This window comes from Noviherbaspirillum soli (assembly GCF_015352955.1).
GTDB classification, from domain to species: Bacteria; Pseudomonadota; Gammaproteobacteria; order Burkholderiales; family Burkholderiaceae_D; genus Noviherbaspirillum_A; species Noviherbaspirillum_A soli.
The window spans coordinates 1-44,828 of sequence record NZ_JACYOX010000041.1 but is presented as its reverse complement, the minus strand read 5'-3'; the positions used below and the strand labels follow the sequence as shown (position 1 = coordinate 44,828).

Genomic DNA, 44,828 nt, shown 5'->3' with positions numbered 1-44,828 from the left:
GCAACATGATTTGCTGTATGGCCCATTCCCGGACTGGCTCCGGATGTCGTTTCTTCATTGCTCACTCGCTATCGCCCTCCAGGTTGTTGGATATCAGTGGATGCGACAACTAGCCTGACATAGAGGGCGAAGCAAAAAAAGTGACCCGGCCGCCGGGACGGATTCCCGGCTTGTCTCCACAGCAGTGCAGCCGCCTTGCGTTATCCGGCAAGGCACGGGCAGCACTGTCGGTGTTGTCGTTGACGTGTTCGTTGAACATGGCTTAACGTCAACAGCAACTGCTGCTTCGCAGTGACGTCTTTCCGCCTGGTGAAACAACCCGACTGCACTGTCGTCATGACCAGGCCGGGAGTTCGCCCCGGCGGGCGACCTACTTCTTTTGCTTCGCCAAAAGAAGTAGGCAAGAAAAGGCGACCCGGTGATCGCGCCCCGCTGCGCGGGGTCCCCGTGCCGTCGGTGCATGGAGCGGGGCGCGGCTAAACTCGCTACGCTGCGCTGCGCTCAAACAGACGCCGCACCTTTTCCCGCTCCACGCACCGACGTCACGGCGCGCTCAACGGGACTTCACTGCAACGACAACTTCGAAAACAACGGCAACGGCCACTTCAAAAGCAACTGCAACGGCAACGGCAACGGCAACTGCAACTGCAACTGCAACTTCGTTCCACCGCTTCCAACCCCATCCCTTATCCCGCATCAGCCTTGACCGGAATAACAATATCGACGAATTCCCGCACGCTCCATCAATGACAATCCAGCCAAGCTGCCCGATGCCGGCTAACCCGCAAAAGCCCAGATGAAGAAACGGCGCCCGCAGGCGCCGACATGCTGTCCACTACCCTTCCCTCAGGCGGCGCGCAGCCGATAGCGTTCGCGCAGGCCGCCAATCACCGACCAGGCCAGGCCCGCCACGGCCAGCGTCATGATGGTGCCCACCAGCCCGTTGTTCCAGAAGATGCCCAGGCCGCCCTTGGACGCCAGCATGCTCTGCCGGAACGCATCCTCGGCGCGGTCGCCCAGCACCAGGGCCAGCACCAGCGGCGCCAGCGGATAGTCGAGCTTCTTGAACACATAGCCGATGATGCCGAAGATCAGCATCAGCCAGATGTCGAACTGGGCGTTGTGCACCGTGAAGGCGCCGATGGCGCAGATCACCAGGATGGCCGGCGCGATGATGGAGAACGGAATGCGCAGGATGGCGGCGAACAGCGGCACCGACGCCAGCACGATGATGAGCCCGGCCAGGTTGCCCAGGTACATGCTGGCGATCAGGCCCCAGACGAAGTCCTTCTGCTCGACAAACAGCAGCGGCCCCGGCTGCAGGCCCCAGATCATCAGCCCGCCCAGCAGCACCGCCGCGGTGGCCGAGCCGGGTATGCCCAGCGCCAGCATCGGCAGCAGCGCGCTGGTGCCGGCCGCATGGGCCGCGGTCTCGGGCGCGAGCACGCCTTCCACATTGCCCTTGCCGAAGGTCTCCGGGCTGCGGGAAAACTTCTTGGCCACGCCATAGCCCATGAACGATGCGGCGGTGGCGCCGCCGGGCGTGATGCCCAGCCAGCAGCCGATGGCCGAGGAACGCAGCAGCGTCATGAAGAAGCGCGGCATGCCGGCCCAGGTTTTCAGCACCACCTTCAAATCGATCGCCGCATGCTTGCCCTTGAAGGCCAGGCCTTCTTCCATCGTCATCAGGATCTCGCTGATGCCGAACAGGCCGATCACGGCCACCAGGAAGTCGAAGCCGCGCAGCAGCACCGGCAGGCCGAAGGTCATGCGCAGCTGGCCGGAAATGGTGTCCATGCCGACCGCGGCCAGCACGAAGCCGATGCACATCGAGATCACGATCTTGGCCTTGGGCTCCTTGCCCATGCCGACGAAGCTGCAGAAGGTAAGGAAGTACACCGCGAAGAATTCGGGCGGGCCGAAGCGCAGCGCGAACTTGGCCACCAGCGGCGCGAGGAAGGTGATCATCAGCACGCCCACCAGCGCGCCGATGAAGGAGCCGGTGAAGGCGCTGGTCAGCGCCTCGCCGGCCTGGCCGCGCTGGGCCATTGGATAACCATCGAAGGTGGTCGCCACCGACCAGGCTTCGCCGGGGATGTTGAACAGCACCGAGGTGATCGCGCCGCCGAACAGCGCGCCCCAGTAGATGCAGGAAAGCAGGATGATGGCCGAGGTCGGGTTCATCGTGAAGGTCAGCGGCAGCAGGATCGCCACGCCGTTGGGGCCGCCCAGTCCGGGCAGCACACCGACCACGATGCCGAGCAGGATGCCGATGGCCATCAGGCCGATGTTCTGCCACGACAGCACGGTGGCAAAGCCGTTCATCAGCAGGGATAAGTCTTCCATCGCAACTCCTGTCAGTAGCCGAACAGCGCTTCCAGCGGGCCCTTGGGCAAGGGCACCTGGAACATGATTTCAAAGATCCAGAACAGCGCGCCGCTGATGCCCAGTCCCACCAGCGCGGACTTGACCCAGCCGAACTTGCCGACGAAGCGCATGAAGGCCGCGATGAAGATGGCCGAGGCCACATAGATGCCGGTCAGCTGCAGCACGGTCACATAGGCGATCAGCGGCAGCAGCACCGTTGCCACCAGGCGCAGCTGCGCTTTTTCGACGAAGGGCTCGCTGTCCTTTTTCTTCCATGCCTGGAAGATCACGAACAGGCTGCCAAGGAAAATGATGACGCCCATGCGCAGCGGGAAGTAGCCGGCCTCGGGGCCGTCGCTGGCCCAGCCGGCGCCGAGCTGGTAATTGCTGACGATGACGACCGCCGCCATCACGGCGATCAGGATGCCGACGGCGATCTCGGCCGTGCGGCGGGTAATGGCGGTATCGTTCCCGTCCGCCGGGGCGTGGGTGTCGTGTGGTGCGCTCATGATGTCGGGGATGAAATCTGTGGTGGAAAAAACCGCGGCGCCGCATGCGCAGCACGCATGCGGCAGGAGAACCAGCCTTACTTGGCCACGAAGCCGGCGTAGCCCATGATTTCCTTGTGCGCCTTCTCATCCTTTTCCAGGAAGTCCTTCAGCGCCGGGCCCACCGCCACGGTGGGCTTCAATGCGTTCTTCTCGACATAGGCCTTCCACTCCGGCGTGGCCACCACTTTCTGGAACAGGTCTTCGTAGAACTTCGCAGCCTCGGCCGGCACCTTGCCCGGCAGCAGGAAGACCCGCACCATCTCGTACTCCACGTCCAGGCCCTGCTCCTTGCAGGTCGGTATGTCGGACCAGCTCTGGGTCTCGGTGACCTTTTCCTTGTAGCTGCTGCGCGTCTCGGAGAACAGGCACAGCGCCCGGTGCTGCCCGGCGCGCCACTGGCCGACCGACTCCGACGGATTGTTGATGTTGGAATCGATGTGCTTGCCCGACAGCTGGGTCGCCGCCTCGCCGCCGCCCTTGTACGGGATGTAGGTGAACTTCACGCCGGCCTTCTTCTCGATCATCGCGGTGATCATGTGGTCTTCGCGCTTGGAGCTGGTGCCGCCCATCTTGAAGGTGTCCGGTGTCTTCTTCACCGCGGCCAGGTAGTCGCCCGCCGTCTTGTAGGGCGTATCGCTGTTGACCCAGAGGACGAACTGGTCCTGCGCCACCATCGCGATCGGCGTCAGGTCGCGCCAGTTGAACGGCAGGCCGGTCGCCAGCGGCACCGTGTACAGGCCGGACGAGGAAGCCACGATCTTGTGGGCGTCGCCGGTCGAGGCCTTCATGTCCAGCAGGCCTTCCGCGCCGCTGGCGCCGGCCTTGTTCTGGACCACGATGGCCTGCTTCATCAGCTTGTGCTTGGTGATGATGCCCTGGATCGAGCGCGCCATCTGGTCGGTGGCGCCGCCGGCGCTGAACGGGACGACGATCTCCACCGGCTTGGTGGGCTCCCAGGCATGCGCCGCGCTGGCGCCGCCCAGGCACAGGGCGGCCAGCGACAGCGCCAGGGCCGACTTTACTGGACGGGATGGGATGAAGCACTGCTCGGAACGGTCAGGCACTGTTGTCTCCTCATCGGCTTTGCGCCGTATGTTTATTGATATTGATATGGAATTTCTTTTACTGGGCACAACTGCAATAAGCCATGCCGAAATTACATTTTGAATACAATATACGAAATGCCAACTCAGTCAAGCAATTTCTTGTTTCCAGATTGCATCTGATTAAGCCCTATCAGACCGCCGGCACCCGCGGCCGCTGACTGCGCCGCCAGCCGAAATGCTGCGACAGCAGCAGCACGCCGGCCGAACCCATCAGGATGATGGCCGCGGTGCCGCTGCGCTCGACCAGTTCGCCCGCCACCGCCACCCCGACCGATTGCCCCAGGTAGAAGCAGGAGGCGAAGGACGCCACCGCCGCGCCGCGCCGCTCTGGCGCCATCTGGGTGGCGTTGATCTGCAGGGTGTTGTGCAGCATGTAGAAACCCAGGCCGGAAGCGAGGCAGCCCGGCAGCGCCCACCACAGGTTGGGCGCGATGCCGATCAGCAGCAGCGAGCCAGCCAGCAGCAGGCCGCCCCAGCGGGCAAGCCCCGACTCGCCCAGCGCCGCCACCACGCGGCTGGCGCTGCCGGCAAACACCAGGCCGCCCATGCCGAACAGCATCACCACGGTGCCGGCCGAGGACAGCGACATGCCCAGCACCCGGTGCAGGTGCGAAGCGATGAAGGCAAAGGCGCCGTACAGGAAGGCGCCTTCCAGAAATACGGTCAGCAGCACCACCCGCGCCCAGGGCTTGCGCAACACCTCGCTGAATTCGCTCATGGTCCGGCGCAGCATCGGCCCGTCTGCGCTGCGCGTCTGCCGCGCCGATGCCTGCAGGCGCCGGTTGGTCGACAGCAGCAGCGCGCCGATCACCACGAACAAGAGCGCAATGCCGATGAAGGGAACGCGCCAGCTCATGTGGTCCGCCGCGAAGCCGCCGACCAGCACGCCGGACGACAGGCCGAGGATCTGCCCGGTAAGAAAACGCGCCAGCACCGGCTGCCGCTGCTCGTACGGCACCACGTCGCCGATCCAGGCCATCGACAGCGGAATGATGGCGCCGGCGGTGGCGCCGGCCAGCAGGCGCGCGGCCAGCAGGGTCGGGTAACCCGGCGCCAGCGCGCAGGCCGCCGCGGTTGCCGCGCAGGCCATGCAGGCCCATGCCACCACCAGGTATTTGCCATGGCGGTCGCCCAGCGGCCCGAAGAACAGCTGCGACACGCCATAGGCGATCGAGAAGGTGGTCACGACATAGGATGCGCCGCCCAGCGACACGCCGAGTTCGGCCGCCAGGCGCGGCAGCTGCGCGTCCGTCACCCGCAGCGACAGCGCGCTGCCGAAGGAGGCCAGCGCCAGGTACATCACCGCCGCCAGCGGAAAGGCTGGCTCCCCTTCCGGCTGCGCCGTCATGCGCGCCGTCCGCCGTTCACGCGGCCGCCCCGGCCGGCACCTTGCCGACCAGGACCGCGTTGTCGCTGACCAGCTGCGCCACTTCGTCGCCGGAATAGCCCAGCTCTTCCAGCACGGCGCGGGTATGCTCGCCCAGCATCGGCGCCGGACGCTTGCCGTCGCTCTTGCCGCCCGAGAAGCGGATCGGCAGGCCGATGCCCTTGACCGGGCCGGCCGCGGGATGCTCGGTCTCGACGATCATGTCGCGCGCCAGCGCCTGCGGATGGGCCAGCGCGTCCGGGATCTCCAGCACCGGGCCGGCCGGCAGGCCGGCTTCATCGAACAGCACCATCCATTCATCGGTGGTGCGGGTCTGCAGCCGCTCGGTCAGCAAGTCGACCAGCGCCTCGCGGTTGGCCATGCGGTCCGGGTTGGTGCGAAAGCGCTGGTCCGACGCCAGGCCAGGCATGTCCAGCACTTCCACCAGGCGCTCGTAGTTGGCCTGGTTGGCCGCGCCGATATTGATCCAGCCATCCTTCGAGCGGAACGCCTGGTACGGCGTGCTGGTGGAATTGGCCGACCCCATCTTGGGCAGGATGGTGCCGTTGCCGAAGTAGTTGGCGGCCGGCCAGTACATCTGCTGCAGGCCGGCTTCGAACAGCGAGGTGTCGACCACCTGGCCCAGGCCGGTGCGCAGCTTTTCGGCATAGGCCGCGGCAATGCCCAGCGCGGCCAGGATGCCGGCGTTGATGTCGGCCACCGGCGAGCCGGCCTTGATCGGCGGACGGCCTTCCTCGCCGGTCATGCTCATCAGGCCGCTCATGCCCTGCGCGATCAGGTCGAAGCCGCCCTTGTCGGCGAACGGGCCGGTGCGGCCGAAGCCGGAGATGCAGCAATAGATCAGGCCGGGATTGATGCGCTTCAGTTCTTCATAGCCAAGGCCGAACTTCTCCATCGTGCCGCCGCGGTAGTTCTCGGTGACCACGTCGGCATCGGCCAGGAGGCGCGCCAGCACCTCGCGTCCGCCCTTGGTCTTCAGGTTCAGGCCGATGCCGCGCTTGTTGCGGTTGACGATCATGAAGGAGGCCGATTCGCCGCAGTCCAGCACCGGCGCGAAGCGGCGCGAGTCGTCGCCGTCCGGGGTCTTTTCGACCTTGATCACGTCGGCGCCCATGTCGGCCAGCATCATGCCGCATACCGGGCCGGACATGATATGGGCCAGTTCGATTACCCGCATGCCGCTAAGTGGTCCTGCCATCTTGAATCCCCTCTCTCCGTTGTCGATTGCGGCGTGACGCCGCTTGTGTCTGTTCGCGCCTGCTTGTGCCTGCTGCTTCAGGCGCCGGTCCAGACCGGCTTGCTCTTGTTCATGAAGGCTTCCACGCCGGCCCGGAAGTCGCTGCTGCCGTAGCACAGGCGAACCAGGTCGTCGCCATCGGGCAGGCCGGCGGCGACGATGCGCCGGATCGCTTCCTTGGAGGCGCGCATCGTGACCGGCGCATTCTTCAGCAGGCGGCCGCACAGCGCCGCCGCCTTCGCTTCCAGCTCGGCCGGCTCGGCGATCTCGGTCAGGAAGCCGCAGTCCAGCGCTTCCTGCGCGCCCACCGTATCTGCCAGCAGCAGCATGCGGCGCGCGCGTGGCGCGCCGAAGGACGCCACCACCCGCGCATAGTTGGCCATCGACAGGCAGTTGCCGAGGGTCCTCGCGATCGGCACGCCGAACGAGGCATTGGGCGTGGCCACGCGGAAGTCGCAGGCGGCCGAGATGGCCAGCCCGCCGCCGATGGCCCAGCCCTCGACGATGGCCACGGTGGGCATGGGCAGGCGCTCGATGGCTTCGATCATTGCATCGATCTTCTTCTCGTAATCGATGCCGTCCTCGCCGCCCTTGAAGGCCAGGAACTGCTCGATGTCGGTACCGGCGACGAAGGCCTCGCCGCCCGCGCCGCGCAGCGTGGCGACGCGGACCGACGGATCGGCGCTGATCTGCCGGCAATGCGCCGCCAGCTGTTCATACATGTTCCAGGTCATCGCATTGCGTGCCGCTGGCCGGTCGATCAGGATGGCGGCCACGCCGTCGTTGATGCTGAGGTGGACTTGTCCGGTGCTCATGGTTGGGTTTTCCTTTGGTCTTTTCGGGGCTTGTCGGTGGCGCTCAGGCCACGTCCCGCTGCGCCGGCGGTGTGCGGTTGATGTAGTCGGTGGTGATGCGCACCGTGGTGTCGAGCACGTGCGCCCGCAGCAGTTCGCCCAGCAGCTTGCCGTCGCGCTGTTCCAGGGCGGCGACGATCTGCTCATGCTCTTCGAGCGCCTTCTTCCACTGCTCTTCGGTCTTGCCGGCGATGAAGCGGATGCAGTGAATGCGGGTCAGCAGCTGGTGGTACATGCCGATCAGCGTGGCATTGCCGGTCATCTCCAGGATCGCCTCATGGATCAGCCGGTTGTTCTGCAGGTAGGCCGACTCCTGCCCCGCTTCGTAATGCGCCACCATCTGCGTATGCAGCTCGCGCAGCCGCGCCACCTGGGCCGGGGTGGCGTTCCTGCAGGCCTGCTCGCCGGCCACCGCTTCCAGCGCCGCCATGATCGGAAACAGTTCCTCGATTTCCCGCGGCGTGGTCTCGGCCACCACCGCGCCGCGGTTGATCACCAGCTTCAGCACGCCTTCCGCCGCCAGCACCTTGACCGCTTCCCGCATCGGGGTGCGCGACACGCCGAAGCGCTCGCACAGTTTCTGTTCGGGCAGCTTGTCGCCGGGCCGCAGGTCGCCGCGCATGATCAGGTCGCGCAGATGGCTGACCAGGGTGTCGTGCAGGCTGCTGCGCACGATGCGCTGCGATGCCAGTTCATTGTCCATTGCGTTCTCCTCGCTCTCTCTTCACGCAGACTGTTCGACCATGGGCGCCGGCGCCGCCCTGCGCCGCCGCAGCAGCCCCAGCAGCGGCAGGCTCAAGAGGACCAGGCCGACCAGCATCATCGTGGTCACCAGCGAATTGGACCAGAACACCGACATCGAGCCGTCGGACGCGATCATCGCCTGGCGGAAGGCATCCTCGGCCTTGTCGCCCAGCACCATGGCCAGCACCAGCGGCGCGAGCGGATAGTCGAGCTTCTTGAACACATAGCCGATCACGCCGAAGGCCAGCGCCATGTAGATGTCGAATTCCTTGTTGGCCACCGTCAGCGCGCCGGTGAGGCAGACCACCACGATGATGGGTCCGATGATGTTGAACGGGATGCGCAGCATCGCGGCAAAGAACGGCACCGTTGCCAGCACCAGCACCACGGCGATCACGTTGCCCATGTACATGCTGGCGATCAGGCCCCAGACGAAGTCGGGCCGCTCGACGAACAGCATCGGCCCCGGCGACAGGCCCCAGATCATCAGGCCGCCCATCATCACCGCCGCCGTGGCCGAGCCGGGTATGCCCAGCGCCAGCATCGGCAGCAGCGCGCACGAGCCGGCCGAATGGTCGGCGGTTTCCGGCGACACGATGCCCTGCGGCGCGCCCTTGCCGAAGCTGTCGCGGTTGCCGGCCATGCGGCGCGCAATGCCGTAGCTCATGAAGGACGCCGCGGTCGGGCCGCCGGGCGTGATGCCCATCCAGCAGCCGATCGCGCTGCTGCGCAGCAGGTCCTTCCAGTAGCGCGGCAGCTCCACCAGCGTGGCCATGATGTCGCGCAGCCGCAGTTTGGCGCGCACGCCCTGGAAGCGGGCGCCTTCCTCGATGGTCAGCAGCAGCTCGCCGAAGCCGAACAGGCCGATCACCGCGATCAGGAAGCTGATGCCGCCGATCAGGTTGTCGAACTCGAAGGTCAGGCGCGAAGCGCCGGAGACGGTGTCCATGCCGACCGCGGCCAGCGCAAAGCCCAGGCCCATCGACACCACGGTCTTGAACGGCGCGCCGCTGGACATGCCGATGAAGCCGGCAAACGCAATGAAATAGACCGCGAAGAATTCCGCCGGCCCGAACTTCATCGCAAAGCCGGCCATCCAGCCCGACAGCAGCGTGATCACCAGCACGCCGGCCAGCGCGCCGAAGCCGGCCGAGGCGAAGGCCAGCGTCAGCGCCCGTCCTGCCTGGCCGCTCTGCGCCATCGGATAACCGTCGAAGGTGGTGGCCACCGACGACGGCTCGCCGGGAATGTTGAACAGGATGGAGGTGGTGGAGCCGCCGAACAGCGCGCCCCAGTACATGCTGGTGAGCAGGATGATGGCCGACACCGGGTCCATCGTGAAAGTCAGCGGCAGCAGCAGCGACACGCCGTTGGGCGCGCCCAGGCCGGGCAGCACGCCCACCACCAGGCCCAGCAGCACGCCGGCCACCATGATGAACACATGCTGATAGGTCAGCGCGACACTGAAGCCATCCATCAGCGATTGAAAATTACCCATGATTTCCTTTCCCTTGCCTGGCCGGGCGCATCAATAGAGGCCGAACAGGTTCAGCAGCGGCCCCTTGGGCAGCGGCAGCTTGAATGCATATTCGAAGCAGGCATAGAAGAACAGCGCCGCGCCCAGCCCCAGCAGCGCCGCGCGCGCCGGGCGCAGCCTGGCTTTCCAGAGCGTGACGGCCGGCAGGTACAGCGCAATGCCCACGTACAGCCCGAGCAGGCTCACCAGCACCGCGAACACGATGATGGCGACGAAGAAGGCAGCCACGTCGCGCACCCGGCCGGAGTCGATGAAATGGCCGGTCAGCCGGCGCCGGGCCAGCACGGCCTGCGCCAGGTTGACCGCGCTGCCGATCAGCACCATGCAGCCGATATAGAACGGAAAGAAGCCGGCTTCCGGCCCCTGCTCGTTCCAGGAAATGCCGTGCCTGGCCGAGCCGACGCAGATGACCAGGCCCAGCAGGGCCGTAAACAGCGCGGTCGCCGCTTCCATGGCAAAGCGCGTATTGAACATATGAACCTCGTGCGGTTGGGCAGACTCGATGCTGCGTGTCAGTGTCGGGCGGTGCCGGTGCGCGCCGCCGCCAGCGGCCGGGGCGCGCACCGCATGGCGCTTAGTCGTGCTTAATGCAAATTAATGCGGCCTAATGCGACGACCAGCCGTTGCGGCTGAAGATCTCTTCGTAGCCGGTCTTGTCGTTGGCGATGAAGGAGCGCAGCTCGGCGTCGGCCATCACGGTCGGGATCACCACCGAACGCTCGACATAGGATTTCCATTCCGGCGTCTGGGTCACCTTGCGGAACAGCTCCTTGTAGAACTCGACCACGCCCGGTTCCATGTTGGCGGCCAGCCAGATGGTGCGCGGCTGCTCGAACGGACGCACGTTCAGGCCGGCTTCCTTGCAGGTCGGGATATCGGCCCAGGACTTGCCCTCGCCCACCACCGCCTTGCCCGGCATGCGCCTGGCGCTGAACACGCACAGCGGACGCTGCGCGCCGGCGCGCCATTGCTCCATGCTCTCGGCCGGGTTGTTGACATTGAAGTCCAAATGCTTGCCGGCCAGCTGGCCAGCCACTTCGCTGCCGCTCTTGTATGGCACATAGCGCACATTGATGCCGGTGGCGCCCTTGATCAGCGAGACCAGGGTTTCGTCGGCTTCCTTGGCCTTGGCGCCGCCGGCCTTGAAGCCGTTCGGGCTGGCACGGCCCTTTTCGATGAAGCTGGCCACGTCGGTGATGCCCGACTCCGGATTGACCCACAGAAGGAAGGGATCGAACAGCATCGAGATCACCGGCGTCAGGTCGGAAGGCGCATACGACAGCTTGGAGCCGATCGGCAGCAGGTACACGTCCTGGGTGCCGAAGTAGACCTTGTACGGATCCTTGGCATTGGTCTTGGCATGGACGAAGGCTTCGGCGCCGCTGCCTCCGCCCTTGTTGCTGACGATGACAGGCTGCGACAGCAGCTTGTTCTTGTTGATGGCCGACTGCACGGTGCGGGCAAACACATCGGTGCCGCCGCCGGCGCCGGCCGAGGCGATGAATTCGATCGGGCGGGTGGGCTGCCAGTCCGCCGCATTGGCGATGGCTGGAACGGACGAAGCGCAGACGACGGCCGCGGCCGTCAGCAAAAAGGTTTTCATGCAGTCTCCATGTTTTTATCAGGGCAGGCCGCTTCTTGGTCGAGCGGCGTCTGGACGTGATCTTGCCGAACATTCTGCATAATGTCTATTACATTTTGTATTCAAAATTATGAATTATGTGTTCCACGAAGAAAGCAACTCAAGGTCGCTGCAGGCACAGCGGCACCGCATGAAAGAAAGAAGCACGCCGCCAACGCCATTCATTGCTAATATCGAACGGTTCGTGCATTAACTTGCCTTATTTAAACAGGACGCTCCCGGGCGTCCGCGCCTTCTTCCTTACGCCATGACTCAACAACGCTGGTACTTCGGCTGGAACATCGTCGCCGCCGCCACCCTGCTCACCCTGCTGACCGTCGGCATGCGGCTGGGCATCGGGCCGTTCTTCCTGCCGATGTCGCAGGACCTGGGATTTTCCCGCAGCCTGCTGGCCGGCATCATCGCCATCGGCATGCTGTGCTACGGCCTGGCCATGCCTGTGGCCGGCTATCTGGTGGGCCGCATCGGCACCCGCGCGGTGCTGCTGATCGGCACCGTCATCGTGATCGGGTCTTCAGTCTGGACAGTCATGGCGCGCGGGCCGGTCGGCTTCCTGCTCTCCTTCGGCGTGCTGCTGTCGGTTGGCCTCGGCTTCACCAGCCCGGTGGCGCTCACGCCCGTGATCAGCCGCTGGTTCACCCGGCAGCGCGGCATGGCCCTGTTCTTCCTGTCCACCGGCTCCATGGCCGGCATGGCGCTGATGACGCCGTTGCTGACCTTCTTCATCGACCGGGCTGGCTGGCAGGCCACCCTGCTGGGCTTTGCCGCCGCTTTCACGCTGGTGACGGTGCCAGCCGCGCTGTTCGTAATCCGCGAGGAAGCGCCGCCCGGCACCGACCTGCTGCCCGAGCAGATCCGCCAGCGCCAGATGGCGGGCGCGGCCAGCCCGGAGACACTGCGCTTTCGCGAGGCGATCTGGACATCGCCGTTCTGGAAGATCGTGCTCGGCCTGTTTGCCTGTGGCTTCAGCATGAACCTCCTGGGCACCCACGGCGTGCCGATGCTGATGGACCATGGCTACGACGCGATGACCAGTTCCATGGGCGTGGGCATCATCGGCCTGGTCGCCATCTTCGGCACGCTGGTGCTGGGCCGGCTGTCGGACCGGCTGCCGCGCAGGAACATCCTTGGCACCATCTACCTGATCCGCGGGCTGGGCTTCTTCGCGCTGCTAGTGGTCGGTACGCACTGGGAGTTGTACATCGCCGCGGCCATCGGCGGCCTGGTATGGGCCGGCAGCATCGCCAGTTCCTCCGCCATCCTGGCCGACGTCTACGGCGTGCGCCTGGTCGGCCTGATGTACGGCATGGCCTACCTCGGGCACCAGGTTGGCGCCATGCTCAGCACCTGGCTGGGCGGCTGGGGCTTCGAACGCTTCGCCAGCCACTGGCCCGCCTTCGGCAGCGCCGGCGTGCTGCTGCTGATCGCCGCCGGGGTGTCGATCAGCCTGCCGGGGAAAGGCTGGAGCCTGGCGCGGCCGGCGCCGGCCGCGCAGGCATAGTCCGGTCGGCACCAGGACAGGGTGCTCTGATACCAATCCCAATCCATAACGTCCCGGATGAAACCGATGGATTTTTTCGTCTGGCAAGACGGGCGAGGAGTCAATCTCCCAGCATTGACGACGATCCCAACGCGGCCAGGCGGAAAAAGACCCGGTGTCATGGGACGTTATGGGTTGGGTTTGGTATAACCTGCCGGCGAACGCATCATGGCATGCTCGATGCGCGTGCCATGCCATCACGCCGCCTGCGCCAGCGCAGATCCGTCTTTCACTTTCTATCCGGAGCAGAGCCCGGCGGCGCGGCGAGATGCGTCTTCGCATTAGCGAACGGTCAGTTCCCGGGTTTCGCTTGCGCTCAACCCAGGCTACGCTTGCTAAAGAAATATGGCGGCATCCATCATGCTGTTCCGATGGATGCCGCCAACACGACAGGCGCAAGCATTACGGGAACGTCGGTATATGCGCCTCCTCGCCGCGGAAATGCATTTCCGGATGCCGCTGTGCAAGCAGGGTTTCCAGTTCGTCGACCCGGCCGGAAGGCACGTCCACCATCAGCAGGATACTGCCCTTCTGCAACTCATCGTCGAAGGCGGCCAGGCGCGAGTTGGGCAGGGAAGCGCCCTGCATGCTGGATGCCCAGGCGCCGAACAGGACGCCGGCCAGCGTTGCGGCGACCATGAACGCGGCTTTTATGCCGGCGCCGTCGATGTTGAAGTAGTAGAGCAGGCCGACGCCGGCCAGGAGCCCAAGGGCGGCGCCCAGGGCCATGCCCATCTCGGCGCCGCGCACGACGTCGGTTCTCTGCATCAGGCTGGCGCCGGGAAGGTCCGGCGGCAGCGGCTGGCCGCCGGTCAGGAAGCGGATATGCCTGGCCTCGATGCGCGCCAGCAAAAGGTCGTTCATCGTGGCGCGGGCGGCGGGAAGGTCGGGCAGCAGGTAGTACAGGCGATGTCTCATGATGGTCTCCTTCGCATCTGGCCTGTGCCTGAGCCAGGGCGGGCTGCCTTGGGCGGCGCAGGCCGTTGACGCTAAATGCGTAAGACCAGTATAGGAAGCGCGCCGGAAAAGTCCCGGAATCTTTCGGTGCTTTTTCCGGCTGATCGCTCGCGCGAAAGCTACATGCCGACCGGATAGCCGTCCTTGCGGTGGTCCGATGCCGCCACGTAACCGCCGTCGGTGCGCATGGCCACCTGGGCGCAGCCGAACTCGGTGTCGAAGCGCGGCGCTACCTTGACCGTGTGGCCGCGCTGGCGCAGTCCCTCGATCGCCTCGGGCGGGAAATTCCATTCCACCGCGATGGTGGTGTTGTCGTCCATCACCCGCCAGCGCGGCGCATCGCTGGCGGCCTGTGGGTTCTGGCCGTGGTCGGCGAAGCGCGCGGTCATCTGCAGATGGCCCTGGGCCTGCATGGAGCCGCCCATCACGCCGAAGCTGGCCAGCGGCGCGCCGCCGCGCATCAGGAAACCCGGAATGATGGTGTGGAAAGGCCGCTTGCCGGGCGCCACCTGGTTCGGATGGCCGTCCTTCAGGGTAAAGCCCCAGCCGCGGTTGTGCAGGGCGATGCCGGTGTCGGGCACCACCACGCCCGAGCCGAAGCCCTTGAAGTTGGACTGGATCAGCGAAATCATCATGCCATTCTCGTCGGCCGCCGTGAGATACACGGTGCCGCCGGAATGCGGGTTGCCGGCGCGGGCCGGCGCTGCGCGCTGCGGGTCGATCAGCTGTGCCCGGCGCTTCAGGTAGTCGCGGTCCAGCAGATGGCTGGCGGTCACGGTTTTCATGGCATCCGGGTCGGCCACGTACTCGGCCATGTCGGCAAAGGCCAGCTTCATGGCTTCCAGCTGCAGGTGGACGGTGGCGGCGGTGTCCAGGCCCGTGGCCTGCATGTCGAAGTGTTCCAGCATGCCCAGCGCCATCAGCGCGCCGATGCCCTGCCCGTTCGGGCCGATTTCCAGCAGTTCGAGGTCGCGGTAGCGCATGCCGATCGGGTCGACCCAGTCGGCGCGGTGCGCCGCGAGGTCGGCTTCGGTGAGCGCGCCGCCGGTGTTCCTGGCATGCGCTGCAATCGCCGCCGCCAGCTCGCCATGATAGAAGTCGTCGCCCTTGCTGGCGGCGATGCGCTCCAGCGTGCGCGCCTGGCCGGGGCAGATGAAGCGCTCGCCCGGCAGCGGCGCCCTGCCCTGCGGCGCGAAGGCTTCCCGGTAGCCGGGCTGGGGCAGCATGTCGGCCACCTGGGCCTGCCATTGCCTGTGCACCGTGGGCGAGACCAGGTAGCCGTTGCGGGCATAGCGCAGGGCCGGCTCGAACAGGTCGGCGAAGGGCAGCTTGCCGAACTTGTCCGACAGCGCGCGCCAGGCCGATACCGTGCCCGGCACGGTGACGGCGTCCCAGCCGCGCATCGGCATGCTGTCGCGGCCGGCGAAATAGTCGGGCGTCCATGCGGCCGGCGCCCGGCCGGAAGCATTCAGGCCGTGGATGCGGCTGCCGTCCCACAGGATGGCGAAGGCATCGCCGCCGATGCCGTTCATGCAGGGCTCGACCACGGTCAGCGCGATGGCGGTGGCAAGGGCGGCGTCCACCGCGTTGCCGCCGCGCGCAAACATCTGCAGGCCGGCGGAAGCGGCCAGCGGCTGCGAGGTGCTGACCACGTTGGCCGCCAGCAGGGGCATGCGCTGCGAGGTATAGGGATAATCGAGCAGCGATGCCGCCAGGTTGTTCTGCATGTCTTCCTCCATCTTGTTGGTTGGGCTGGTGCGGCAGCTTTAACTGCAGGCCGCCTGCGCCGTGGGCCGGCCAGCATAGCGGCCCGCGCCCAAGTCGGCAATCGCCCCGGCCAAATTGACAGCGCAGGCTCAGTCGAGCTTGACCCTGGCGGTTTCCACCACCTTGCCCCAGGTGCTGAATTCCTGCTCCATCATCTTGCCGAATTCCGGGGCGGGGGTGAATTTCAGCTCGACGCCCTGCGCCTCCATCGCCTCGCGCACGCCGGGCGCGGCCACCGCGCTCTGGATCGCGGCCGACAGCGCCTTGACGGCCGGCGCCGGCGTGCCTTTGGGCACCACGAAGCCGAACAGGTTGTTGGCCTCGAAGCCAGGCACGCCGGCTTCCTGCACGGTCGGCACATCCGGCAGCGACGATACCCGCTTGCCGGAAGCCACCGCCAGCACCTTGAGCTTGCCTGCCTTCACATGCGGCATCGAGGCCGGGATGCTGTCGAACATCATTGCCGAGCTGCCGGCGATCAGGTCCGGCAGGGCCTGCGAGCTGCCCTTGTACGGCACATGCAGCACGTCCACGCCGGTCTTGATCTTGAACAGCTCCGACTCCAGGTGCGACAGCGTGCCCGGCCCCTGCGACGCGAAGTTGTACTTGCCGGGCGCCGCCTTCAGGTAGCTGATCAGCTCGCTCACATTCTGGGCCGGGGTCGACAGCGGCACCACCAGCATGTGTGGCACCGTGCCCACGCCCGCCACCGGCACGAAGTCGCGCAGCAGGTGGGCCGGCTGCGCCGAATAGGCCGCAGCGGCGATGGCGGCATTGGTGACCGCGCCCAGGTAGATGGTGTAGCCGTCCGCCGGCGCGCGGGCCGCGGCGATCAGGCCGATGTTGCCGCCGGCGCCAGGCCGGTTCTCGACGATGACGCTCTGGCCGAGCGCCTCCGACATCTTCTGGCCGATGGCCCGCGCCAGCACGTCGGTGGCGCCGGCCGGCGGGAAGGACAGCAGCAGGTGCACCGGCTTGTCGGGATAGGCGGCATGCGCCGGCGCAGCCAGCATGACGCCAGCGGTGATGGCCAGCATGCCTGCACCCAGGATGCGGGAGAAGCGATGAAACGGCTTGCGGACGGCGGGAAAGACACTTGCGTTCAAATTCATGTGTATGCCTTGAGCGGTTGGTCGTTTGAAAAAGGAAGTCGCTTGATACGGCGCTACCGTAGCAGGAAATTTCCTACATGCAGCTTTCGTGCCTGAGTTGCAGTGCAATGGGCGCAGTGCCATGCGCATGGTCCATTAGCGGGCGGAAAGCCTTGCGCCGCCCGTTCCATGGCCGAACACGCACCACAGTGAACCACTGCCTGCATTCCAGGGCAACAAGCTTTTTCGCAAATTTTGCCCATGGTCATGTTGTGCGATATTCGTACATCGTATACGATCTACGAAATTGATGACCAGCCAAGCCGCCATGCCCCTGACCATGCCCTGGACCGAAGCAAGCCCCGCCGGCAACCTGCTGTCGCAGGTGCGCGACGTGCCGCTGGCGCATCTGGTGCGCGACGAGATCCTGGCATCCATCCTGCGCGGCGAATTCCGCCCGGGCGAACGGATCACCGAGCCCACCATCGCCTCGCGCCTGGGCGTGTCGCGGGTGCCGGTGCGCGAGGCGCTGCGCGACCTGGAACACATGGGGCTGGTGGAGTCGAAAAAGCATGCCGGCGTGCTGGTGCGCCAGCTGTCCGACCGCGAGACCCGCGACCTGTACCAGCTGCGTTCGGTGCTGGACGCCTTTGCCGGCCGCGAGGCCGCGGCCAATGCCGACCCGGCGCTGCTGGCTTTGCTGGAACAGCGGCTGGCGGCCATGGACGCCGCGGTGCAGGCCAGGGATGTGATGGCCTATTACGAAGCCAACCTGCACTTCCACTGGGACATCGTCCATGCCAGCGGCAACCAGGAAATCTGCGGCATCTATCGCGGCGTGGTGCAGAAGCTGCACATGGCGCGGCTGCGCAATTTGTCGACCGACGTCGGCATCCTCAATTCCATCAAAGAGCATCACGCGATCGTCGATGCCATCAAGAACAAGCGGGCCGACATCTGCGAAGCGCTGATGGCCAGCCACGTGAAAGCCGCCGGAGAGCGGCTCCAGAAAATACTATTCGAAGGAGACAATCATGAAGAGAAGACAAGTCCTTGAAACACTCGCGCTGACGCTGGGCATCGGCGCGCTGGCCGCGCCGCACTGGGCGCTGGCGCAGGATGCCTGGCCCAGCAGGCCGGTGAAGATCGTCGCACCGGTGGCGCCGGGCGGCGGCGTGGACCTGGTGGCCAGGACCATCGCCGACCGCCTGACCAAGCCCTTCGGCCAGAGCTTCATCGTGGAAAACCAGAGCGGCGGCGGCGGCGTGATCGCGTCGCAGAACGTGACCCGCGCCGCGCCCGACGGCTACACGCTGATGCTGGGCTATGTCGGCACCCACGGCACCAATCCGGCGGTGCGCAAGGTGCCCTACGACGCCATCAACGGCTTTACGCCCATCGCGATGGTGGGCGGCACGCCGAATGTGCTGGTGGTCACGCCCAACCTGCCGGTGAAGTCGGTGGCCGATCTGGTGACTTACCTCAAGGCCAATCCCGGCAAGGCCAGCTACGGCAGCGCCGGACCCGGCACCCTGACCCACCTGGCGATGGAGCAGTTCAAGGAGAACACCAAGACCTTCATGGTGCATGCGCCGTATCGCGGCATCGGCCCGGCCATCATGGATGTGCTGGGCGGCCAGACCCAGGCGATGTTCCCCGGCCTGGCGGCGGCGCTGCCGCACATCAAGGGCGGCAAGTTGAAGCCGCTGGCCGTCACCGGCACCAGCCGCCACCGCCTGCTGCCGGACGTGCCCACCATGGAAGAGCTGGGCTACAAGGGCTTCGACGGCGTGCAGTGGTATGGCATCGTCGGCCCGGCCGGCATGCCGCAGCCCATCGTGGCAAAACTCAACACCGAGATCAACAAGCAGCTGGCCATGCCCGACCTGAAGGAAAAGCTCTCCGGCGAGGCGCTGGAGACGATGCCGATGACGCCTGACCAGTTCGGCGACTACATCAGGAAGGACATCGCCAAATGGTCTGAGCTGGTCAAGGTCCGCAAGCTCGATATCGAATAACCGTTTCAATCCAATCAATCAAGAAAGCAACACATGGCACGCAACACCACCGTCAAGGCCGATCACAACGCGCCTGCAATCACCGAAATGCTGGCGAAATTCGTCGTCAACCATCCGTCCAGGGGCTGGGACGACCAGGTCGAGCGCGAGGCGCATCGCACCTTTGCCAACTGGGTCGGCTGCGCGATCGGCCCGTCCGGGCATGAAACCATGCAGGCAGCGCTGGCCGCGGTCAATGAACTCTCGCCGGCGCCGCAGGCCTCGCTGCTGGGCCGCGCCGAAAAAGTGGACATGGCCAATGCCGCCATGCTCAACGGCATCAGCTCGCATACCTTCGACTTCGACGACACCCACCTGAAGACCATCATCCACCCGGCCGGCCCGGTGGCTTCCGCGGTGCTGGCGCTGGGCGAGCACATCGGCGCCACCGGCCGCGCGATGCTGGACGCGCTGGTGCTGGGCATCGAGGTGTCGTGCCGGGTCGGCAACGCGGTCTATCCCAACCACTATGACCGCGGCTGGCACATCACCGGCTCGACCGGCATGCTGGGCAGCGCCGCCGCCTGTTCGCGCCTGCTGGGCCTGGACGCGGAGCGCACCCAGATGGCGCTGGGCATCGCGGCCTCGCAGCCGATCGGCCTGCGCGAGCAGTTCGGCACCATGACCAAGCCCTTCCATCCGGGCGGCGCGGCCAAGGCCGGCCTGATGGCGGCGCTGATGGCCAAGCATGGCTATACCGCGTCGAAGCGGGCGCTGGAAGCGCCGCGCGGCCTGATGCAGGTGTTCTCGGACAAGACCGACTGGAGCGAGATCACCGAACGCCTCGGCGAGACCTGGGAAATCGCGCTCAACACCTACAAGCCCTTCGCCTGCGGCATCGTGATCCATCCCAGCATCGACGGCTGCGTGCAGCTGCGCAACCAGCATGACCTGAAGCCCGAGCAGATCGCGAAAGTCACGCTGAAGGTGCATTCGCTGGTGCTGGAACTGACCGGCAAGAAAACGCCGGCCGACGGCCTGCAGGCCAAGTTCAGCGTCTATCATTCCTGCGCCGCAGGCCTGATCTTCGGCCGCGCCGGCGAGCATGAATATGCCGACGAGATCGTGAACCGACCCGACGTGGTGGCGCTGCGCTCGAAGGTGGAAGCCATCGTCGACGACAGCATCGACGAAGCCTCGGCCGACCTCACCATCGAAACCACCGACGGCCGCACCCTGCATGTGTTCGTCGAGCATGCGATCGGCAGCGTCGAGCGGCCGATGAGCGATGAACAGCTGAAGGCCAAGTTCGTCGACCAGAGCGCGCCCGTGATCGGCCAGCAGCAGGCCGAGCAGGCATTCGCGGTGGCGATGCGGCTGGCCGACTGCGCCGATGCGCAGGAACTGCTGAAGGCGGCGCGTCCGGCCTGACCGGTTCTGCTGTGAATGGGTGGATGGGCAGCCGTGTAGCGACTCTGCTAGCATGACCGCCCATTCAATCATTTCAGGGAAACGTGATGAAACTCTTTTACTCGCCGGGCGCCTGTTCGATGGCGCCGCATATCGTGGCACGCGAGGCTGGCATTCCGGTCGACCTGGTCAAGGTCGACATCCCGAACAAGAAGACCGAGGACGGCGACGACTTCTGGCAGATCAATCCCAAGGGCTATGTGCCGGCACTGCAGTTGGACGATGGCCGCGTGCTGACCGAGGTCGGCGTGATCTGCCAGTACCTGGCCGACCAGGCGCCGGCGTCGAAGCTGGTGCCGCCGTTCGGCGCCTTCGAGCGCTATGAGCAGATGGCCGCGCTCAACTTCGCATCGACCGAGGTCCACAAGCAGATCGGCGCGCTGTTCAATCCGAAGCTGACGCCGGAGATGAAGGAAGTCCAGCTCGCCACCATCGCGCGCCGCCTCGACAGCCTGGAGAAGATGTTGGCCGGCAAGGACTTCATCGCCGGCGACGGCTTCAGCGCCGCCGACGCCTACCTGTTCACGGTGCTGAACTGGACCAGCATCCACAAGATCGACCTGGCGAAGTGGCCCAACATCCAGGCCTACATGGGCCGCGTCGGCGCCCGTCCCCAGGTGCAGGAAACGCTGAAGGCCGAAGGCCTGGTCAAGTAATTGTGGTCAGGGCCGGCCCGCTCACTCCTCGTCGGCAGCCGACAGCGGCTCGCCTGTGGCATAGAAATGGCCGCCGGCGACATGATGCAGGCTGCGCCATTCCGGGCTGGCGTTTTCGAAGCGCCAGCGGCCATTCACGAACGCACGGGTATCGGCCCAGGCGCCGACGACTTCGCCGATGAACAGGTCATAGGCCTGCTGGTTGTGCGGCTCGGGGATCAGCCTGCATGCCAGCCAGGCCGAGCAGCCGGCGACGAAAGGCAGGTCGTATCCTTCCATGGCGAACAGTTCAGCGCCGGCATGCCGCAGCTTGCCGGGGTCATCGGACAGGCTGCGGCTGCCCAGCTGCTGGGTGAGCTTCAGCTGCGCCACTGTCGGCACCTGGATCACGAAGACGCCGCTGCGCTCGATCAGTTCGCGGGTCTTGGTGGCCTTGTCCAGCACCACGGTCAGCTTGGGCGGCGTGAAGTCCAGCGCGCAGGCCCATGCCGCGGCCATCACATTGTCCACGCCGTCATGCCGGGCAGATACCAGCACGGTGGGACCATGGTTGATCAGGCGGTAGGCCTTGGACAGGTCCACCGGCGCAATGGATGTGGTCGTTGCAGTCATTGATTTCCTTGCCTTCCTTGTGATTCGTCGTCCGTGGGTCGCGGTCAGGCTGCATGCCGGATCGCGCCCGCCTGGCATTCCCTATCGTTCATTGCGGCTGCGCGACGGCACGCCCCTGAAGCTGCAGTTCGATCTCGTCGCAGCCGCGCGCCACGCCATTTTCCTGGCGCGCCCGTGCAGCCAGCCTGCCCGCATCCCGGCGCATGCCTTCGTCGGAAAGCGCCGCCCGCAGCGCCCGTCCAAGCACGGCCTTGCCGAAGCGCCTGGCCGGAATCACGCGGGCCGCGCCCAGCACCGCCAGCCGCCGCGCATTATCCGCCTGGTCATGGGCCTGCGGCATGATGATCTGCGGCACGCCCGCCCGCATCGCCCGGAACATGGTGCCGATGCCGCCGGCATGCACCATCACTGCCGCATGCGGCAGCACCGCCTCGAACGGCGCGTAATCGACCCGCATCGCCCAGTCCGGCAGCGGTGACGGCAGCGGCGCCGATGCCGACAGGCCGCTGGTCACCAGCAGCGCCCGCATGCCCTGCCCGGCCGCCGCAGCCAGGGCATGGCGATAGAAGTCGCCCGGCAAGCCCGGCGCCGACGACAGCGTAAACACCGCCAGCGGCCTGTCGCGCCGCGCCAGGAATGCCTGCAGCGCCGGCGGCAGCGCGTGCCAGGCGCCGGCATGGATGGCCGTGCCGGTCTGCACTGCCGAGGCCGGCCAATCCGGCTGCGGCCCGCCCAGCAGCGGAGAAAACATGGCCAGCACCCGGCGCGGCGAATGCTGGCCTTCGTACATCGGATGCGGCTCGCCGGCGATGCACAGTTCCTTGCGCAGCGCCTCCACCGGCGCGATCCATTGCCGGGTATGTTTCCGGACGTAATGAAACACCCTGGCATGGATCTGGGGATAGCGCTCGCACAGGTCGGGCAGCAGCGGCACCGGCAAGTAGCCGGGACGGTCATGCAGCGAGAACAGCGTCATGGGCTGGAACACGGCGGAGATCCAGGGCAGGCCCGTGCTGGCCGCCACCAGCGGCGCGGCCATTGCCATCAGCGACTGGCTGACCAGCAGGTCGGCATCGCGCGTGGCCCACATCAGGTCGGCATGGCTGGCCCGGATGGATGGCGAAAGGTAGTCACGGTAGACAAACTCGGCGCCGGTCCTGGGGTGCATGTAGCGTGCGAAGAAGGCAGCCGCAGCGGGCGGGCCGGGCGGGTCCGGCCGCATGTGGCGGAAGGCCAGGCCGGCGGCTTCCACCCTGGCGCGGTGCTCGCTGCTGCTGGCAATGCTCACCCGGTGGCCGCGCCGCTGCAGCTCCACCCCAAGGGCGAGAAAGGGATAAAGGTCTCCCAGCGAACCGGCGGTGGCGAACACGACATGGTGCTGTTTCATGCATGCAGTCAGAGGCTGTTCAGGCCGGGTATCTTGCCTTGCGTGCAGGATTTTGTCGCGCCGGCGCGCGGCCCGGCTTGTCCGGGCGCATGCATGCCCGCCTTCCCGCGGCACGGCGCCGCCGGAAGGAAGCCTGTCGGTCAACTACCCCTTCAGGCCGTCAGATTTCCCTGTCGATATAGCGGCATGCCTCCGCCTTGGCCGCGTCGGCTGCCAGCGCCGGCGTTTCCCAGCATGTCTCCTTGCTGGCCCTGGCCTTGGTACCGTTGACGATGAACGACCATGCCCATCGGACGCCCCGTTTCACGGTGAGGATTTCCACTCTGCAGCCCTTGTATTCAAAGCGTTGGGCGCGGTTTCTGATCACATTGATTGGCGTATGCATTTTGATTGTCGCCTCCGATCGTCAATGCAGCATTACCTTTGCTTTCCGGCCTGCGTTGCGGAACCGGCCAGCCGTGGGCCCGTCAACCCGCGATGTCCCGGGAGAGCAAAGAAAATATCGTAGGCGCGGGCCAAACCCCTGTCTGTATCCTGGAGTACATAAGCAATGCGTTTGCTGATGGCGATCAGCCTATGGGCTTTTCAGCGCGAAAATGCGGGATGCGTGCGCACCTGGCTAGCAGCCGAGGACTGCGCTCTGCGGTTGCTGCATGAATACGGAGCCACGCGCCGTGGAAGGGGAAAACCGTGCCTCATGCGGAAACATGGCTCGGATCCGGGAACAGTGGACGGCCGTGGTGACAGCGTGGTGACAGTAATGCAAGGCAAACCGGGTTGGGCGAAGCGAGGAAACAGGCCAGCGCCGGCCTACCGCGATTGCGGCGTAGCCGGCCGGACCGGGTCCCGCGCCGCGATCATGCCGCCGCATGTTCACCGGCGCGGGCCGTGGACGAATGCCGTGCGAGGCTTATTTCGCCGCGTCCGCCTCGCATTTCTTCATGAACGAGGTTTTGGCCGCGCCCGCCAGCGGCTTGCCGTTCTTGCCCACCGCCTTGGCTTCGCAGGCCGCCGCCGCTGAAGAGGAGCCGCCGCCCTCGCATTTCTTCATGAAGGAAGCCTTGGCGGCGCCGGTCAATGGCTTGCCGCTGGAAGACACCGCGCGCGCTTCGCAGCTCGATGCGGCCGGGGTGACCACTGCCGCTGGCGCGCCGGACTTGGCGGGCGCTGCCGGGGCTGCTGTCTGCGCATGGGCGCTCAGGGAAAACAGGGCGGCGGCAAACAGGGCGAAGGACGTTTTCATCATGAGTATTCTCCTGGGGTTTTTTTGTGGTGAGCCCACGGCTCAGGGCGATTAACGGCTCAGACGTTTAATAGTTGACAATTTTTTGTCGGGAGATGGCTTAATTGCATCCGGCTTAAGCCACATCAAACCTGAGGGAGAGCCGTGCTGCCCTCCAAGTGGCCTGGTACGTGCGGCAGGCCGAAGATACCGCAAGGAATCTGCCAGGGGTTTCGATGCGGCATATCCCTCTCAATGCAGGGGCGCAGACTCAAAGCAGCGAGTCGATCGGCAGCAGCGACAGCAGCCAGACGACGAAGCGCTGCCACAGGCTGGCGCCCGGCTCGGTGTCATGGAAGATGGTCTGGCCGCCGCGCTGCTCGGTCCAGAACAGGCGGCCGTCCTTTCCCAGCTGGACCTGATAGGCGCTGGCCGGAATGCGCCGGACAAAGGCATCGTCGAGCTGGCCAGCCATCGCCGGGCTGTCGATCACGAAGCCGATCTCGGTATTCAGGCGCGCCGAGCGCGGGTCGAAATTGAACGAGCCGACGAACAGCCGGCTGCGGTCGACCGAGAAGGTCTTGGCATGCAGGCTGGTGGCTGATGAACTGCCGCGCAGCGCCACCTCGGGCTCGCCGGCCGGGCGCGGCGCCAGGCGCTTCAGTTCATACAGCTTCACGCCCGCCTCCAGCAGCGGCTCGCGGTGCTTGGCATAGCCGGCATGCACCGCCGCCACGTCGGTGGCTTCGAGCGCATTGGTGAGGATATCGACTTCGACGCCGCGGTCGGCCAGTTCGCTGAAGAATTCCACGCTCTCCGATGGCACGAAATATGGCGACACCAGGCTTACCCGCGACACCGGGTCGCCAATCAGCGCCTTGAGCTTTTGCGGCACCAGCGCCGACGGTTCGGCCCGCCCCAGCGCCTTGGCCGGATCGTCGCTGACCATGCGCGTCACAGCCCATTCCAGCGGCAGCCTGGCTGTCGTCAGTTCCTGCACGAAAGAGGAAGCGCGCAGCGCCTGCATGTATGCCGATGTCGCCTCTTCCTGCCGCAATTGCGCCGCCTCGGCCGCCAGCGTGGACAGCGCGCCAGGCGCGGCCGGCGCCAGCAGCCGCTGCGCCGGATAGGCCGAGGCGCTGCGCCAGTAGAGGTCGAAGTCGTCGGAGACCGCCTGCACCACGGCGCCGACCGCCATCACGTCGAGGTCCGAGAACAGCACGCCATTGGTGGCGCCGAAGTATTCGTCGCCCACATTGCGGCCGCCGATGATGGTGACCTGGTTGTCGGCGGTGAAGGACTTGTTGTGCATGCGCCGGTTGGCGCGGCGGAAGTCTGTGAGGTAGTTGATCCACCGCCAGTTGCGCGCCGCAAGCGGATTGAACAGCCGGACCTCGATGTTGGGATGGGAGCCGAGCGCCGCCAGCGTGGCGTCCAGCCCGCTGGTGTTGTTGTCGTCCAGCAGCAGCCGCACCCGTACGCCGCGCCCGGCGGCGTCGCGCAGCGCGTCGAACAGCAGCGTGCCCGTGAGGTCCTTGTGCCAGATGTAGTACTGCACATCCAGGCTGCGTTCCGCCGTCTGCGCCAGGTGCACCCGCGCGGCGAAGGCGTCGCGCGCATCGAGCAGCGGATGGATGCCGGACTGGCCCGGATAGGCGGCCGCCAGCGGCGTGATTACCCGGCCAAGGCGGGTATTGGCGGTGTCGGTATAGGCATGCGACTGGCTGCGCGGCTCAAGCGGCGGCAGCGTGCCGCAGGCCGCCAGCAGGCATGACAGCGCCGCCAGCAAGACGCGGCGCAGGCATTGGCAGGGTGAATGCGGGAAGCGGGCCATGCTGGCGGCAAGGGAAATGAGGTAAGCGCATCATACCCCCGCCCTTGCCGTCTCCGCCCTGCTTCAGGGCTTGGCCGTCTCCAGCGCCGGCTTGCTCGGGTCGCCCAGCGACTGCGGCGCCGCGGTGGCGTTGCCGACATTCTTCATGCAGCTGTTGAGGAAGGTCTTGCGCTGCTCGCCCTTCAGGCCCTTGTCGGCAGCCTGCCGGTTGCAGTCACGCGAGGTATCGCGGGGCGCGTCCAGCGGCGCCGCCTCCGTCTTCGATGGCTGCCCGACTCGGTCAGCGGAAAACGCCGGGCCGGCCAGCATCGCCGCGGCAAGCATGATGATCAGTTTGCTCATGGCTGTCCTCCGGTTTCAGGCCATGCCGTGCATCTGCGAGCAGCTTTCGGCGCAACGCCGGCACGCCTGGGCGCACAGCTGCATTTCGCCGTCCGGATCTTCGTGCTCCTCGCACAGTGCGGCGCAGGCGGCGCAGATCTCGGCGCACTCCCCGGCCAGGTGGGCGTGATGCGGCGAGCGCCGGGCCATGAAGTCGGCATGGGTCAGGCAGATCTGCGCGCAGTCCAGCAGCGCTACCAGATGCTTGGCTTCGCTGTGCGGATGGCTGCCATGCATTACATGGGCAGCGGTTTCGGTGCAGAGCCGGTGGCAGGCAAGGCAGTTTTCCAGGCATTGCTTCATTTCAGCGGACATCGCCGATGTTTGTTCCATGGCTGTCTCCCAGTTCGTGGATGGTGACGGGCATTGCGCCCAGGACAAGCCAGCCTAACGGCGCTGCCTGCCCTGTCAAGCCAATCGCACACCCGACCAAGATGCGGACAAGCCAGGCTGCCGCCAGGCAAGCCCCCGCGCTCACGCCAGCGCCGGCAGCTTGCGCAGGGAGAGCGAGAGCAGCAGCGTCAGGCCCAGGCATGCGCCGAGCGCGGCCACCACGCCCGGCCAGCCGCCGGCTTCCCAGACCCAGCCCGCCGCCGAGCCGATCACGCTGGCGCCGAGGTAATAGCAGGACAGATAGAGCGCCGACGCCAGCGCCCGGTTTTCCAGCGCGCGCCGGCCGACCCAGCTGCTGGCCACCGAATGACCGCCGAAGAAGCCGAAGGTCAGCATCGCCACGCCGAGCACGATCAGCGGGAGTGCATGCGACAGCGTCAGCACCAGGCCGGCCAGCATGGTCAGCACCACGATCCAGAGCACGCGGCGCCGGCCCAGCCGGTCTGACAGGCGGCCTATCCAGACGGAGCTGAACATGCCCATCAAATACAGCGAGAACACCAGGCTGACCGCCGACTGGCTCAGGCCGAATTCCGGCCCGAGCAGGCGGAAGCCGAGGTAGTTGAACACGCTGACGAACACGCCCACCAGCAGGAAGCCGATCAGGAACAGGCGCGGCAGGCCACGGTCCTGGAAATGGCCCGCGGCGCCGCTGACCAGCGAGGCCAGCCGCACCGCGCGCGGCCGGAAATGGCGCGACGGCGGCAGGCTGCGCTTGAATTCCAGCGCCACCAGCAGTGCCACTGCGCCGATCGCGGCCAGCGCGCCGCGCCAGCCCAGGTAGTCCGCCAGCAGCGCCGTCACTACCCTGCCCGTCATGCCGCCCAGCGCATTGCCGGCGATATACAGGCCCATCGCATAGCCCAGCGAGCCGGGGTCGAACTCCTCGCTGAGATAGGCCATCGCCACCGCCGGGATGCCGGCCACCGCGATGCCCAGCAGCACCCGCAGCAGCAGCAACTGGCTGAAATCGCCGACCAGCGCGCAAGCGATCGCGCACAAGGCCGAAGCCATCAGCGCCGAACTCATCGTGACGGTGCGGCCGTAGCGGTCCGACACCATGCTGGCCAAGAGCAGTGACAGCGCCAGCGCGGCGGTGGACGCTGACAGCGACCAGCTGCTGTGCGCCGCCGACACGCCGAATTCGCGGGCAAACACCGGCAGCAGCGGCTGCACACAGTACACCAGGGCGAAGGTGGCAAAGCCGCCGAGGAATAGCGCGCGGTTGGCATTGCGGAATGCCCTGGTGCCGCGTTGCAGCCTCGGCGTCGCATCGGCGGCGCACGAAGACGGGGCTGGCGCCGGGATGGCCGCGGGTAAAGACGGCATCGGGATGGCGGCAGCGAGCGAAGACGGATCTGGTACCGGCATGACTGGCGTTGCGGGACTGCCTGATGAGTGCGGCACGGCGTGTTCCTTGGTGGTGATGACGGGCGGGCGTTGAATGCAGTCATCTTAGGATTGCGCTGTTATACCGTCCAATATATCTTTCTAGCTGTATTTATACTTTGAAGGTCTTACAGGACATGGAACTGCGCCACCTGCGTTACTTCGTCGCCGTCGCCGAGGAGCTGCATTTCACCCGCGCCGCCGAGCGGCTGCACATGGGCCAGCCGCCGCTGAGCCAGCAGATCCGTCTGCTGGAGGAAGAAGTGGGCGCCCGCCTGCTGGACCGCACCCGGCGCTGGGTACGCCTGACCGAAGCCGGCCGCCTGTTCCTGGCCGATGCCCGCCGCATCCTAGCCCTGGCAGACCAGGCCAGCGCCACCGCCCGCCGGGCCGAACGCGGCGAAGTGGGCGAATTGCGCATCGGCTTCACCGCGTCCACGCCGCTGACCGACGTATTCAACCGGGTGGTGAATGCCTACCGCAAGCAGTATCCGCAGGTGACGCTGACGATGATCGACATGACCACGATGCGCCAGCTGCAAGCCATCACCGACCGTGTCATCGACCTCGGTTTCCTGCGTCCGCCGGCCGGCGAAACCCCGCCCGACATCCGCATCACCAGCCTGCGACAGGAGCCGCTGGTGCTGGTCGCGCCAGCGTCGCATCCGCTGCTGCGGCAGCGGGAGATCCGGGTGCGCGACCTGGCCAGCCACCCTTTCGTGACCTTCCTGCCGGACGCGGGCACTGGCATCCAGCGCCAGGTGCTGCAGTTGTGCCGGGAAGCGGGATTTGTGCCGGAGGTGGCGCTGCAGGCGGGTGAAGGGTCGACGATTATCGGGCTGGTGGCGGCAGGCTGCGGGATCTCGATACTGCCGGAGTCGTTTTCGGCGATTCGGGTGAAGGGGGTGCGGTATCGGCGGTTGGCAGATGCGGGGGCGGTGACGGAGCTGATGCTGGCTTGCCGGGAGGGGGATGGTGGGGAACTGGTGCGGGGGTTTTTTGAAATGGCGAAGGGGGGTGGTGGGGAAGGAGAGGTTGGGGGTGCGGTCCGGGAATAATAGGCAGGTTTGTTGAGCGGCGGCCTGACAATTTTGGCGTTTCGGACGCTTCGGGCAAAGCGGCTGCAGCATTAATGCCGGTAGCGGAAATGATTGGGGCTATCTGCCTATTCCTTTTTGTCTAGTGAGAACTCGGCAGCGTTTCCTTATTGTTCAGCGATGCAAATTGATGAAATTTTTTCCATCAAAAGCTGCGGTTTTCAATCAGCGCAAGAGACGATTGACTATGCCGCTGTTCGACGCACCAATCGTGATTACGCCCGACAGCTTTATATTTTCATTACTTTTTATTTAATAATAGCGTTCGGATCATTACGTTCGCAATATGGCGAAAGCTGACCTATGCACTCGAGGGCTGAATTTGAATGCATAACCCGGATTAGTCATGCAGGGTTATCCAACTGGACAATCAGGAAACAAAGCAATTCATGCTGGATCGACCGACATTCTTTCGGACACCCGACAAAATGCAACAGGGAAAAAGATAGGCCAGTTTCGGCGGAAAATCTTTTTATTTCAAAAAACAAAGCACAAGGCAAAGGCACACAAGAAGGCAGTTGCATGGCATTACTCTTCTTTATCCACGACAGTGTGGAAAGCGAAAAACAAATTGATGTCAATTGATGGAATTCGGGTTGGCCACCACGCTTCTTCTGCTTTTTGGAAATAATGGCGCAGGATTGCAATGAGGTTGTTGCAAGAATTCACATGCTCCCGCGCCGTCACATAGTCATAGGCAATTCCTTGCTTGATTGCGTTTTTACGCGGACCGAGACGTCGCCCCAACCGCCATGCCAGGCCAGGATCGGTGGGAATAAGAATTGACAACACGCCGCCATGCCTGAGCACCCTGAACCATTCTTTCAGCGCAAGATGCGGCTGATGGATATGCTCCAGCACATGCACTGCGATTAATCTGTCGACCGTACTATCCGCGTAAGCCAGATGATCGCCTGTCTGCGTCTCGAATTTAACGCGGTTGTCGTAGCCGGCAGCAAATTTTCTTTTGGCAACGTCAAGTGTTTTCGGGTCAACATCGGTCAGCACGTATTCGTTGAATCGATGGCGTATGAAGGGTAAATGCCCACCCGTACCGGCTCCGACTTCTACTACCTTGCTGAAAAAATCCTGCTCGGCATACGCGTTTTCGACCAATCTATGGCTGGCGCGCATAGCAAGTTTTTGTAAAGGACTTGAATAGTTTGACTCATCATAGACTTCGGAAAACCTTTCTCGGTAATCTAACCATGCTTTATCCTCGCCTTGCATTTTCATTTGCAATTTCCTCGTCGGACAAAACGAAATACCTATCGCGTCTGATGCGGTCAGAAAGCCGAATCAGGACTGATTAATATCATCATGAAGAAAACGCAGCCTGGGCTACAGATCATGATAAAGAGCAGAGCAGCAATATAGTTGTTCCGGCTCAAAATTCCGCGCCCGGATGTATAGACTGAAACTATCGACAAGGTAGAGTACAAAAATTATTTGGATCGGCGAACGACAAGAGTCGACCCGACCGACTGAAAATGGCCGGCTGTAGCATTATCTGCAACTCGCAAGTTCGACCCATTGGAGGCATTGGCCTGATCCTGGTGAATGACCGCTTTGTAAATTTCACCGGGCGATGTCGTATAAGAGTTGTTGAGATTTCTCAGAATCGCTGAAATAAGGGAGATTACCGTTATCCCAATCTTTTGAAACAATGTCGCGGCAGTTTGCTGGGACAACGTCGTGGAGAAAACCTGCCATGCTTAAGAAATTCGCCTTGTCAGCAGCATTGGTTGCTCTGTCAGGATGTGCATCGATGGACCGTTCGGACGCAGGCGTGCAACAGGGCATGGCGGCCTTTCGGGATGCGTTCAACAAACATGATTCGGCTTCCCTTGCCATGGTCTATGCTGACGACGCCCGGCTCATGCCATTCAACGTTCCCATGCTGACAGGCCGGCCAGGCATCCAATCATTCTGGCAAGCTCGCTTTAACCAGGGGCTATCGCATATAGAAAAGACGCCTATTGAAGTGCAGGTGCTTGGCGATACTGCCATCGAGATGAGCCGCTATGTCGTAACGCTGGGGGAAAGGAAAATCCAGGGCAAAGACATGCTGGTGTGGCGACGGGGGACCGACGGCAAGTGGCGCATCGCCGCTGATATCTGGAACAACGATCAACCTTTATAAAAACCGCCTGCTTTCGGTAACGAAGCGGTCGTCTGCATTGCCCGTGGGAAGACTGGTTGTGGTGGGTAAGCATCCTGCTGCTTACCCACCAAGTGCTACACCTCTGTCTGCTCGGCTATTTCAAGCGCATTGCCAACTTTAACGCCAGGGTAACTGACCATGGCGCGGCAGGACAGCCCTACCCTGGACGACATCCAGAACGCGCAGGCCGGAATGTCCGAAAAACGGAGCAACGCAGCCGGCTGCATGGGATTGGCAGCAACTCCTTGCTGCCATCAAGGCAAGCCTTGAGAATGCCGGCTGTTCCGCCGCCTTTTACGAAACCTTCAGCAGACCGAGCAAGCTCAGCGCTTCTTTTTCCGCCTTGAATGTATCGTGCGCAAACTTGGTATAGCCTTCTGTATCGAGATAGATCACTGGCTGGTCGAATTTTTCCAAAGTGGCGAGCACGAGTGGGTCTTCCAGCGACTTTTTGAATACATCATGCAGGCGCTTGGTCAAAGCCGGATCCATACCCTTGGGCGCACCGATGCCAAACGGGGAGTCGGACATGGTCTGGTAGCCGAGCTCCTGGAGGGTAGGCACATCAGGCCAGCGCTTGGTTCGCTTGCTGCCATAGGTCGCAAGCAGACGGGCGCGACCCTGATCGACAAATGGCCCCCAACCGGTTGAGTCGCTATGTCCCATTATGTGACCCCCGATCAATGCCTGCATGCCCTCGGCGACACCTTTGAACGGGACATGGGTCATCTTCACGCCAGCCTTTCGGGAAAACAGTTCTGCGATCAAGTGCGGCGTAGTCGTAGTGCCCGGGGAGCCATAGGTAAACTTTTCGGGATTTTCCTTAGCATAGGAAATCAGGCCAGCAAAATCCTTGATCGGAGACTGCGACTGCACCACCATGCCGAACGTATAACCTGTCAGGCAGGCGACATAGGTAATGTCCTGCAGCGGATCGAATGCCACCTTCTGGGTATGTGGTATGCGGAAAACACTGATCGGCAGCTGCGCCAAGGTATATCCATCCGGCTTGGCATTGGCGAGTTCGGCAGCGCCGAATATGCCGCCCCCACCCGGCTTGTTTTCGACGACGATTGTGCCGCCGAGCATTTTCGAAGCGCTTTCCGCAATGGATCTGACAACGACGTCAGTAGTTCCGCCGGCACTCCAAGGACAAATCAACTTGATTGGCCGCGATGGAAAACTTTGGGCGCGAACAATTGAAGGCGCGGTAACGATTGCAGTAGCAGCCAACGAGGTCTTTAGGAATGTGCGCCTTGAAAGCTTTAAGTCAGTCATGGTTTTGTCTCCTTCTTTGATGATTTTTTTAGTCGAATCTACACCGTTTCCTGGCATTGCTTGAACAGGCGCCCGGGCGGGGGATTGCGGATCACAATGTGCAGATGGTCACTTCGCGCCGGATCGATCCCTGTGGACACTAGCACTTTCAAGCCGTTAGCCAGTTCCGCTGTAGTCGTTATTGGTAGCGACACAATCGGCCGGCAAATTAATGATGTCGGCAGTAGCCAATACGCATGGACGTGTTTGAAATAATGTCGTTGTCTTTTTGTCTCCGTTATTTTTATGCATCGGACCCCCTTGGTCGCTGGTTGAGCGTGATACCGCTTATAAAAACGCATATGCCGCTTCAGCAGAGCCTTCCTGCTGGACGCCAAAACACCCGGTGTAAAAGGCTAAACCGGGTTTGATTATGGGACAGGATAGGTATTCGCACAACTTGTAGAACTTCGTTTCGCTGTGCGAAATTATCGGGAGATATTTTTCCTTTATGCAATTCAATCAAATCTTGGTCGAGTCCTGATAAGCGGCTTTTGCCTACCCCATGCGACCGACTGTCGACGGCCGGTTTCAGGCTATTCATTTATGGCCGAGCTTTCTTTAAAGACACTCAACGGAATTGACCAGAATGGACGGACTTGTCGTGGCTATTAAGGCTGACTATCCGGCAGGGACTACAACATGCTTACCGGTGCAATTCTGAACGTCCTTTATTCGGCGCTTGGCATGTAGCAGGTTTGGTGCCGTATTGATGATGTTAATGTTCCGGACGGCACTTGAATACCATGTTGGCGTTCACCGGGTGCGCCATATCCAGCTTGCAGACCGACACGCCGGCCTCACACGCCGCAGCGGCAAGACGCCTCTTGAACTCGACCGGATGGTTCGGTAGTCCCTTCCGTTACCTTGCCTAACTTCAGTGTCCAGGGTAGTTCCCATCATGAAAGTAGTGGGAACTGCTCTGGCGTGCGGCGCTGGCTACGCCCGCCAACTGTTCGGCCAGCAATTGTCGGATATCCTCGCCGGGCATACGGCGGCCACCAGGCCTAACTTGCGATTGCTCGACTGCCTGGCGAAACGCTTCTTCCTGCGTCTTGGGAAGTCGCTGTGGGCTCCAGCAATGGGTATCCCTGCTACACGGTCCAGGCCTTCATCGACAAACTACTTCAGCCATTGGAGGGACCGCACGAGGCGTGACGCGTAATACCCATTCCAATCCATAACGTCCTGGATGAAGTAAATGGATTTTTCCGTCTGGCAATTGCAGCAAAACTTTCTGGGTCAACATGCCCCTTTCCTGTCGAGGACACCGTTTTACTCAGGCATTTAGCCTGACTGCCTGTTCGTTAAACTTGGGATTTGCATTAATCAAGCCACCCGGCTAACCAAGCTTTTCGGGAGCATTTTTCGAATTTCCTCCGCCAAGACTGGCTTGCTATAGAAATAACCTTGGTACTCATCGCAACCATGTTCGCGGAGGAAATCTCCTTGCTCCACATTTTCAATGCCTTCTGCCACTACTTTCATTCGCAGGCTTTTGGCCATCGCAATGATTGCCTTGGTGATCGCCGCATCTTCAGTATTTTGCGGTAAATCACGAATGAAGCTACGGTCCACCTTCAAACAGGTCACAGGGAACGCCTTCAGATAGCTCATCGAAGAGTAGCCAGTACCGAAATCGTCAATCGCGAGCTGGATTCCAGCTGCCTTTAGATCGAATAATTTTTCAATAATGCCTGCCGAGGCTTCCATAAGCATGCTCTCGGTCAGTTCCAGTTCGAGATATTCTGGCTCGATTCCCGTTTTCTCGACGATCGCCAGCACGTTCTTCACGAAGTCGCGTTCTTTCAATTGACGGCCGGACAGGTTGACTGCCACTCGCAGTTTATGCCCGTCTTCATGCCATCTTTTCATCTCCAGACAAGCTTCCTGGATAACCCATTCCCCGATCTCCACAATGAGGCCGGTGTCTTCAGCAATCGGTATGAATTCTGCCGGCGTAATGATGCCTAACTCCGGGTGAACCCAGCGTATCAAAGCTTCTACCCCGCTGATTTGCCCGGACGTGACATCGATTTGTGGCTGGTAGTGCAGAACAAATTCTTCGCGTTCCATGGCACGCCGCAGATTATTTTCCATCGTGAAGCGTTTTTGTGCATTCTCCTGCATGCTTTGCTCAAATAGCCGGTAGGCGTTCTTCCCACCGTTTTTTGCGTAATACATTGCGGTATCCGCATATTTCAACAGGGAATACTTATCCTGTGCATCGTCCGGATACACGCTTACGCCGATGCTTGCTCCGATGTGCAACTCGTTTCCGCTGATTTCGATCGGCTGGGCCAAGGCGGCTAAACACTTTTCTGCAATCATCGAAGCAACGCTGAGTTCACTGACGTTCTCCAGGATAATGGCAAACTCATCGCCGCCGATACGGCAAGCCACGTCGCCGAACCGCACCGTATTGGCCAAACGCTCTGCTACCAATTGCAGTAATTTATCCCCGACGTCATGCCCAAGTGTGTCATTGACTGTCTTAAAATTATCGAGGTCAATAAACATCAGAACCGTCTTTTCCATGAATTTCTCGGAACGGGTGATGACGGACTCGAGCCGGTCGTTGAAAAAGTGTCGGTTATTCAGTCCCGTCACATTGTCGTAGTGCGCCAGGCGATCCAGTTTTACTTGGACGCGTTTTCGCTCCAAAATTTCCGCCTGGAGGTCCGTTTCGCGTTTCTGGATCCGATTAAGCATTCCGTTAAAAGCATCTGCCAGGGCCATTATATCCTGCGACGATTTTATCTCGGCGCGTACTGAGTAGTCGCCGTATTCAGAGATATTCTTACTTATCTCGGATAGCATCACTATCGGCTCCATGATTGAGCGCTGAAGGCGTGACAGCATCAAGTTCGCAATAGCTAGCACACCAATCATTACGGGGATGGTCACGAGCAGGTATAAGATAACCTGCTTGTAGAAACCTGTCATCTCAGTGTGCAGAACGACAGCACCCACCAAGTTTTGATTTAAGACAATGGGATAATGAAAAAATAGGTGCCTGAGTGAAATCGAATAGGAATTTTGCAGGCCGCGTGGAGAATCGGATTTAAAGACATAGTTCGGATCGCGGGAGAACGTAGCAAATTCATTATTGTTATTATCGTAAACAGCTGCAAACTTGATTTCACTTGCCGCATGCAACGTCGCCAAGATATCTGTGGCAGCCTTTTTGTCTCCAAAAACTATTGCTGCCGATATATTCTCACTGACCATTTTCGCCTGGGTTTCAGTCTGACGCACCAAGGAAGACGTGAATAGATAAATTTGAATGCCTAGAAGGAAAATCGTTGATAGCAGGATCACCGTTCCGCTTGTCACTAAATTCGCAATCTTGAGCTTCGAACTTAAAGTGTGCTTACTTGTCCATTCCGGCGTGGGCTTCATCAGTGAAGAAATATAGTAAAGTTTTAATAAACGGATTTTGCGAGGCGAATTACTTTCGAGCTCAATGAAATCTTGGCGGAATGTGCTGAATCATTATTGAATTCGAAGGCAATCTTGTTATTCTCGATATACAATTCGACCATGACTCCCTTTCGGGCGCTGCCTTCAACATCGCTGATAGTCATGACGCCAGCCTCTTTTCCCAGATTGGCAATTGCCAATATATTATCTGCTTCAGATAGAGCGACGAAAACGGCCTGGCATTGCTTGAATGCCTCGGTACTTGAGCGCGGATAGCCAATCGTCAGTTTGGACGAACCTATCTCCTTGCCTTCCAGCATATTCAATCCGCCGGAAAAAGGATCTCGACCTAGAACGCATAAACGGATCGTTCCATTGCCGGCACCGGGAAACGCGCTAAAAAGCATAACGTTGTACAGGAAAGCAGCTTTTGCAGCGTACTCATTCGGTACCTGGGCCGTGACAGGACAAAGGGGGAACGCGCCGATCATCACGATAAGTGTCTTGACTAAAAGGCGTGCCACGTATCTGGTCGGCATATTCAAAATTTATAAGTTGCAACGACTCGGAAATTCCTTCCGTTCTGCTGTATTCCATTCAAATAACGGGGCGGGCTGCTATTGTCAAAATGCTCTTCACTGGGCGAAGCCATATAACTTTTGTCGAGCAGGTTGTAAAGGCTTGCAGAAAGCTCGAGCTTATTAGCGAATTTCTGCGTTACCAGGGTGAGATTGACGATTCCAAAGCCACCGACCTCGCCACCGATTGGGGTTTTTCGCTTGCTGGTAAACTGATATTCAAGGCCAGCACGATAAGCCTTATCAAGAAAAGGCATGGTGTAGTTCAATTTAAATATCTGGCGTGGAGAATTAGTCAGCCATTCCCCATTGCCAGCACTGTTGGCATATTGGAAGCTGGCGCTGCTTTTCAGCCGGCTCCCGCCTTCGCGAACCCACTCGGCCTCCAGTTCCAGGCCTCGCGCTTTGGCCGCATCGATATTCGAAAAATACAGAAGCCCGTCTGCAGCATCAGTAGTCAGCGAAATAAGATCCTTGAACTGGTATTGGAACAGTGATGCGCTGGTTCTAAAGTTATAAGCGGGCGAATACTCGAATATCAGCTCTTGCGTGCGGATCTTTTCAGACTTCAAATCGGGATTTGTTTTATAAAGACTTTCGGTTGTGGCGTAATATCGTTCATAAGCATTGGCGGTACGAAATGCCGTTCCGTATAAACCCTTGATCGCCAATTCCGGAGTGGCTTTGTAAATGACGGCAATGCGAGGGTTGTTGCTGGCGCCACCCTCCGCATCAATATCCCGGCGAATTCCCAGATTAAGGATCAGGTTTTCCTGCAGCCGTATCTCGTCCTGGACATAGAAGCCAGATCCATGTTTCAGAACGTTGCTTTTTAGGTAAGAGTAGAACGGATTGATATCATAATTTTGCTGATCCCTTTTGAAGCTTTTGTTATATTCCGCCCCGTAGATGATTTTATGATTCCGAAAGCCGGTACTAACAAGGCGCAATTCCCCTCCCAGTGACTGCGCATTACCGAGATCCTTATTGAGGACGTCACTCTGTGCCGTATAAGCGTAGGCGCCGCTGTATCGATAGCTGTTCAGGTTGAGGTTGGCATATAAATCGAGCGTTCTGGATAGTTCTCGCTTGTAGGAAGCATAGACCGAAGCATATTCATCGACTGTTTGGCTCCGGGGATCGTTGAATTGCTGTCCATAGGAAGCGGTCGGGATTCCCTTTGTACGCTGGCTCAGGTATCCGGATACCGTGAAATCGCCCGCAGACACCTTGGCGAAGAGCTTTTTGTACCGGTCATAATCGAGACCGCGAGCGACACCATGATTGCTTTCGATACTGTCGAATTCAGGAAAATACAGATCCTGTCCCTTGCTGTTGAGCCCTGAAGCGCTAATCAGGAAATCCATGCCATTATCGAGCTTTTTTCCGTACGTAGCACGCCCGTACCGGGTATCGTAGCTTCCAAAGCGAGCGCTGAGCTCGCCTCCCTGAAAGCTTGCCCCGGATTTGGTGATGACATTAATGACGCCAAAAAAAGCGCTGCTGCCATATATTGCCGATCCGGGACCTGGAACAAATTCAACCCGATCAATCAATTCAACGTCGATCGGAAATTCTGTACCGGCGGCACCCGTGTCATATATGGCATCATTAGTGCGCTTGCCGTCAATTAATATCAGAAGCCGGGTATTAAAATCTCCCGGGCGCCCGATGCCGCGGGTACCAATGTAACTATAGTTGCGGTCATAGCTGACGTATATGCCGCGCATGCTCTGCAAAATATCCGCCAGTGATTGGTATCCGTAATCCTTGATATCCTGGGCGGTTACGACAGAAACCGACCCTGGCACGTCACTCACCTTCTGCGCAATCTTGGAAGCGCTCACAATCTCCATGTTAAAAATCTGATCGAGGCTCAGACTAGTCAGATCGGATGAATCATTGGCAAACGCCGGTCGGCACAAAGTGAGGCCTGTTATGGCAGCGAAGAGAAGGGAATTGGGCAACCTTGGTTGGGCCATTCTCTTAAATGCACGAAAGGGTACGTCGGGATGCAGAATATTCATGTTAATAGCTATTTCTAGCAGATAGCAGTGAAACGATGACGGGCTGTCTTCAAGCGCTCGAGCCGGAATCTCTCAGGTCAGCCGCAGACCTCATCGATACGGTCGCCATGCTGGATCGTGGTATGGGAAATGGCACCGCTGCAACCGGGACTTTCTTATCGTTTTTGTCATGATCACATCAAAAGACGCTTTCCTTTGAATCAGATACCTTGGACATGTCGGGAAAGCCCATTACTCAGGCTAAGCTCATTCACTGCGCGGATTATCTGGCGCGATTTTTAATACAATTTTTGTGGGCTGCCACAAAATGAAAGCCATAATATCGCAAAAATTACTTTTAGGAAATTTTTTTGATAAATTGTGATGCGGTTGTGCACTTACTCATTGGCTGATAACAAGAGCATCGGCGCAGGAATACGGGAGAGCGGAAGAAAACAAACAGTTAACGCTGGCTGAAACCATTTTTACGGCGTAGTAAACGATCAGGGAATAGTGCTGTGATGTTTATCGGAGGCGACGTCAAGCCAAGGCTGGGGGTAGCGTACCTAACCGATTGATTAAATTTAAACGAACCGATAATCAACTGAAGCAGTTGCTATCACGCCTTGGCTGGACATGGTTTCAACGTGGCTATGAGCACGCAATCGTCTTCGCCTTCCAAGATACTTCAAGTCAATGCAAGTTTGAAGACGCGTCGTCCCGCGTTATTTGGTGCCGAGCTGGAGCGGGCTTGCACGGCAAAAGTCCGCGTGCGTTTACTGGAGGGCGACGCGGCAGAGGTTCATGGTACGCGTCGGGTTCGCCTATGACTGGCGTGGTCCTATCCCCTGAAGCACATGTTCCTGCATGCCAAAGCCAACGGGGGTAGAGGAGGGTTGCATACAGGGCGTCCGAATTTCGAGTCTGACCGGATTGCAAAGGCAACGCTCCAACACCTTGTTCTTTTCGTGTCAGGGTCACAGCCTGCTCACGATCGCATCGTGCAATGGCCAGGCAAGCCAATTTTGGTTGAACGCTTCAGGACAGAAGCGGTGGACGGCGCGTTGGCCGTCCACCGCAGACCCGCTTACGGTGCGGGCAGAATCACCTTGTCCAACACGTGAATGACGCCATTCGAGGCAAGCACGTCCGTGGCGACAATGTTCGCCTGTCGGCCACGCTGATCCGTGATCGCCAATGCCGGACTGACTGTGAACGTCTCACCCTCGACGGTCTTGATCGGCGTATTGATAGGCACACTGCCTTTTAATACCAGTCCCGGAACTACGTGGTAGGTCAGCACTTTCGTCAGCAGCGGTTTATTCGCCAGCAGTTGCTCCTTGGTGAGGCCCAACTCCGTTAACAGCGATGCGAATGCGGCGTTGGTTAGTGCGAAAACCGTGTAAGGCCCAGGGGCGCTGAGTGTGTCAACTAACGCTGCGGCTGTAACGGCTTCAACCAGGATGCTGAAGTCAGGGGTGGCAATGGCCGTTTGCACGATGGTCTTGTCGGCAGGCAGAAGCACTTTATCGATGGCATGAATGACACCGTTCGAGGCGGCAATATCGGCCTGGACGATTTTGCTCGTCCGATTGCGTCCATCCGTAATCACCAGGCTGGCGCCGACTTTGTCGATCTTGAAAAAGCCGCCGCCGACTGGATTGATGGCCTTGTTCAGGGGAACCGAACTGCTCGGGATTTGCCCGGCCACGACATGGTATTGGAGCACCGCGGTCAACAACGGCTTGTTGGCCAGCAGTTGTTCCTTGGTCACCCCCAACTCACTGAGCAACGCTGCAAATGCATCATTGGTAGGCGCAAATACGGTTGCCGGGCCGGGTGCGGCCAATGTATCGGTCAGGCCAGCCGCCTGAACCGCTTCGACCAAGATACTGAAACGACTGTCGCCTTGGGCGACTTGCACGACATTTCCGGGGTGGTCATCACTTCCACCACCGCAACCGGCCGTGAAGGCTAGCAGCAAAGCACTTACAAATCCTGTGATCCAGCGTAGCATGATCGTCCTCCAGAGAATTGGAATCAGTTGATGAGTTGTAGATGGATTTCAAGGTATTACGATGTCAACTGCCGCCTTCCCTCCCTTAGCTGAGATTGATAAAAAGTCACACGACTTCCGGGTAAAAATTCAGGCAGCGGTGCAATGTCTTTAGTGCTTTCAAAGTCGTGCCGCACGGCGCGCGGAGCATGCTTATCAAGCATTCAAGGCAATTTACCAGTCGACGGCGCAACGCCAGCGCCGCCCATATCTGTCCTGGACAAATTACAGTCTTAAGATTTGCGTATTGCGCCGAAAAGGCTTGCGAGGCGGCATGCTTCAAGCCAAACATCATGCCTTGGCACAGGCTGGAATCGGGTAGGCCACAGGTCAGCCCTAGCCGCTGCTGCTGCTTCACGCTACATGACCAGTCGTCCACTGGACCACGTAGAAAAGGGGGAAAAACGCAGCGGCGCTTCAATGAAAGCAGAGTTTGCCCGCTCAGGCCGGTTTCGGGTCTGACAAGTACAATCGACAGGCCGGCTTCACTGGAGGTGGTCGGTTTCGAAGTCATCAGGAATGTCACGAAGTTTATTATCAATAGACTCTGCGGAACCGATTGTCTATGTCAAATATGGGTTTGTCTAGTATTCAAATGGTAATTTTCTACTCTTGTTCCAGGAAAGATTTACCTAAGATTTGCTTAAGCATCTCCGCAATGGATTTCCATTCAGCAATTAATCATCAAACGGAGATATATTGATTCCCGCAATGCCACGGCTTGGCAGTGAAGGACTTGAGTTCCGTGTCGCGCTTTACATCCCCTATCGGGACCGGCGCACATCCTATGAGGCTGGTGCTACCACCGCTTCATTTCAAATCGACCATGAAAATGCGGAACTTTCGCCACCTCCACCCTTCAAATACTGTACATATAAACAGTAATCTGGAGAAATACATGGACAAGCACACCCAAGACCAAGCCGATCACAGCAACATGGTGAAGGACCCGAAAGACTGGACCACCGGCGACGAGCCGATGACCGGGGCGCAGAAGTCCTATCTGAAAACCCTGTCGGAGGAAGCCGGCGTGGAGATGGACGAGACGCTCAGCAAGGCCGATGCGTCGAAGCGGATCGACGAGCTGCAGCACAAGACCGGGCGCGGTCTGGAAGAAACGAAGTAGGCGCGGTAGCCAGGCGGGCATGTGATGCACTCCCGCTTGGCTTGCCGGGCAAGCATCCGAACCTGGCAATCGCGCAGGGTTAACTAAAGCGGATTAAAGCAACTTAAAGGGCAAGCCCTACCGGCCCTTTAATCCTTGCCTGTCAGCCAGGCAATTGCCCACATTCCAGCCATATAACCATTCCATCGCGTCGTAGAAGCGTTCCGGCGTGCGGCCCTTCCACAGGTCGTTGCGCACCAGGCGCTCCACGCCCTTGGCGTGGAATATGCGGCCCATCTCCCGGGCCGACAGCACCACCCGCGCGGTGCGCGCCACCCGTGAGCGCTGGTACAGGTCGAAGGCCTTGCCGATGTCGTTGCCGTTCACCCGCAGCGCTTCGCCCAGCGTGACCGCGTCTTCCAGCGCCATGCAGGCGCCCTGGGCAAGGTACTGCAGCGTGGCATGGGCGGCGTCGCCCAGCAGCGTGACTCGGCCGAAATTCCATTGGGCGATCGGCTCGCGGTCGGCAGTGGCCCAGCGCTTCCAGTCCCTGGGCAGGTCGATCAGCTGGCGTGCCTTCGGGCAGATGCCTTCGAAATAACTCTGCACTTCCTCGCGGCTGCCTTCGCGCACGCTCCACTCCTCCTTCTCGCGGCTGTGGAAGGTCACCACGACGTTGTACTGCTCGCCGCCGCGCAGCGGATAGTGCACCAGGTGGCAATTCGGCCCGACCCAGATGCTGGCCGCGTTCCAGCGCAGGTCGGCCGGGAAGTTCTCGCGGTCTACCACGGCGCGGTAGACCACGTGGCCCGAGACCCGCGCCTCGTCGCCGACATACTGGCGCCGTACCGCCGACTTCACGCCATCAGCGCCGATCAGCGCCAGGCCGCGGTGCCGGTTGCCGGCGCCGTCGAAGACCGTGACGCCGGTCTCGTCCTGCTCCACCCGCTGCACCGCGGTGGACGTCAGCAGTTCCACCAGGCCCGATTCCCTTACGCCTTCCAGCAGCGACATGTGGACATCGGCGCGGTGGATCACCGCGTAGGGGTTGCCGAAGCGCTGGCGGAATGCCTCGCCGGTGGGAATGCGGCCAACCAGGGTTTCATCGAGCGCGTCATGCATCACCATTTCGTCGATATAGACGGCCCGGCCGCGCGCCTTCTCGCCCATGCCCAGCGCATCGAACGCGGAAAACGCGTTCGGCCCGAGCTGGATGCCGGCGCCGATCTCGCCCAGCTGCGCCGCCTGTTCCAGCACCTTGACCGCAAAGCCCTGGCGCACCAGGGCCAGCGCGGCCGCCAGGCCGCCGATGCCGCCGCCGGCGACCAGTACGGGAAGGGGTTCGGATGTCTGCTGCATGTTGTCTCCAATCGCCGCGGAAGCGGCTTTGTGTTGCTGGCTGAATGGAGAGCGAGTTTCGGCTCCGCCTATTATTCCGTCAAGCGCGTGGCTTAATATGCCGGATTGTATTTTTCAATAATGGTGAGGGAAGGAAGCTGCATGGCCAAGCTGGACCTGGAATGGCTCAACCTGTTCGACGAGATCTACAAGACCGGCAGCGTGTCGCGCGCGGCCGAGCGGCGCGGCATGGCGCAGGGCACGGCCAGCATCGCGCTCAACAAGTTGCGCCGGCATTACGGCGACAGGCTGTTCTGCCGCACGTCGCGCGGCATGGAGCCGACGCCGTTCGCCAGCGGGATCTATCCGGCGCTGCGGGATGCGATGGCGATGCTGGAACGCACCCATGGCGCCCGCGAGGCCTTCGACCCGGCCAGCGCGCGCCGCGTCTTTCGCCTGCTGATCACCGACATCAGCGAGATCGTGCTGCTGCCCACGCTGCTCAATCATTTGCGCAAGGCGGCGCCCGGCGTGCATATCGAGATCGAGAAGATTTCCACCGATAGCCCGCGACGGCTGGAAAGCGGCGAGGCCGACATCGCGGTCGGCTTCATGCCCGACCTGGAGGCGGGCTTTTATCAACAGACGCTGTTCACCCAGGACTTCGTCTGCCTGGCGGCGAAGAACCATCCCCGCATCGGGGAAAGACTGGGCAAGGCCGCTTTCCTGAAGGAAGCCCATATCGTCGTCGGCAGTTCCGGCACCGGCCATTCCATCGTCGACAGGACACTGGCGCAGCAGGGCCTGCAGCGGGAAGTGGTGTTGCACCTGCCCAGCTTCCTCGGCGTGTCCCGGATCGTGGCGCAGACCGAGCTGCTGGTGATCGTGCCGAGGCGGCTGGGCAACACGCTGGCGTCGCAGGAAGCGATACGCTTGCTGCCGCCGCCGGTCAAGCTGCCTTCCTATGCGGTCAAGCAGCACTGGCATGAACGGTTTCATGCGGATGCGGGCAATGTCTGGCTGCGGCGCACGCTGGCCGGGCTGTTTGGCGGGCCGGCTTGAGGCGATCACATCAGCCGACCCGGAGGCAGGGCGCATGCGCTTGCCCGGGCCGGTCCGGCGGGGCTACAGTCGGCATGGTGCAACATACGCTGTGCGTTGCACCGTGGGCGTTTGCGAGGATGCTCTTTGCCGCCGGTTTGCGTGCTCGACCTGCGCGTAATGCCCCTGCGGGGTATTACGCCCTACGGGATTGCTGCGGGAAGCGGAGGCCCCTTTGGGTGCAATACCCGAAGGGCATTGCACCGTGGGCGTTTGCGAGGATGCTCTTTGCCGCCGGTTTGCGTGCTCGACCTGCGCGTAATGCCCCTGCGGGGTATTACGCCCTACGGGATTGCTGCGGGAAGCGGAGGCCCCGTCGGTAGATACTGTTATGCCCGTCAAGCTCCATGTAACGTTGGATCAAAGGCCTTGCGTGACTTAAGCACGCCAAAGGCCACATGGATGAGCTTGCGCATCATGGCGCCGATGATGAGCATGGGCGGCTTTCCCGCCGTAGCCAGGCGCTGGCGGAACACGGCGCCCCATGCTGTCCTGTGCAAGGCCACCATGGCAGGCATGTAG

The 44,828-nt window shown here is 61.6% G+C and carries 38 protein-coding genes and 1 pseudogene; 9 read left to right on the top strand and 30 right to left on the bottom strand.

All coding sequences use genetic code 11. The features are described 5' to 3' along the window. Positions 1-846: 846 nt before the first annotated feature. The 10 genes from IGW04_RS22005 to IGW04_RS21960 all read right to left on the bottom strand — a co-directional run bounded on the left by IGW04_RS22005 (position 847) and on the right by IGW04_RS21960 (position 11,386). On the bottom strand, positions 847-2,346 hold the full coding sequence (locus tag IGW04_RS22005) for a tripartite tricarboxylate transporter permease (RefSeq protein ID WP_194715240.1): 1,500 nt from the start codon (positions 2,344-2,346) through the stop codon (positions 847-849). An 11-nt stretch (positions 2,347-2,357) separates the two neighbouring features. After that, positions 2,358-2,876, bottom strand: a complete 519-nt coding sequence (locus IGW04_RS22000; protein WP_194715239.1) for a tripartite tricarboxylate transporter TctB family protein — start codon at positions 2,874-2,876, stop codon at positions 2,358-2,360. A gap of 77 nt (positions 2,877-2,953) precedes the next feature. Further along, a complete protein-coding gene (locus IGW04_RS21995) occupies positions 2,954-3,982 on the bottom strand; it encodes a Bug family tripartite tricarboxylate transporter substrate binding protein (RefSeq protein ID WP_407672161.1) in 1,029 nt (342 codons plus the stop codon). Positions 3,983-4,154: 172 nt separating this feature from the next. Further along, positions 4,155-5,372 (bottom strand): MFS transporter, encoded by a 1,218-nt coding sequence (locus tag IGW04_RS21990; RefSeq protein WP_194715238.1) that lies wholly within the window; start codon positions 5,370-5,372, stop codon positions 4,155-4,157. Positions 5,373-5,388: 16 nt separating this feature from the next. Continuing rightward, positions 5,389-6,609 (bottom strand): CaiB/BaiF CoA transferase family protein, encoded by a 1,221-nt coding sequence (locus IGW04_RS21985; RefSeq protein ID WP_228527310.1) that lies wholly within the window; start codon positions 6,607-6,609, stop codon positions 5,389-5,391. A 77-nt stretch (positions 6,610-6,686) separates the two neighbouring features. Next, a complete protein-coding gene (locus tag IGW04_RS21980) occupies positions 6,687-7,463 on the bottom strand; it encodes an enoyl-CoA hydratase/isomerase family protein (RefSeq protein WP_194715237.1) in 777 nt (258 codons plus the stop codon). Between the two features lie 43 nt (positions 7,464-7,506). Then, positions 7,507-8,205 carry a GntR family transcriptional regulator gene (locus IGW04_RS21975; protein WP_194715236.1) on the bottom strand — a complete coding sequence of 233 codons (699 nt, stop codon included), beginning with the start codon at positions 8,203-8,205 and terminating at the stop codon, positions 7,507-7,509. Positions 8,206-8,226: 21 nt separating this feature from the next. Further along, complete coding sequence (locus tag IGW04_RS21970; protein WP_194715235.1) at positions 8,227-9,744, bottom strand: tripartite tricarboxylate transporter permease; 1,518 nt, start codon at positions 9,742-9,744, stop codon at positions 8,227-8,229. Positions 9,745-9,774: 30 nt separating this feature from the next. Further along, a complete protein-coding gene (locus tag IGW04_RS21965) occupies positions 9,775-10,257 on the bottom strand; it encodes a tripartite tricarboxylate transporter TctB family protein (protein WP_194715234.1) in 483 nt (160 codons plus the stop codon). A 130-nt stretch (positions 10,258-10,387) separates the two neighbouring features. After that, on the bottom strand, positions 10,388-11,386 hold the full coding sequence (locus tag IGW04_RS21960; protein WP_194715233.1) for a Bug family tripartite tricarboxylate transporter substrate binding protein: 999 nt from the start codon (positions 11,384-11,386) through the stop codon (positions 10,388-10,390). A gap of 286 nt (positions 11,387-11,672) precedes the next feature. Here IGW04_RS21960 and IGW04_RS21955 point away from each other — a divergent pair, with 286 nt between their 5' ends. Further along, on the top strand, positions 11,673-12,926 hold the full coding sequence (locus IGW04_RS21955) for an MFS transporter (protein WP_194715232.1): 1,254 nt from the start codon (positions 11,673-11,675) through the stop codon (positions 12,924-12,926). 441 nt (positions 12,927-13,367) lie between these two features. Here IGW04_RS21955 and IGW04_RS21950 read toward each other — a convergent pair whose 3' ends face one another. From IGW04_RS21950 to IGW04_RS21940, 3 genes are all read right to left on the bottom strand, one after another. After that, positions 13,368-13,883 carry a DUF1269 domain-containing protein gene (locus IGW04_RS21950; protein ID WP_194715231.1) on the bottom strand — a complete coding sequence of 172 codons (516 nt, stop codon included), beginning with the start codon at positions 13,881-13,883 and terminating at the stop codon, positions 13,368-13,370. Between the two features lie 158 nt (positions 13,884-14,041). Continuing rightward, positions 14,042-15,649 carry a gamma-glutamyltransferase family protein gene (locus IGW04_RS21945; RefSeq protein WP_228527309.1) on the bottom strand — a complete coding sequence of 536 codons (1,608 nt, stop codon included), beginning with the start codon at positions 15,647-15,649 and terminating at the stop codon, positions 14,042-14,044. Between the two features lie 129 nt (positions 15,650-15,778). After that, positions 15,779-16,801 (bottom strand): Bug family tripartite tricarboxylate transporter substrate binding protein, encoded by a 1,023-nt coding sequence (locus IGW04_RS21940; protein ID WP_194715230.1) that lies wholly within the window; start codon positions 16,799-16,801, stop codon positions 15,779-15,781. Between the two features lie 289 nt (positions 16,802-17,090). On the opposite strand from IGW04_RS21940, the gene IGW04_RS21935 reads away from it, so the two are divergent. The 4 genes from IGW04_RS21935 to gstA all read left to right on the top strand — a co-directional run bounded on the left by IGW04_RS21935 (position 17,091) and on the right by gstA (position 20,903). After that, positions 17,091-17,837, top strand: coding sequence for a GntR family transcriptional regulator (locus tag IGW04_RS21935; protein ID WP_228527308.1), 747 nt, complete (start codon positions 17,091-17,093; stop codon positions 17,835-17,837). Further along, positions 17,815-18,798, top strand: a complete 984-nt coding sequence (locus tag IGW04_RS21930) for a Bug family tripartite tricarboxylate transporter substrate binding protein (protein ID WP_194715229.1) — start codon at positions 17,815-17,817, stop codon at positions 18,796-18,798. Before IGW04_RS21935 ends, IGW04_RS21930 begins: the two co-directional genes overlap by 23 nt. A gap of 33 nt (positions 18,799-18,831) precedes the next feature. Next, on the top strand, positions 18,832-20,208 hold the full coding sequence (locus IGW04_RS21925; protein WP_194715228.1) for an MmgE/PrpD family protein: 1,377 nt from the start codon (positions 18,832-18,834) through the stop codon (positions 20,206-20,208). Between the two features lie 86 nt (positions 20,209-20,294). Then, positions 20,295-20,903, top strand: a complete 609-nt coding sequence (gene gstA / locus IGW04_RS21920; RefSeq protein ID WP_194715227.1) for a glutathione transferase GstA — start codon at positions 20,295-20,297, stop codon at positions 20,901-20,903. Between the two features lie 21 nt (positions 20,904-20,924). On the opposite strand, the gene IGW04_RS21915 is transcribed toward gstA, so the two are convergent. From IGW04_RS21915 to IGW04_RS21880, 8 genes are all read right to left on the bottom strand, one after another. Further along, entirely contained in the window at positions 20,925-21,515 is a 591-nt protein-coding gene (locus IGW04_RS21915) for a flavin reductase family protein (RefSeq protein ID WP_194715226.1), read from the bottom strand. A gap of 88 nt (positions 21,516-21,603) precedes the next feature. Further along, entirely contained in the window at positions 21,604-22,902 is a 1,299-nt protein-coding gene (locus tag IGW04_RS21910) for a glycosyltransferase (protein ID WP_194715225.1), read from the bottom strand. A gap of 160 nt (positions 22,903-23,062) precedes the next feature. Next, a complete protein-coding gene (locus IGW04_RS21905) occupies positions 23,063-23,287 on the bottom strand; it encodes a hypothetical protein (protein ID WP_194715224.1) in 225 nt (74 codons plus the stop codon). A gap of 525 nt (positions 23,288-23,812) precedes the next feature. Further along, positions 23,813-24,148, bottom strand: a complete 336-nt coding sequence (locus IGW04_RS21900) for a hypothetical protein (RefSeq protein ID WP_228527307.1) — start codon at positions 24,146-24,148, stop codon at positions 23,813-23,815. Between the two features lie 247 nt (positions 24,149-24,395). Further along, positions 24,396-25,958 carry a phospholipase D family protein gene (locus IGW04_RS21895; protein ID WP_194715223.1) on the bottom strand — a complete coding sequence of 521 codons (1,563 nt, stop codon included), beginning with the start codon at positions 25,956-25,958 and terminating at the stop codon, positions 24,396-24,398. Positions 25,959-26,021: 63 nt separating this feature from the next. Beyond that, positions 26,022-26,300, bottom strand: a complete 279-nt coding sequence (locus IGW04_RS21890) for a PsiF family protein (protein WP_194715222.1) — start codon at positions 26,298-26,300, stop codon at positions 26,022-26,024. Between the two features lie 15 nt (positions 26,301-26,315). After that, positions 26,316-26,672, bottom strand: coding sequence for a four-helix bundle copper-binding protein (locus IGW04_RS21885; RefSeq protein WP_228527306.1), 357 nt, complete (start codon positions 26,670-26,672; stop codon positions 26,316-26,318). 141 nt (positions 26,673-26,813) lie between these two features. Then, the gene (locus tag IGW04_RS21880; protein ID WP_228527305.1) at positions 26,814-28,103 is read right to left on the bottom strand and encodes an MFS transporter; all 1,290 of its coding nucleotides are present in this window, start codon (positions 28,101-28,103) and stop codon (positions 26,814-26,816) included. Between the two features lie 137 nt (positions 28,104-28,240). On the opposite strand from IGW04_RS21880, the gene IGW04_RS21875 reads away from it, so the two are divergent. Further along, complete coding sequence (locus IGW04_RS21875; RefSeq protein WP_228527304.1) at positions 28,241-29,179, top strand: LysR substrate-binding domain-containing protein; 939 nt, start codon at positions 28,241-28,243, stop codon at positions 29,177-29,179. 567 nt (positions 29,180-29,746) lie between these two features. On the opposite strand, the gene IGW04_RS21870 is transcribed toward IGW04_RS21875, so the two are convergent. Continuing rightward, positions 29,747-30,454 carry a class I SAM-dependent methyltransferase gene (locus IGW04_RS21870; protein WP_228527303.1) on the bottom strand — a complete coding sequence of 236 codons (708 nt, stop codon included), beginning with the start codon at positions 30,452-30,454 and terminating at the stop codon, positions 29,747-29,749. A 475-nt stretch (positions 30,455-30,929) separates the two neighbouring features. Between IGW04_RS21870 and IGW04_RS21865 the strand changes: the two genes are divergently transcribed. Next, positions 30,930-31,361 carry a YybH family protein gene (locus tag IGW04_RS21865; protein WP_194715221.1) on the top strand — a complete coding sequence of 144 codons (432 nt, stop codon included), beginning with the start codon at positions 30,930-30,932 and terminating at the stop codon, positions 31,359-31,361. 315 nt (positions 31,362-31,676) lie between these two features. Here IGW04_RS21865 and IGW04_RS21860 read toward each other — a convergent pair whose 3' ends face one another. From IGW04_RS21860 to IGW04_RS21835, 6 genes are all read right to left on the bottom strand, one after another. After that, positions 31,677-32,660 carry a Bug family tripartite tricarboxylate transporter substrate binding protein gene (locus tag IGW04_RS21860; RefSeq protein ID WP_194715220.1) on the bottom strand — a complete coding sequence of 328 codons (984 nt, stop codon included), beginning with the start codon at positions 32,658-32,660 and terminating at the stop codon, positions 31,677-31,679. Positions 32,661-34,028: 1,368 nt separating this feature from the next. Then, the gene (locus IGW04_RS21855; RefSeq protein WP_194715219.1) at positions 34,029-36,101 is read right to left on the bottom strand and encodes an EAL domain-containing protein; all 2,073 of its coding nucleotides are present in this window, start codon (positions 36,099-36,101) and stop codon (positions 34,029-34,031) included. 23 nt (positions 36,102-36,124) lie between these two features. Next, positions 36,125-36,613 (bottom strand): YfiR family protein, encoded by a 489-nt coding sequence (locus IGW04_RS21850; protein ID WP_228527311.1) that lies wholly within the window; start codon positions 36,611-36,613, stop codon positions 36,125-36,127. 50 nt (positions 36,614-36,663) lie between these two features. Then, the gene (locus IGW04_RS21845; protein WP_194715217.1) at positions 36,664-38,727 is read right to left on the bottom strand and encodes a TonB-dependent receptor plug domain-containing protein; all 2,064 of its coding nucleotides are present in this window, start codon (positions 38,725-38,727) and stop codon (positions 36,664-36,666) included. A gap of 1,066 nt (positions 38,728-39,793) precedes the next feature. Continuing rightward, a complete protein-coding gene (locus tag IGW04_RS21840) occupies positions 39,794-40,723 on the bottom strand; it encodes a fasciclin domain-containing protein (protein WP_194715216.1) in 930 nt (309 codons plus the stop codon). 106 nt (positions 40,724-40,829) lie between these two features. Further along, positions 40,830-41,276: a hypothetical protein gene (locus IGW04_RS21835; RefSeq protein ID WP_194715215.1), complete on the bottom strand. Its 447-nt coding sequence runs from the start codon at positions 41,274-41,276 to the stop codon at positions 40,830-40,832. A 384-nt stretch (positions 41,277-41,660) separates the two neighbouring features. Between IGW04_RS21835 and IGW04_RS21830 the strand changes: the two genes are divergently transcribed. Beyond that, the gene (locus IGW04_RS21830; protein ID WP_194715214.1) at positions 41,661-41,888 is read left to right on the top strand and encodes a DUF3072 domain-containing protein; all 228 of its coding nucleotides are present in this window, start codon (positions 41,661-41,663) and stop codon (positions 41,886-41,888) included. Positions 41,889-42,005: 117 nt separating this feature from the next. On the opposite strand, the gene IGW04_RS21825 is transcribed toward IGW04_RS21830, so the two are convergent. Next, the gene (locus tag IGW04_RS21825) at positions 42,006-43,226 is read right to left on the bottom strand and encodes a 3-hydroxybenzoate 6-monooxygenase (protein ID WP_194715213.1); all 1,221 of its coding nucleotides are present in this window, start codon (positions 43,224-43,226) and stop codon (positions 42,006-42,008) included. Between the two features lie 141 nt (positions 43,227-43,367). Between IGW04_RS21825 and IGW04_RS21820 the strand changes: the two genes are divergently transcribed. Next, positions 43,368-44,267: a LysR family transcriptional regulator gene (locus IGW04_RS21820; RefSeq protein ID WP_194715212.1), complete on the top strand. Its 900-nt coding sequence runs from the start codon at positions 43,368-43,370 to the stop codon at positions 44,265-44,267. A gap of 377 nt (positions 44,268-44,644) precedes the next feature. Here the strand turns inward: IGW04_RS21820 and IGW04_RS21815 are convergent. Beyond that, positions 44,645-44,828, bottom strand: a pseudogene (locus IGW04_RS21815) (IS110 family transposase); the annotation flags it as partial.

What these genes read in the sequence shown, in the direction of transcription:
- IGW04_RS22005 (WP_194715240.1), bottom strand. Translation starts at nt 2,346, where the DNA reads ATGGAAGACTTATCCCTGCTGATGAACGGCTTTGCCACCGTGCTGTCG.
- IGW04_RS22000 (WP_194715239.1), bottom strand. Translation starts at nt 2,876, where the DNA reads ATGAGCGCACCACACGACACCCACGCCCCGGCGGACGGGAACGATACC.
- IGW04_RS21990 (WP_194715238.1), bottom strand. Translation starts at nt 5,372, where the DNA reads ATGACGGCGCAGCCGGAAGGGGAGCCAGCCTTTCCGCTGGCGGCGGTG.
- IGW04_RS21985 (WP_228527310.1), bottom strand. Translation starts at nt 6,609, where the DNA reads ATGGCAGGACCACTTAGCGGCATGCGGGTAATCGAACTGGCCCATATC.
- IGW04_RS21980 (WP_194715237.1), bottom strand. Translation starts at nt 7,463, where the DNA reads ATGAGCACCGGACAAGTCCACCTCAGCATCAACGACGGCGTGGCCGCC.
- IGW04_RS21975 (WP_194715236.1), bottom strand. Translation starts at nt 8,205, where the DNA reads ATGGACAATGAACTGGCATCGCAGCGCATCGTGCGCAGCAGCCTGCAC.
- IGW04_RS21970 (WP_194715235.1), bottom strand. Translation starts at nt 9,744, where the DNA reads ATGGGTAATTTTCAATCGCTGATGGATGGCTTCAGTGTCGCGCTGACC.
- IGW04_RS21965 (WP_194715234.1), bottom strand. Translation starts at nt 10,257, where the DNA reads ATGTTCAATACGCGCTTTGCCATGGAAGCGGCGACCGCGCTGTTTACG.
- IGW04_RS21960 (WP_194715233.1), bottom strand. Translation starts at nt 11,386, where the DNA reads ATGAAAACCTTTTTGCTGACGGCCGCGGCCGTCGTCTGCGCTTCGTCC.
- IGW04_RS21955 (WP_194715232.1), top strand. Translation starts at nt 11,673, where the DNA reads ATGACTCAACAACGCTGGTACTTCGGCTGGAACATCGTCGCCGCCGCC.
- IGW04_RS21950 (WP_194715231.1), bottom strand. Translation starts at nt 13,883, where the DNA reads ATGAGACATCGCCTGTACTACCTGCTGCCCGACCTTCCCGCCGCCCGC.
- IGW04_RS21945 (WP_228527309.1), bottom strand. Translation starts at nt 15,649, where the DNA reads ATGCAGAACAACCTGGCGGCATCGCTGCTCGATTATCCCTATACCTCG.
- IGW04_RS21940 (WP_194715230.1), bottom strand. Translation starts at nt 16,801, where the DNA reads ATGAATTTGAACGCAAGTGTCTTTCCCGCCGTCCGCAAGCCGTTTCAT.
- IGW04_RS21935 (WP_228527308.1), top strand. Translation starts at nt 17,091, where the DNA reads ATGACCAGCCAAGCCGCCATGCCCCTGACCATGCCCTGGACCGAAGCA.
- IGW04_RS21930 (WP_194715229.1), top strand. Translation starts at nt 17,815, where the DNA reads ATGAAGAGAAGACAAGTCCTTGAAACACTCGCGCTGACGCTGGGCATC.
- IGW04_RS21925 (WP_194715228.1), top strand. Translation starts at nt 18,832, where the DNA reads ATGGCACGCAACACCACCGTCAAGGCCGATCACAACGCGCCTGCAATC.
- gstA (WP_194715227.1), top strand. Translation starts at nt 20,295, where the DNA reads ATGAAACTCTTTTACTCGCCGGGCGCCTGTTCGATGGCGCCGCATATC.
- IGW04_RS21915 (WP_194715226.1), bottom strand. Translation starts at nt 21,515, where the DNA reads ATGACTGCAACGACCACATCCATTGCGCCGGTGGACCTGTCCAAGGCC.
- IGW04_RS21910 (WP_194715225.1), bottom strand. Translation starts at nt 22,902, where the DNA reads ATGAAACAGCACCATGTCGTGTTCGCCACCGCCGGTTCGCTGGGAGAC.
- IGW04_RS21905 (WP_194715224.1), bottom strand. Translation starts at nt 23,287, where the DNA reads ATGCATACGCCAATCAATGTGATCAGAAACCGCGCCCAACGCTTTGAA.
- IGW04_RS21900 (WP_228527307.1), bottom strand. Translation starts at nt 24,148, where the DNA reads ATGATGAAAACGTCCTTCGCCCTGTTTGCCGCCGCCCTGTTTTCCCTG.
- IGW04_RS21895 (WP_194715223.1), bottom strand. Translation starts at nt 25,958, where the DNA reads ATGGCCCGCTTCCCGCATTCACCCTGCCAATGCCTGCGCCGCGTCTTG.
- IGW04_RS21890 (WP_194715222.1), bottom strand. Translation starts at nt 26,300, where the DNA reads ATGAGCAAACTGATCATCATGCTTGCCGCGGCGATGCTGGCCGGCCCG.
- IGW04_RS21885 (WP_228527306.1), bottom strand. Translation starts at nt 26,672, where the DNA reads ATGGAACAAACATCGGCGATGTCCGCTGAAATGAAGCAATGCCTGGAA.
- IGW04_RS21880 (WP_228527305.1), bottom strand. Translation starts at nt 28,103, where the DNA reads ATGCCGGTACCAGATCCGTCTTCGCTCGCTGCCGCCATCCCGATGCCG.
- IGW04_RS21870 (WP_228527303.1), bottom strand. Translation starts at nt 30,454, where the DNA reads ATGAAAATGCAAGGCGAGGATAAAGCATGGTTAGATTACCGAGAAAGG.
- IGW04_RS21865 (WP_194715221.1), top strand. Translation starts at nt 30,930, where the DNA reads ATGCTTAAGAAATTCGCCTTGTCAGCAGCATTGGTTGCTCTGTCAGGA.
- IGW04_RS21860 (WP_194715220.1), bottom strand. Translation starts at nt 32,660, where the DNA reads ATGACTGACTTAAAGCTTTCAAGGCGCACATTCCTAAAGACCTCGTTG.
- IGW04_RS21855 (WP_194715219.1), bottom strand. Translation starts at nt 36,101, where the DNA reads ATGAAGCCCACGCCGGAATGGACAAGTAAGCACACTTTAAGTTCGAAG.
- IGW04_RS21850 (WP_228527311.1), bottom strand. Translation starts at nt 36,613, where the DNA reads ATGATCGGCGCGTTCCCCCTTTGTCCTGTCACGGCCCAGGTACCGAAT.
- IGW04_RS21845 (WP_194715217.1), bottom strand. Translation starts at nt 38,727, where the DNA reads ATGAATATTCTGCATCCCGACGTACCCTTTCGTGCATTTAAGAGAATG.
- IGW04_RS21840 (WP_194715216.1), bottom strand. Translation starts at nt 40,723, where the DNA reads ATGCTACGCTGGATCACAGGATTTGTAAGTGCTTTGCTGCTAGCCTTC.
- IGW04_RS21835 (WP_194715215.1), bottom strand. Translation starts at nt 41,276, where the DNA reads ATGACTTCGAAACCGACCACCTCCAGTGAAGCCGGCCTGTCGATTGTA.
- IGW04_RS21830 (WP_194715214.1), top strand. Translation starts at nt 41,661, where the DNA reads ATGGACAAGCACACCCAAGACCAAGCCGATCACAGCAACATGGTGAAG.
- IGW04_RS21825 (WP_194715213.1), bottom strand. Translation starts at nt 43,226, where the DNA reads ATGCAGCAGACATCCGAACCCCTTCCCGTACTGGTCGCCGGCGGCGGC.
- IGW04_RS21820 (WP_194715212.1), top strand. Translation starts at nt 43,368, where the DNA reads ATGGCCAAGCTGGACCTGGAATGGCTCAACCTGTTCGACGAGATCTAC.